Source organism: Peribacillus kribbensis DSM 17871 (assembly GCF_000430765.1).
GTDB classification, from domain to species: Bacteria; Bacillota; Bacilli; order Bacillales; family DSM-1321; genus Paraperibacillus; species Paraperibacillus kribbensis.
Map to the genome: position 1 here is coordinate 1 of NZ_KE387237.1, position 57671 is coordinate 57671.

The window sequence follows — 57671 nt, forward strand, 5'->3', positions numbered from 1 at the left end:
AATGGGCCTATAGCTCAGCTGGTTAGAGCGCACGCCTGATAAGCGTGAGGTCGATGGTTCGAGTCCATTTAGGCCCACCATTCCGCAGTAGCTCAGTGGTAGAGCATTCGGCTGTTAACCGAACGGTCGTAGGTTCGAGTCCTACCTGCGGAGCCATTTTTTTGTGGGGAAGTACTCAAGAGGCTGAAGAGGCGCCCCTGCTAAGGGTGTAGGTCGCGTAAGCGGCGCGAGGGTTCAAATCCCTCCTTCTCCGCCACGGCCCCTTGGTCAAGCGGTTAAGACACCGCCCTTTCACGGCGGTAACACGGGTTCGAATCCCGTAGGGGTCATAAGAGAGACTGTGTACAATATGTACACAGTCTTTTTTTATTTGTGTTCTTTAGATTCTTCCATTCTCTTATTGACTGATTCTCCAAAGCGATGGATCCGCTATCTTCTCATATTCTCCATCTATTTATCACTTCTATTCCCGGCAGCTAGAAAACAGAATTCCAACGCAGATTTCCCTAACTCAATACCCGCCTTATTATACGCTCACTTCCATTAATAATAACTATATAATCCCGCAGCTGCCGATCTCCCAAAATTTTAGAGCACAGAAGACTAAAAGTTATATAAAAATACTTTTTTGTAATTCAGTCAGGTTTAATGAAGAACAAACAGGGTAAATAAGTTATGTTCTTATGTTTGAAAACCGCTTGGAATATTCCATTATTATCCTGATCTATAATAAAATTGAAATTCCCCTAAGCAGTGAAACCCCTTTCATTCGAATTCAATGGGTATTTTTAACTATCTTCAGAAAAGATAAAGGATTTTGAATATAAATCTAGAATAAAGTAATATTTATATCAGAAGAATTTAGATATAGTGAATTGTTATTCATTAAATAGTAAAATTCTTGAATGTCACGTTCTTTATGTAATGGTGATCTCCCTTACATAAAATCTTGGAATGTTTAAAGAGTCATCTCAGTCAAAATTCTTGATAAGGGAGTGGAGTTGAGTGTCTGTCAGTGCACCTTTGGATTATAGCCTTCATTTGTTTCATGAAGGGAATTTGTTTGAAGCATATAAATTGTTTGGTGCCCATCTATTCCATGAAAATGGGGCAGTAAAAACCAGATTCTGCGTCTGGGCTCCTCACGCAAAAATGGTCAGGATTTCCGGTCAATTTAATTCTTGGAATGGACATGGATTTGAAATGGAACGTGTTAATGATGAGGGAGTCTGGGTAAAGGTAATAGAGGAAAACCTAAGCGGCCAGATGTATAAATATGAAATTGAAACGCATGAGGGAAGTATCTTTTTAAAGGCTGATCCATATGCATTTCAATCTGAATTGAGACCAGGCACGGCTTCCATTGTGAGAGATTTATCCGGCTATCAATGGGAGGACGGAAGCTGGCAGAAAAAGAGAGCCAGGAACACTTCATTTAATAAGCCTGTTTTCATTTATGAAATGCATTTTGGCAGCTGGAAAAGAAAAGAGGACGGCTCTTTTTTCAGCTATGTTGAAATGGCTGAAGAATTAATTCCTTATTTAAAGGAGCATGGCTTTACGCATGTGGAGCTTCTTCCGATGGTCGAGCACCCTTTTGATGGCTCATGGGGCTATCAAGGGACGGGGTATTACTCAGCTACCAGCAGATATGGCAGTCCTCAGGATTTTATGTATTTCATCGATCACTGCCACCAGAATGACATTGGAGTGGTCCTTGACTGGGTTCCAGGCCATTTTGTTAAGGATGCCCATGGCTTGTATCATTTCGATGGACAGCCGCTGTATGAGTATCCGACCGAAAAGCATAGGGAAAATAAAGTGTGGGGGACGGCAAATTTTGACCTCGGGAAAAATGAAATCCATAGTTTCTTGATATCTAACGCCCACTTTTGGATGGAGTATTTCCATATCGATGGCTTTAGAATGGATGCCGTGGCGAATATCATTTATTGGCCAGGCGGCTCCGAAAAAGAAACAAATGAATATGGGGTTCATTTTTTGAGAAAGTTAAACAGTTTTGTTCATGAGCTGGATCCCAATTTCCTGATGATTGCCGAGGACTCTTCCGATTACCCTCAAGTAACGGCACCTGCTGCATATGGCGGCCTTGGATTTTCCTATAAGTGGAATATGGGTTGGATGAATGACATGCTGCTTTATATGAAATCAGCCCCTGAACAAAGGCCAGACCTGCACGGCAAAGTAACATTTTCCATCATGTATGCTTTTTCTGAACAGTTTCTGCTGCCTTTTTCCCACGATGAAGTCGTACATGGCAAAAAGTCTCTGCTTGATAAAATGCCAGGATCATATGAGGAAAAATTTGCGCAGCTGAGATTGTTATATGGATTCATGTTCGCACATCCAGGAAAGAAATTGTTGTTCATGGGAGGAGAGTTTGGACATTTCTCCGAATGGGACGTATGGAAGCAGCTGGATTGGGTTTTATTCGATTATGACATGCATGTACGCATGGATGCATACGTTAAAGAGTTAGCCGCTTTTTACAAAAGGCAGAAGGCTCTCTACGAACTGGATTTTGTATCAGAAGGATTTGAATGGATCGATGCTAATAATACCAGGCAGTCCATATTTTCGTTTATCAGGAAAGCTGAGTCCGAGGATGAATCTTTAATAGTTGTCTGCAATTTCTCGAGAACATCCTATGAGAACTATTTAATTGGAGTCCCTGGTGCAGGGGAGTATAGGGAAGTTTTTAACAGTGACGACCAAATGTATGGCGGTAGTCATTTTATAAATAAAAAGAAGGTCACAGCAGAAAAAGGAATCTATCACGGCAAGCCGTACAGCATTGATGTGTGCATTCCTGGGTTTGGTATTACGATTTTTAAAAAGATAAAGAAAAGAAAGGGGAAAAATACAGATGGTGAGAAAAAAGTGCGTAGCAATGCTTCTAGCAGGAGGCCAAGGAAGCAGGCTGAATGAACTGACACAGAATATAGCAAAGCCAGCAGTCCCCTTTGGAGGAAAGTACAGGATTATTGACTTTACTTTGAGCAATTGTACAAACTCTGGGATTGATACGGTAGGAGTTCTAACACAGTACCAGCCTCTTGTTCTAAATAACTATATTGGAATAGGAAGTGCCTGGGATTTGGACCGGAAGAATGGAGGAGTCACTGTTCTGCCTCCATATGCTGAAACTAAAGAGGTCAAGTGGTATACAGGAACTGCAAGCGCTATTTATCAAAACATTAATTATATTGACCGTTATAATCCAGAATATGTACTGGTCTTATCAGGTGATCATATTTACAAAATGGATTATTCCAAAATGATTGATTATCATGAGGAAAAGGGATCGGATGTCACTATTTCGGTTATTGAGGTACCATGGGATGAAGCGAGCCGCTTTGGTATCATGAACACCAATTCTGAACTTGAAATTACAGATTTTGAGGAAAAGCCTAAGAATCCCCGCAACAACCTGGCATCCATGGGCATCTATATTTTCTCCTGGAGCGTGCTTAGGGAAGCACTGATCAAGGATGGAGAAAATCCGGATTCAACACGGGATTTCGGAAAGGATATCATCCCTATGATGCTGAGGGAAAAGAGGAAGGTTAACGCATATCCCTTCAAGGGCTACTGGAAGGATGTCGGAACCATCAAAAGCTTATGGGAAGCGAATATGGATCTTTTGGACGAGACCAGTTCACTTGATTTGTTCGACCATTCATGGAGGATTTACTCTATAAATCCTAATCAGCCGCCTCAGTTTGTTGCCAGCGATGCGGAAGTGAAGGATTCCCTGATTAATGAAGGGTGCTTTGTGGAGGGGTGCGTGGAAAAATCTGTCTTGTTCCAAGGAGTAACCATCCATAAAGATGCCAAAGTATGCGAGGCTGTAGTCATGCCTGGAGCAGTGATCGGAGAAGGTGCTTATATTGAACGGGCCATTGTTCCGACAGGTCTTAGGGTACCTGAGAACATGGTAATATGCCCAGAAGGCGGACGTGAGGATATTATTCTTGTGACCGAAACTATGATAAAGGAACGGTCGATGGCTAAGTAAGCAGGAAGATCATATGGAGGGAGAATTTCTATGAACAAGAATATTTTAGGTGTAATTGATGCGACCACCTATTTAGATCCGCTGAAAGAGCTTACTGAACAACGTGTGCTTGCCGCACTGCCCTTTGGAGGGAGATACCGGCTGATCGATTTTGTCCTTTCAAGCATGGTGAATTCTGGGATAACCAGTGTTGGTGTTTTTCCGAAATATCATTACCGTTCGTTAATGGATCATTTGGAGTCCGGGAAGAACTGGGATTTAAATAGGAAGAGGGACGGATTATTCTTCTTTCCCGCCCCTAATTTGGATATTCCTTTTCAGCATATAGGATCCTTCCAATGCTTTTCCTATCATTTGGACTACTTTAGGAGGAGCAGTCAGGATTATGCTGTGGTCTCGAATTGTTATACCATTCTTAATATAGATTTCTGCGAGATTTTGGATAAGCATATTGAAAATGGCTGCGATATAACGCAGGTGGTCCATAAAGGGAAGCCTTTGGAGGTCTATCTGTTAAAGCGCGAACTATTAATAGATTTAATTGTCCAGCGGGACATTACTGGCTATCAATGCCTTTATGATGCTTTGGAAGATCCTCATATTCCTTACCAGGTGTGCAATTATGAATATGAAGATTATTGCGTCATGATCGATTCGATCCAGTCTTATTATGAAACAAACCTGGAATTACTAAACCCCTTCAATTGGAAGAAGCTGTTTAAAGAGAGCCAGCCTATTTTTACAAAGGTCAAGGATGAGCCTCCTACAAAGTATACAAGGAATTCTCTGGTGAAGAATTCTATGGTGGCTAATGGGTGTATCATTAATGGCCATGTCGAAAACAGCATCATTTCCCGAGCTGTTAAAATTGGAAAAGGTTCAGTGGTCAAGAATTGTGTAATCATGCAAAAAAGCAACATTGGTGAAAATTGTGTGCTTGAATCCGTCATACTGGATAAGGATGTACGGATTGAAGATGGCGTGGAGCTGCGGGGAACCGCAGATCACCCTATTGTTATAAAAAAAGGAACTGTTCAAGGAGTGCTGATGGGCTGATGGAAATACTCTTTGCTGTCTCGGAATGTGTACCCTTTGTTAAATCAGGAGGTTTAGCAGATGTGGCAGGATCCCTTCCAAAAGAGCTTAATAAAAACAAGGATACTGTGAGGGTAATCATGCCCAAGTACAGCAGCATAGCAGAGGAATATACAGAAAAAATGTCCAAGATAGCGGAGTTTTATGTCCGTGTAGGTTGGAGAAAGCAATATTGCGGCCTCTTTCTTCTGGAACATGAGGGTGTGCAGTATTATTTTGTAGACAATGAATATTATTTTAAACGGGACGGCTTGATTTATGGTCATTATGATGATGGAGAACGTTTTGCTTATTTCAATAAGGCTGTTTTGGAATGTTTGGAGCATCTTCCGGCGATGCCGGAAGTCATCCATTGTCATGATTGGCATACTGGCTTAATTCCATTTCTATATAAAGTTGATTATCAGTACAGGCCGGGCTATGAATTCGTTAAGACAGTCTTTACGATCCATAATCTGCAATTCCAAGGGATATTCCCGCATGAAATTTTAGGGGAACTCCTTGGAATGGATGATTATCATTTCAGGCAGGATACGATTGAATTTCATGGAAATGTAAGCTTTATGAAAGCAGGCATTTCTGCTTCCGATTTTATAACGACGGTAAGTCCCACATATAAAGATGAAATTCAATCCGAGTATTATGGCGAGCGGCTGGATGGATTGCTAAGAAGCAGGAATTCAAGCCTGGCCGGAATTCTGAACGGAATCGATTATGAGTTTTACAATCCGGAAGATGACAAGTTTATAGCAGAGCCGTATAGTGCCTCTTCGATCCAGCATAAGGTAAAGAATAAACTTGCCCTTCAGGAACGGTTTGGTCTTCCGCAGCGGGAAGATGTGCCCCTTCTTGCAATGGTGACAAGACTTACAAAACAAAAAGGGCTAGATCTCGTAAAAACTGTTTTTCAGGAAATCATCAGCCACGATGTACAGGTTGTAGTGCTCGGAACCGGCGAGCCGGAGTTTTCCGATTTTTTCAAGACAATGGAGTGGCATCATCCAGACAAGGTTAAGGCAGCAATAGGCTTCAACGAAAGCCTTGCGCACCAGATTTATGCTGGTGCCGACCTCTTTTTGATGCCATCCCAGTTTGAGCCATGCGGGCTGGGACAGCTGATAGCCATGAGATATGGTGCCATACCGGTTGTTAGAGAAACAGGCGGCTTAAATGATACGGTAGATTCATACAATGAATTTGAAGGAAAAGGAAATGGATTCTCCTTTACCAACTTCAATGCCCATGACATGCTTTATACCATTGAGCGGGCTTTATCTTTTTACAGCCAAAAGGAGGTATGGAAGTCCATTGTCCGTGAGGCGATGAATGAGGATTATAGCTGGGCTCAGTCCGCAGCTCAGTATCATACTCTTTATGAGGAGCTGGTCAGTGAAAGTGGAAGCCATGTTTTCCAGTAAGGAAGAATTTAAAGAGACTTTTCTCAGAAGACTTGAGATGACTTATGGCAAAAGCTTTGACCAAATATCAAGGAAGGATCAGTTCTATATTCTCGGCCAAATGGTCAAAGAATATATCAGCAAGGACTGGATTGCCTCGATAGAAAAAACAAGGGCGTCAAAGACAAAACAAATCTATTATTTATCCATTGAATTCCTGCCGGGAAGATTCCTTGGCAGCAATGTACTGAATCTTGGTATCATGGATGTCCTGAGTGAGGGGCTGAAGGATCTCGGCATTGACCTTTCCGAAATTGAAGATGCGGAAGCGGATGCGGGACTTGGCAATGGAGGTCTGGGCAGGCTTGCAGCCTGCTTTCTTGATTCACTGGCCTCCTTATCCCTGCCAGGCCATGGATGCGGCATCCGATACAAGCATGGGCTTTTTGAACAGAAGATTATCGACGGGTACCAAGTAGAATATCCCGAGCATTGGCTGCATGGGTTTGTGTGGGAAGTGAAAAAACCCAATCTTGCCGTAGAAGTTCCGTTTTGGGGAAAGGTAGAATCCTATACGGAAGACGGAAAGCTGAAATTCCGGCATGTTGATGCAGTAAAGGTGCTTGCTGTACCTTATGATGTCCCGGTAGTCGGGTATCAAAATAAAATAGTCAACTCTCTCCGGTTATGGAGTGCTGAGCCGACTATCTATCCAGGGCTAGAGGATGTAGCGAGGTATAAGAGAGAAACAGAAGCAGTAACAGAGTTCTTATATCCAAATGATACTCATGACGAAGGGAAGATCCTGAGGCTTAAGCAGCAGTACTTCCTTGTATCCGCAACTCTTCGGTCGATCATTCGTTCTTTCCGGAAAAAGTATATAGATATCGAACTATTTCCAGAAAAGGTAGGGCTGCATATTAATGACACCCATCCAGTCCTGGCCATCCCGGAATTGATGAGGATATTGATAGATGAAGAAGGTCTTTCATGGGAAAAGGCATGGAGCATCACAACCAATACTATATCGTATACCAATCATACCACCCTCTCGGAGGCGCTGGAAAGATGGCCGATACGGATCATGGAGCCTCTCCTTCCACGAATCTTTATGATTATCCACGAAATTAATGAAAGATTTTGCGAAGAACTGTGGGATGCCTATCCGGGGAGCTGGGGCTTGATTGAAAGCATGGCCGTCATCGCCCATGGAGAAGTAAAGATGGCTCACCTTGCCATTGCCGGGAGCTTTAGCATAAACGGTGTAGCAAAGCTGCATACAGAGATCCTGAAGCATAGAGAAATGAGAAACTTTTATCAATTCTATCCCCACAAATTCAACAATAAAACAAATGGAATCACCCATAGAAGATGGCTGCTAAAAGCCAATCCTGAATTGTCAGCTCTGATTTCAGAAGCAATCGGAGACGGCTGGATCAAACATCCGGAACAGCTGGAGAATCTTAAGGGATTTTCCTCCGATCAAACATTCCTCGAAAAGTTAATCAGTATAAAGAGGAAAAAGAAAGAGCAGCTTGCATCCAGAATGCTGAAGAACGCAGGAATTCAGGTGGATCCTCATTCCATTTTTGATATTCAAGTCAAGCGTCTTCATGCATATAAAAGGCAGCTTCTAAATGTTTTTCATATTATGTATCTTTACAACCGCATGAAAGAAGACAAATATTTTAAGCCTTATCCAAGGACCTTCGTTTTTGGGGCAAAAGCATCCCCAGGCTATTATTATGCCAAGAAGGTAATTAAACTGATTAATTCTCTCGCAGAAAAAGTCAATTCAGATCCGGAAGTTAATCCTTATATCAAGGTTGTATTCCTGGAGAATTATAATGTCTCATTAGCAGAGGAGATTTTTCCGGCTGCCGAGATAAGTGAGCAGATTTCTACAGCCAGCAAGGAGGCTTCTGGAACAGGGAATATGAAGTTTATGATCAATGGAGCTGTGACGATCGGAACCCTTGACGGTGCCAATGTAGAAATGGCTGAGAGGCTTGGTCAGGATAATATTTTTATTTTTGGTCTGCGTTCTGAAGAAGTATTGAACTACCAGTCGAGCGGCGGTTATCGTCCCTATGATTATTACCATGCTGACGACCGTATTCATCTCATATGCAGCCAGCTGATCAATGGTTTTTTTCCAGATGCGGAAGAATTCGAACCTATCTACGATTCCCTCCTTGCTGAAAATGATCAATATTTTGTTCTGCGTGATTTTTCTTCCTATATTGAGAGACAAAAGGACGTATCAGATGCTTACCAGGATCAGCTTTCTTGGACTAAGAAAAGCCTGATGAATATTGCGATGGCAGGTTTCTTTTCCAGTGACCGGACAATCCAGGAATATGCTGATGGGATCTGGAAAATCCAGCCGATTTAAACTGAAAGCAAACAGGCTGACCCTTAGGGTCAGCCTGTTTGCTATTTATTTGATTTGTCTTTTGATGACTTTCCGGATTCCTCAAGATAGCTGTCACGAAGATGATAAGGTATATCTCCAATATTTGAATCAAGCCCCTCTTCATCCAGCTCTCTTTCAAACTTGGAATTTTCCTTTGAAGGAATGGATCTGACATTAGATTCATCGATATCATTGCCTGCAAAATTCTCATATTCCTCTGGGAATCCTTCAGTGTCATCCTTCTCTTTATCCATGCTGTTATAGTCTTTGAATTTCTCGTAATAGTCGGAAGGTGTTTCTGAAGTTCCGTATCGTGCTACATCCTCAAAGCTGTCGATTTCATCATTGATGATGTGATTATCCCTTAGACGCTGAAAAGAATCACGATGAGAGGGCTCGAGAACATCTTCCTCTACTGGGCGGTAATTGGAGATATTCTGCTCTGAAGCATGGTCTATACAGTATAGAGCAGAAGGGAGTGCTTCCAGTCTTTCATACGGAATCTCTCTGCCGCATGCCAGGCATTTTCCATAATTTCCGTCTTCCATGGCCTGAAGGGCGTCCTTTACTTTTTGTAATTCATTGGAGTTATGATCTTCAAGAGCAATGTCCTTTTCCTTTTCAAAAAGCTCTGTTCCTAGGTCCCCCGGATGATTATCGAGGCTTGAGATTTCTCCTACTGAATCGGTAATGCTGTCATCACTGGGATCCTGCATATTCACCTGGGTTTCCAAGTCTTCCTTCATAGAAAGCAATTGTTCTTTTAAGGATTCCATTTGTTTTTCATCTAACATGTCCAAGTCACTTCCTCATTGCTGATTTATTATATCCTTTACTGCATTCGTATTTTAGAATGATTGGGTATATCTTTACTTACCCGAATAGAGGAAGATAAAAACTAGAATAGGGCATCAGGGCAAATATGGAAGGAAAAGAAAAAAGGTGTTCAGAACGAGAAATTCTGAACACCTTTTATTTGTTTAGATAAAATAGTTGATAAACAGCCCGATGGATAGTAAGAATCCGAAAATGGTGTTGGTCTGGGCCGTTGCCTTCATGGCAGGCATCATTTGCAGAGGCTGTGTTTTTCCGACAAAGCCCTTTGTTGCTTTCACTGCTTTTGGAATACTTAACAAAACAAGCAGAAGCCATGGTGAAGCATTATCTGAAAGTATCAGGGAAATGATCCAGATATAAGACACGGCCATAGAACTTCCCAGGATAATGATGGCGTTTTTCCGTCCAGCCAGGATGGCTAGTGTCTTTCTTCCGTTTTCCTTATCTCCCTCAAGATCGCGGATATTATTGGCTAGATTAATTGCTCCTACCAGAAGGGCAACTGGAATTGAAACAAGAACAGAATTTGCGGATACATATCCTGCCTGGATAAAGAAAGCGATTAGGATCACAAAGACTCCCATGAATAATCCGGCAAAAATTTCCCCAAAAGGTGTATAGGCAATCGGGAATGGTCCGCCGGTATATAAATAACCTACTGACATACAGATAAGCCCTATAAGGGCAAGCCACCAGCTTGAATGGCTGCAGATGTATATGCCGAGTAAAATGGACAATCCGTAAAGTGTCAGTGCTATAGTCAATACCGTCTGAGGTGAAACTCCTTCGCGGACGATTGCCCCGCCTATTCCAATGGAATTTTCATTATCCAGTCCGCGCTTATAATCATAATACTCATTAAACATATTTGTCGCCATCTGGATAAAAAGGGTCGCTACCATCATGCAGATGAAAACCGCTGCATGGAAATGGGCTTTTTCATTCAGAGCTAGCGCAGTCCCAACCAATACGGGGACAAACCCGGCAGTCAGGGTATGCGGACGGGTTAGCTGCCACCACACTCTCCAATTGTTTTTATCTTTGACAAGCGGCTTTGGCTGCGTATTTAAATGTGTATGCATTTCTAATCTCCTCTACCAGCAGATGGGGCATCTGCTTGCTTGTATTCCTATTATAAAGTGTATACTACTGCCTTATAATATATTTAATTTTAACACAAAATAAGTGTAGAAAAAGGAGGGGGCACTGTCAATGTATTTTTTTGCCCTGCTTTCACATGATAGGAAATAGATTCGCTATATAATAAGGAAAATAGGCGCTCTCTGCCTAAGGATTTCAGAGGGGCTGGAATAATTGACATCCCTCTTCATTGAGGTGTATCTTTAAATAGGTTTATAAAGGACAGTTAGTATAAGTCAGGGGGGAAACACCATTGATTACTGCCCAACATATGCATATCATGGAAAGCCTGCAGAAAGCAAAGGCTGAGGCTTCTAAAACGAAAAACAGTGTATTATTCAGCGAAGTTCATACCATTAATATGCTGGACCCCCTTTCGTTTTATAAAGCAGGCAGAAAAGACTACAAGGGCGAAAACTTTTTCTGGCGGGATGCAAGAAACGGAACGATTCTTGCCGGAATCGGTAAATTGGATGCGTTACACACATCATCCGGAAACAGGTACCAGGAGATTGAAAGAAAGTGGAAGAGCCTGACTGACAGTGCTTTAGTGGTCAGGGAAACACATATTGCTGCGACAGGCCCCTTATTATTCGGCGGCTTTTCTTTTGATTCGGAAAAAGAAAATTATACATTATGGGACCAGTTTGGCGACCATTTATTTTATATACCAAAATACCTGCTGACAATCCAGGAGGGACAGGCTTACCTTACTGCCAATTTGCTGGTTGACGGCACGGCAGATCCTGCTGCTGAATGGGAGGAGAGAAATCGGGAGCTAGAGTCCATTATGGAAGCGGCTAAAAATGAAAAGCTGATTCTGGATGCAAATCCTTTAGTAGAGCAGACAGCAATCTATCCTGCTGAATGGAAACAGGCAGTCCAAAATGTGGTGGATCAAATCAGGACTACAGAGCTCGAAAAAGTAGTACTAGCCAGGGAAACCCGGATGAAATTCCAGAATGAAATACAGCCGGAAGCTGTCCTGAAGAGGCTGATGGATGAACAGGCCACGAGTTTTATATTCTGTTTGGAATCAGGAAGCGACTTTTTCATCGGAGCATCTCCTGAACAATTGATTAAAAAAGATGGAAATCAAATCTACTCAGCATGCCTGGCCGGTTCCATTGCGAGAGGGAAAACCTCCGAGGAAGATGAGGCGCTGGGCAGCGAGCTCCTGGATGATTCTAAAAATCGGAATGAACATGAGTATGTGGTCTCCACTATCAGAAATGCGCTGGAGCCAGTAAGTATGGAGCTGGATATACCTTCATCGCCGGTACTGATGAAAACAAAGCATATTCAGCACCTATTCACTCCGGTTGAAGGAGTATGCAAGCCGGCGGTTTCTGTTTTTGATTGTGTAGCACTGCTTCACCCGACTCCAGCTATGGGAGGGGTCCCTACTCAGCTCGCTTTAGAAAAAATTGAAGAGCTTGAGGCTATGGAGCGGGGATTTTATGCTTCACCGCTTGGCTGGTCAGATGGCTTCGGGAACGGGGAATTTGCCGTCGGGATCAGGTCTGCCCTTGTTCAGGGAAAGGAAGCGTCCCTATTCGCAGGATGCGGTGTCGTAGGGGAGTCTGTGCCTCAAAGTGAATTTATTGAAACGTCTATAAAATTTAAGCCCATGTTAAGTGCTTTAGGAGGAATGCTTGATGGCACATCGTGAAGCACTTAGTGCGTATACGGGAGCCGTTGTCGATGAGCTGGCTAAAGCAGGAGTAAAGAATGTCGTAGTAAGCCCGGGATCAAGGTCTACACCTCTTGCTTACATGCTGATGGAGCATGATGAAATACAAGTGCATCTTAATATAGATGAAAGGTCTGCCGGCTTCTTTGCTCTTGGTATGGCCAAGGCGCTTCAGGAACCTGTTGGGCTTCTTTGCACCTCTGGAACAGCTGCGGCAAACTATTATCCAGCGGTAGTGGAGGCAAAAATCTCCCGCATTCCACTCGTCGTAATGACTGCGGACAGGCCTCATGAATTGAGGGATGTAGGTGCACCTCAGGCTATCGATCAGATCCATTTGTATGGCAGGCATGTAAAATGGTTTGTTGAAATGGCGCTGCCTGAGGAGTCGGATGATATGATCCGCTATGCCCGTAATGTCTGTGCCAGGGCTGCAGCAACTGCCCTTCAGGCGCCGGCAGGGCCTGTGCACCTGAACTTTCCTTTCAGGGAGCCGCTGATTCCGCATATGGAGGACAAAAGATGGTTTAAAGGGAAGTCTGAATCTAAAAGTATAGGAATCCTTCAGGGAGAGCTGACACTTCCGGAATCTTTCTATCAGTCCTGCGCAGACAAAATGATGCAGGCAGAGCGGGGGCTCATTATATGCGGGCCGATGGATTCTCCATCCTTTAACTCTAAGGTCCTGTCATTGAGTAAAAAGACTGGATTCCCTGTATTAGCAGATCCGCTTTCCCAGTTAAGAAGTGACGGCAGCACCTCAGATGCAATCATCGATACCTATGACACGTTCCTTAGGTTTGAGGATGTTAAGAAAGCGCTGAAGCCTGACCTGATCCTCAGATTTGGTGCGATGCCCGTATCCAAGCCGCTGACCATTTATCTAAAAGACCAAGTGGATGCTGAGCTGCTGGTCATTGATGGCGGAGCAGGCTGGAGAGAGCCTGCTGGGATTGCAGATGATATGCTATATTGTGATGAAACGGTCTTTTGCAGGGAAATGATGAGCCTGGTTGACCGTAAGGAAGACCGTACCTGGCTTGATGAATGGAAGAAGATCAATGATCTCGCAAAATCAGGCCTCGGCCGCATCAGGGACTTTTCGGAAATGGACGAAGGCAAGCTCTTTGCAGTCCTTGCAGATCTTATGCCGCATAACTCCAGTCTGTTTGTTGGAAACAGCATGCCTGTAAGGGATCTGGATACTTTCTTCCTTTCGCCGGCCAATCATGTAAGAACATTTTGCAATAGAGGGGCTAATGGCATAGATGGTGTTGTATCCTCAGCTCTGGGTGTGAGCGCTGTTTTAGACCAAACCGTTCTGGTAATAGGGGATATCAGCTTTTTCCATGATATGAATGGGTTAATGGCAGCAAGGCTCCTTAAGCTGGATATGACCATTATTATTGTAAATAATGATGGAGGAGGCATCTTCTCGTTTCTTCCGCAATCTCAAGAAGAAAAACATTTTGAGGAGCTTTTTGGAACTCCTCATGGTTTAGAGTTTAAACAGGCGGTAAGCCTGTATGGCGGGGAATACTATGCTCCCCAGTCATGGGAAGAATTCTCTGATCGCTTTTCCTCTTCATTTGCCAAAAAAGGGCTCAAAGTGATTGAATTAAGAACAGAGCGATCTGAAAATGTCAGAAGGCATCGAGAATTGTGGAATGAAGTTTCCCGGGAAATTAGCAGCTCTTTCATTGAGGGACGGAAATGAGGATTTCTGCTGGTGGAATAAGCTACCACGTGGAAGTGAATGGGGCCGGTGAAGGACTGGTCCTGCTTCATGGCTTTACAGGCTCCTGTGATGACTGGGATTCTGTATCTCAATGGATTCAAGGAGACTTAAAAAAAATCAGTGTGGATATCATCGGCCACGGGAGAACAGAGGTACCTAAAGAGCCTGAACGCTACAGCATTCTTAAGGCTGCTGCCGATCTAAAGGAGATTCTCGACGCGCTTGATCTTCCCAAAGCGGTCTTTTTAGGATATTCCATGGGGGGAAGGCTTGCTTTGACGTTTGCTTCTGTCTATCCTGAAAGAGTAAAGGCATTGATTCTTGAAAGTGCTTCTCCAGGTTTAGAAACAGATGAGGAACGTACCCAGAGGAGGCATTCAGATCATCTGCTTGCAGAAAGAATCCTTAAAAGGGGAGTTCCTGAATTCGAGCGATATTGGAGCGGAATTCCTTTGTTCCAATCTCAGAGAGAGCTGCCTGCAGAAAAACGGGATGCCGTTAAAAAACAGCGCCTTAAGAACTCTGAACAAGGCCTCGCCAACAGTCTGACCGGCATGGGGACAGGATCTCAGCCTTCCTGGTGGGGAACGCTTGGGAAGCTGGAATTCCCGGTAATGCTGATCACAGGAGAATGGGACGATAAGTTCTGCAGGATTGCTGATAAGATGGCAGATTTGCTTGTGAACGCTGAATGGAAGATAATAGAGAAGGCAGGGCATGCAATTCATGTGGAACAGCCCGAAAAATTTGGTAAGATAGTAAGTGGCTTTTTGTCGAATCTTAAGTAGGAGGGAATAGTAAAATGGCACGTGAATGGATTACGGAACGTAATTATGAAGAAATTTTGTATCAGACTTATAATGGCATTGCAAAGATTTCAATTAACCGGCCGCATGTACATAATGCTTTTACACCAAAGACGGTTATGGAATTGATTGATGCGTTTGCATACGCAAGGGATGATTCGAATATTGGGGTTATTATCCTTACAGGAGAAGGCGGAAAGGCCTTCTGTTCAGGCGGGGACCAGAAAGTCCGCGGCCATGGCGGCTATGTAGGGGAAGATCAGATTCCAAGATTAAATGTACTTGATTTGCAGCGCCTGATCCGGGTCATCCCAAAACCGGTTATTGCAATGGTAGCAGGCTATGCTATCGGTGGAGGACATGTTCTCCATATCGTCTGCGATCTCACCATCGCGGCCGACAATGCAGTCTTCGGCCAGACAGGGCCTAAGGTAGGCAGCTTTGATGCAGGCTATGGCTCAGGCTACCTGGCACGCATCGTAGGCCACAAGAAGGCGAGAGAAATCTGGTTTTTATGCCGCCAGTACAATGCTCAGGATGCACTGGATATGGGCCTTGTAAATACGGTGGTTCCATTGGAACAGCTTGAAGATGAAACGGTACAATGGTGTGAAGAAATCCTTGAGAAGAGCCCTACGGCCATTCGTTTCCTAAAAGCTGCATTTAATGCGGATACTGACGGACTTGCAGGGATTCAGCAGTTTGCTGGAGATGCCACACTTTTATATTACACAACTGACGAGGCTAAAGAAGGAAGAGATGCGTTCAAAGAAAAGCGCAAGCCTGATTTCGGCCAATTCCCTCGTTTTCCTTGATGAATCTCAGCCTGGCGGTTTCCCGTCAGGCTGTTTTTATCGAGAACTAGAAGAAAAATGCCGGCAGGGTTAAAAACAAAGAGATATCATTTTAACACCGAAGCAAGCGGCATATCAGCTATTAGAAAAGGATATGATTTGATGCATCAGTCAGAAATGCCGAACTGGCTCGTCAAAAGGGCGGATTTATCCCCCGACAGAGTTGGGCTGGCGTATAAAGGAGAAACATTCACATTCGCTGAGATAAAGGAAGAAGCCGAAAAGTGGGCCGGCTCGTTTTATCAGTCCGGAATCCGAAGAGGAGATACAGTTGGTCTGCTCGTGGGGAATCACCCTAATTCGGTCTTTATGATTCATTCTTTATTTTTTCTAGGTGTCAAAGTGCTTATGCTGAACAGAAGGCTTACCGGGAGAGAGATGGAATTCCAGCTTACGGATTCAGACGCTTCTTTCCTCATACTCGAGGAAGCTTTTCAAGGAAAGCTAAGCCAAATGGAGCATCCATCCAGCCTGAAAGTGCTGATAGCAGATAGAATGAATCCGGAGAAAAGCAAGGATGCGCCTTTGCTGGAAGAATTCATAGAAAACGATATAGCCACAATCATGTATACCTCTGGGACGACTGGAAACCCCAAGGGAGTGCTTCAGACCTTCAGCAACCATTGGTGGAGCGCAATAGGCTCCGTCTTGAATTTAGGGCTGGGTGAGCAGGATTCCTGGCTGTGTTCGGTGCCGATATTCCATATCAGCGGTCTGTCCATTCTTATGAAGAGTGTGATTTATGGGATTACAGTGGTACTCCATGAATCTTTTGATGAAGAGGAGATAAACCGGGCAATTCTTGAGGAAGGAGTCACCACCATTTCTGTCGTAACGTCCATGCTGAACAGGCTGATCAAACAATTAGGAGACAGAAGGTATCCGGAATCCTTCAGGTGCATGCTGCTTGGAGGCGGGCCTGCTCCATTGCCTCTTCTTGAATCGTGCAGGGAACGGAATATTCCTGTTTATCAGACATATGGAATGACTGAGACTTCCTCACAGATCGTTACGCTTGCCCCTGAATACAGCATCCAGAAGCTTGGTTCTGCTGGAAAGCCATTATTCCCGGCCCGGCTCTTTATTGAAAAGGACGGGAAAGAGGCGCGGGCGAATGAGGCTGGTGAGATTGTTGTAAAGGGTCCTAATGTTGTATCAGGTTATTACAATCGTCCCCGGCAGTCTGCAGAGGCTTTCCGGGATGGCTGGTTTTATACCGGCGATATTGGAATGCTGGATGAGGAAGGTTTTTTATATGTGCTTGATCGCAGATCTGATTTAATCATTTCTGGAGGGGAAAATATTTACCCAGCCGAGATAGAATCTGTTCTATCCAGCCATCCCCTCATATTTGAGGCAGGAGCAGCGCCTCATCTCCATGAAAGATGGGGGCAGGTTCCATATGCATATGTGGTCCCAGCAGAAGGGGCTTCTTTGACAGAAAAAGAAATTCTGGAATTTTGCGGGGAGAATCTTGCTTCATATAAAATCCCGAAAAAGATTTATTTTGTTGATGAGCTTCCGCGAAATTCTTCAGGAAAGCTGATGAGAAGAGAATTGAACAGTTTGATAAAGCATTGAGAAAGCTGCCTTGGCATTCTGCGTGATGTTTGCTGAGGCAGTTTTTTTAAAAGGATATCGAACAGGAACTAAAGACTAAATTTTCAGAAAATGGGCTCTGTGCCGATTTTTTTTTTGCTTTTTTTGATTATAATATAAGAAAAGGCAATCGAAATAAGGAAGGCAGGTGGATCTATGGGAATTCAAGATAAACCGTATCTTATTGCTGAAATCTTATTTTTAAGAGGTTTGCCGCTGAATGTGATTAAAACCATTACAAGTCTTGCCGATGAGGAACTGCAAAGCATAAAAGAAAAGTTCATCTGTTCCTGAACGAACGAAAAAGAAAGCGCTTTATAAAATACTGGATTTTTATAACGTGTTAAGCAATGAGGCAACTCATTTAAAGCGCATATCAAAGTTCGTTCATATTCATCCGTAAGACAATCCCCGAAATTTAGGATATCCCATTCACATACCTACTCATAATCAATAAATAGAAAGCTCCTGCCGATTACTGGCAGGAGCTTTCTATTATTTATTTAATACAATCTTCAGTGTTTCAAGATTATGATTCATGATGCTGAAATAATCTTCTTTATTCTGTATATCCTTATCTGTGAGAACTGCTAGGTTGTGTAGGGTCAAAGGCTTTGCGCCGATTTCCTTCTGGATGGTGTCCGTTAGCTTGGAGCTTACATTCTGTTCAAAGAGAACATAGTTCAGCTTATGGTCACGGGCGGTCTTCACAAGGTTTTGCAGCTGTTTTTGGGAAGGCTCATCCGATGTGGAGAGGCCGGTTACACTTAATTGCTTGAGGCCATACCGGTATTCCCAGTAGCCATAAGCTGCATGGGAAACAATCATCTCTTTGCGTACTGAAGAGCCAATGACTGTTTTATAGTCCGTGTTCAGCTTATCCAATTTTTTCTCCAGCTCATTATAATTATTCTCGAAGTAGTCTTTCTGATCCGGTTTAATTTTAACCAGATTCTCTTTTATGGCAAATGCCATCTTTTTTGCCAGTATAGGATCAAGCCAGATATGCGGATCGACATCTCCATGATCATGGCCTTCATCTGTATCCTGGTTACTTACGCGGGGAAGTTTAAATTCCTCTCCAATGGGAGCCATTTGAACATGCTCACTTTTAAAGATATCATCCGCTTTTGTTACAAAGCCTTCAAGGTTATGTCCAATGTATAAAAATAAGTCTGAATCCGTCATGGAGATAATATCCTTTTGTGAGGGTTCAAAAGAATGTTCGTCCGTTCCCGGAGGATAAACAGAGTGAACCGTTACATATTTCCCGCCTATTTTTTCTGTAAAGTCCTGCAAGGCATATACGGTAGTATAAACTTTTATTTTTTTATTACCCTTTATGGTTTTGGGTTTTGTTTCATTTCCGCCGGAACAGCCTGCGAGCATCACAACGAAAGCAAGCATCAGGATTAGCAATAACCGTATCTTCAATTGTGTTTCCTCCTGTAGCATTAATCGGATTGATTACGATTTGAATTCAGAAAAAAATAATTCGAAATGATTCCGAATTGTACTAAATTATATTAACCAATCTCGGATAATATCGCAAGTAATTTTATTTTTTTGCATAAAGTCTAATTCTTGCTGCTGTGAACAAGGAGTGGAATAGAGCAGAGCAGCCTGCTTTCCGCGGGGGCAGTCGGTCAGCCTCCACCCTATATTCTCAGTATGATGCAGGAAGCCTCTTGTTACTCTTGTTTTCATTCTTTTTTTTCTGGAACCGGATCAAAGCCTCCCGGATGGAATGGATGGCATTTCAGGATACGCTTTATGGTTAAGTATCCTCCTTTTAAAGCACCGAATCTCTGGACAGCTTCAATACCGTAATGAGAGCAGGTGGGATAAAATCTGCAGGAAGGCGGCTTTAGCGGTGAAATAGCAAGCTGGTAGAAGCGAAAAAGGGCAAGTAAAAGTTTTTTCATTATTCAGGACTCCTCGAAAAAGTAATGGATATTATTCCGGTCGGTTTTATTATCTAAATGAATAAAAATGGATGCTAAAATCCATAAAAAGTTGTAAAATAGAATTCAGCCATAACAAAGGAGTGAATGAATGTGCCTTCAGTTGAAAGCTTTGAATTAGACCATAACGCTGTAAAAGCTCCATATGTACGTCATTGCGGACTACACAAGGTTGGGAGCGACGGCATTGTTAATAAATATGATATTAGATTCTGCCAGCCAAATAAGCAAGCGATGAAGCCTGATTCCATCCATACCCTGGAGCATCTTCTTGCCATTAACATCCGTAAGTATTCGGAGAAGTATGATCATTTTGATATCATTGACATCTCTCCAATGGGCTGCCAGACTGGTTATTATCTGGTTGTGAGCGGTGAACCTACAGTATCTGAAGTAATTGATGTACTCGAGGAAACAATGAAGGATGCTGTTCAGGTAACAGAAGTCCCTGCTGCTACTGAAAAGCAATGCGGGCAGGCGAAGCTTCATGATTTAGAGGGAGCCAAAAAGCTGATGAACTATTGGCTTTCACAGAGCAAGGAAGATCTTCACCAGGTCTTTGCTTAAAAAATTCATTTCAATGAATGAGACTGAAGGCATAGCGTGAAATTGGCTTGCCTTTGGTCTTTATTTTTGGCTGTTTTCGCAAACCGTTCCAGACAGGATCTGAAATGCATTCTTATTTTAAATAGTCATTTTCATCGACCAGCTTTATATGGCAGCTTAGATACCCTGTTATTAACTCTGTTACTGAATCAAAAAAAGTTTGGAGTAAGACTTCCAAACCTTCGTCTCTTATATCTTATTTTTGAAGCGGTTCATCGTCTGCGGTTGAGTTTTCGTCCTTCAGTATATTTGGATTGTTTTCAAGCGGGTCGACTGTATGCTTGACTGTATACGCCTTTGAGGTTGTTAGTACGGCGAGAAGCAGGACAGCCAGTATAATAATGACAGCAACCACCAGGATCACCTTCATAAGTATCACCTCACTAGGTTCCTTATATTTAAAGCTTGAGGGAGGGACGGGCCCTCCCGATATGTACTCATTAATATAGCAACTTGCTTAATGGACATTCCTTGATGGATAAGGAAGATGTTTTTCAAAGTTTTCCTGAGCAAACTTGCCTTTTAATGTTTCGATGATGTATAAGCCCATCAGGTCATTCAGCTCCTGATTGCCCATTTCATGAATAAGCCCTAAAATTTCTTCTCTGCTCAATTGCTCCAATACCGCAAAAGCAAGCATATCTATGTCTTCATCATTACCTGTAAGCTTTGATTTATAAAGTTCATAGAGTTCCTCAATTAGCTTCATTTGGATGTTCACCCCTTGCAATTAATGTTGTCTATTGGCTGGCAGCATTCGGAAACAGAGATTCCTTGGTCATTCTGAAAAAGAACTTCAGCATCCAATCATTCATTCTTGATTACCGCCTGTAAAAACTTCTATTGCTTCTATATTATCATGAAGCTGGAAATATGATAGATAAGATATTATTTTTATTACCCTGTTACATTTTGTTTAACCTAATTTTGCCCTAATAGCCAAAAAAGTTTCCTGTCAATTGGAGGAATGGCCAAGCAGGCTGATGGGAGAAACTATCTGAAATACCGAGGGAAAGGATGGATGTGAGTGACAGAAAGCAAAGAGTATTACGTTAATCTGCCGGATGGACACATTTCGCAGGACTCCAAAAGTTCTCCCTGGAATTTTAGGATCAAAGCGACCGATGAACAGGTAATGGAATTAAGAGACCGGATTGATAGAAGCCGGTCGGCTGATTCAGGGTCATTTTGGAGAGCGCATATCCCATTTATGGAATATCATGAGGATGAAGCCAACGATGAATATGATACAGCGTTAAAACAGGTATACCGCTTGATTCATCTGCTGGGTGATGCAGAAGCACAGGCTCATATCGAACAAATGGGAATTCTGACTGGAGAGCAATAGAAAAACATGCTTCGTGTAAGGGATTTTGTTAAGATAAATGAATAATCACAAAATCTAATAGCATGGAAGGTAAGCTCATGGTGCATTTTATGGATGTTAACGGCTGTACTGTTACTTTTTCTCAGGGTGACTTATCATTGAAGGCTGCTGCGGGCCATGTGCTGGCCCTTGCCCGGTATCAAAATCAATGGCTGCTGACACAGCATAAGGTACGCGGCCTTGAATTTCCGGGGGGCAAGGTAGAACAAGATGAAACATTGGAAGAGGCTGTCGCAAGAGAGGTTTATGAAGAAACCGGAAGCCGTGTGGAGCGCATGGAGTATCTGGGAGCATATACCGTTCAGTGTGAAGGGAAAGGGCCTTTTACAAAGGCTGCTTTTTTTGCGGGCACAGCCTCCATGGAAAAGAAGAACTCCTATTACGAAACTCTGGGTCCTCATCTGGTGGACAGGCTTCCGTCTGATTTGAGACATGCTGAAGAGTACAGTTTTATTATGAAAGATGAAATCGTGCCCATCTGTTTGAACATTATGAGGGAGAGAGGCTTATTAAAATAAAAAGGGGAAGCAAAAAAAGCTCCCCTATTCAATCATCCGATCAAGATTTAATAATCTTTTTTTCTAGATAATCTACCAGCTGGTACATGATGGTGGCTATAATTGCAATGATGAGAAGGCTCATTAGGACGAGCGTGAAGTTAAATACCTGAAAGCCGTAAATGATCAGATAGCCCAGCCCCTGCTGGGAGACAAGAAATTCCCCGACAATCACACCCACCCATGAAAGCCCGACATTCACCTTAAGAGTGGAGATAATGGCGGGAAAAGAAGCCGGGAGAACGGCTTCCTTAAAACAGACATATCTGGAAGCGCCAAAGGTCTCTAATACTTTCAGGTAGTTGGGATCGACTCCCCGAAATGATGTGTAAATCACAATGGTCGTAATGATGATAGAGATAACGGCGCCCATAGCGATGATTGAGCTGAATCCAGGGCCGAGTACCACTATTAAAATCGGTCCCAGCGCCACCTTTGGCATGGCATTCAGAATGACCAGGTATGGATCCAGAACACGTGAGGCCATCGGAAACCACCAAAGAAAGGCTGCGAGGAGCGTACCGCAAAGGGTTCCAAGAACAAACCCCAGGATTGTTTCATAGATGGTAAAGCCTGCATGGGAAAAGATCGAACCATCCTGGACTTTATGGAACAGCAGGCTGACGATTTTGGCAGGGGAGCTGAAAATTAGCGGATCAATCCACTCCTGCCTGCTTAAAAGCTCCCAAATGGAAAAGAATACAATAAAAATAAGTAATTGATAAAACAAGACGAGCCGTTTTTCTTTTTTTAATGTCTTTATATAGTCATTATAAGATTGTTCAATCTTCGGGGATGATTTTTTCAAGACTTTCAAGCTCCTTCCAAACCGTTTGAAATAGGGCCGAGTAATCTCTATGATTACGTGCATTGAAGGGAGTGAGCTTTCTCAGTTCTTTGGTGACCTCGACCGTTTTTACGATATGGCCCGGATTCGTCCCGAAGAGGTGGATGACATCACTCATGGCAATGGCCTCCCCGATATCATGTGTAACCAGGATTGCGGTTTTGCTGAAGGACTTCAGGGTACTCCAGACCAGGTCTTCGAGCTTTAGCTTTGTCTGGAAATCCAATGCGGAAAATGGCTCATCAAGCATTAAAATTTTGGGTTCGGCAGCTAAGGTCCTGACAAGGGCTGCGCGCTGCTTCATGCCTCCGGAAAGCTGTCTGGGATATTGGCTTTCTGTTCCTTCAAGCCCGATATCTTTAAGCAGCCGGGTGACTTTTTCCTTTGAATCAGGAGTCAGCCTGTTTAAGATTTTAAGCCCCAGAAGTATATTTTCTTCAATGGTTTTCCATGGAAACAAATAATCCTGCTGAAGCATATAGCCTATTACATGATCCCTTCCAGAAACCAGCGTTTTTCCTTCCAGCAGTATTTCTCCGTTTGTGGGCTTTAGAAGACCCGCTATGATGGAAAGGAGGGTCGACTTTCCACAGCCGCTGGGCCCGAGGAAGGAAACGAACTGACCTTCCTCGATTTCAAGCTGAATATCCTGTAAGGCTGTTTTAGACATCTTTTTTGTAAAATAAGTGTGGCTGATCTTTTGCACGCTAAGAAAGCTCATGGGTCAGCCTCCTTCAATTCTTTATGACGTTTTTGGCGATGCTTGTATTTACCAATTTGCCGTATTTAATTCTTTTTGGGAGTTCGCCCGCTTCGTTCATGACATCCTGAAGATTGTTCCATTCTTTTTCATCCAGGATTGGATTTTTTGCAAAGGATTCCTGGCTTTTATAACGGTCCACGACGGTTGTGATCAAGGATAGGTCTGTATCCGGGAAATATGGCTCGATTACTTTGGCTGTATCCTTCGAGCTGTGCGAGTAGACCCATTTTTGTGCTTTGTAGACCGCGCGGGTAAACTTTTCAATTGTATCCTTATCTTCCGTTAGAAAGCTCTTCTTGGTCATATAGCCTGTATAGGGAAGATGCCCTGATTCCGTTCCAAAGGAAGCGATGATATAGCCTTTCCCTTCTTTTTCAAACACACTGGCAGTGGGTTCAAACAGCTGTACATAATCACCGGTTCCGGAAGCGAAGGCAGTAGCGATATTGGCATAATCAATGTTTTGTATGAGCTTTAGGTCTTTGTGCGGGTCAATTCCGTGTTTCCTTAAGGCGAATTCTCCAGCCATCTGAGGCATACCGCCTTTTCGCTGCCCAAGGAAAGTACTTCCTTTTAGCTGGTTCCAGTCAAAACTGCTTATTTTCTTTCGTGATACAAGGAAGGTTCCATCCGTCTGGGTCAATTGGGCAAAATTGATGACAGGGTCCTTCGAGCCCTGTGCTTCTACGTAAATGGAGGTCTCGGAGCCTACAAGGGCAATATCAGCACCATTCGAGAGCAGGGCTGTCATGGTCTTATCGCCTCCTGGAGTTGTCTTTAGGTCGACCTCCAGCCCCTCCTCCTTAAAGAAGCCTTTTTCAAGGGCTACATATTGAGGGGCATAGAAAATGGAACGGGTTACCTCGGCAACGCGCACCTTCTTTACTTTTTCCTTGCCACAGGCAGCAAGGGGGATGATAAGCAGGGCAATAAGAAGCATGCATAGTGAAACTCTTATCTTTTTTTTCAAGGGGAATCCTCCTTTGTAAATCGTAATGATGGCTTAAAATGTTTAACATATGGTATGAAAGTTAAAAAAATGTGTGATAGCCTATGGCACCTTTTTCTGCCGTAAAATCAGCATTTTAATAAGGAAGTGAAATTGATGGAGGATGGCAGGATATTCAGCATGCAGCGGTTCCCTTCCCCGAATCCTAAGGTCCGCCTATTTTTGGTGACATATTGGTCACAGGGCCTCAGGGTAAAGGGGCTTTTAGCGGAGCCTAAGGAAACAGGGCCATTTGACGGATTCTTATATTTAAGGGGAGGCATTAAAAATGTAGGAAAGGTGCGGCCTGCACGGATCGCCCAGTTTGCATCTGAAGGGTTTGTGGTCTTTGCGCCCTTTTATAGAGGAAACCAGGGGGGAGAAGGCGATGAGGACTTTGCAGGAAACGACAGGTATGATGCAGTGGCTGCCTACAAACTTTTAGAAGGCCTGGAGAACGTGGTCACGGACAGGATCCATATCTTTGGCTTTTCTCGCGGGGGAGTCATGGCGCTTTTAACCGCTATTCTTTGTCCAGCGGCAGCGTCTGTGGCAGTTTGGGGGGGAGTAACAGATATGGTGCTCACTTACCACGAAAGAGTGGATCTCAGAAAAATGATGAAAAGAGTCATTGGCGGTACTCCGAATAAGTATCCGGAACGCTATAAATACAGGACCCCGCTATATCAGGCGGAAGACATTTTGTGCCCGGTACTCATCATTCACGGCCAGGAGGATTATAACGTGTCCATTGAGCATTCCTATCTTCTTGAGAAGAGGCTGAAGGAAGTAGGAAAGAGTGTAGAAACCTGGTATTTTTCAGGCTTCACACATTACTTCCCGCCCAAGGTGAATCAGAAAATTGTGGCTGACTTAACATCCTGGATGAAAAGGATCCCTGATAGATGATATGATGGATGCATAACGTTTAGGAGGGTCTATCATGGGCATGCCTTTAGAATTAAATACGATGATTGTTACTAAGGGAAGGGAACAAAGGGAGCAAAGCAACAATTCCTTCAAGCTTGAGAAAGAAGGGTACAGGCTCTATCCTTTGGACATTCCGATTGAAGTCAGAAAAACAAAAGAAGCGGATACAAGCGGCACGGCTGTTATTAAAAAACTGGAATGGGAAAATCAGAGTACAGTGATCACCTATGAGCTGGTTTCTCTAAATTCTACTAACTGATAAATCACCAAAAAGTCCTTCATCAGACGATGAAGGACTTTTCTCTTTTGAAATGATTCATCCAAACTATATGTGGAGCAGACGAGTTTATTGAAGAGGCCCTCCGAATAGTTCGATTTCTTTGGATACACTTGAAAACTTTTTAAAGTTTTCCTTGAATTTTTCTGCCAGTTCTCTTGCCTTCCGTTCATAAGCGGCTGGATCTGCCCATGTTTTGCTTGGCTGCAGCACTTCCTCCGGAACCCCTGGAACATGGACAGGGACTTCAAGTCCGAAGATTTTGTCTTTTGCGGTTGCCACACTGTTCAGCTCGCCTTCTAAGGCAGCCTGTACCATTGCACGAGTAAAGGCAAGGTTCATGCGGCTTCCTGTGCCATACTCTCCGCCGGTCCATCCTGTGTTGACAAGGAATACCCTAACGTTATGGTCATCTATTTTTTGTCCGAGCATTTCTGCATAACGCTGTGCAGGAAGCGGGAGGAATGGAGAGCCGAAGCAGGTTGAAAAAGTGGCTTGAGGTGACGTGATGCCTCTCTCTGTACCTGCAAGCTTGCTTGTATATCCGCTTAAGAAATGGTACATTGCCTGTTCCTTGGTTAATCTGCTTATGGGAGGCAGGACGCCGAATGCATCGGCAGTTAAGAAAATAATCGTAGTCGGATGGCCAGCAATACTTGGCAGAACAATGTTATCGATCGCATCGATAGGATAGGCGGCCCTTGTATTCTCAGTAAGGAAGGTATCATCATAATCAGCGCTCCTTGTTTCGCTGTCTACCATTACATTTTCTAGAACAGAGCCAAACCGGATGGCATCAAAAATCTGGGGTTCCTTCTCTCTGGTCAAATTCACGCATTTTGCATAGCAGCCTCCCTCTATGTTGAAGACTCCATCAGAAGACCATCCATGCTCATCATCTCCGATCAGCCTGCGGTTTGTATCTGCAGAAAGAGTCGTCTTCCCTGTACCGGAAAGACCGAAGAAAAGGGCTGTATCTCCCTCGCGTCCAACATTGGCAGAGCAGTGCATGGATAAAATGCCGGCTTCCGGAAGGAGAAAGTTCATGACGGAAAAGATCGACTTTTTCATTTCTCCGGCATATTCTGTGCCGCCGATTATTATTGTTCTTCTTTCAAATGATACCATTATGAAGGTCTCAGAACTTGTACCGTCCACTTCAGGGTCAGCCTTGAAATCCGGGGCGGAAAGAATCGTGAATTCTGCCTGGTGCTGGCCAAAGTCACTCTCTGACGGACGGATGAATAATTGGTGGGCAAATAAATTATGCCATGCATATTCATTGATTACCTGGATGGGCAGGCGGTGATTTTTATCTGCACCGGCAAATCCTTTAAAAACAAAGATTTCGTCTTTTGCCTTTAAATGATGGATGACCTTATCGTACAAATTATTGAAGATTTCTTGAGAAACCGGCTGATTCACGGATCCCCAATCAATCTTATCCTTTGTTGAATCTTCCTCTACGGTGTATTTATCCTTAGGTGAACGCCCCGTATATTTTCCTGTTTCCGCACGGACTGCCCCCGTTGAGGTGAGGATGCCTTCACCGCGGCTGACAACCTTCTCAACCAGCCGAGGAACAGATAGCTGCACAGAGACATTGTGTCCGTTCAATAATTCAGTCAGCCCATTTGTAACTCCCACAGTATTCATATCACGTACCATCCTTTTCAATAAGTAAGTTTCATGTAGAATTAGTATAACACATTGATTTAAATAGTACATAATAATAATGTGCAATTTTTGTAAATGGTAAAAAAGCCTATATCATTCTGATGGTTCAGCTGGAAAGATTCAAGGTTTTTTATTACCTTATTGTTTCCGCTTTATTAAAGTCAGGAAAAACGACTCATTTTTCCAGATGACATGTACAAAAAAGTACAGTCAATTTCCTTCTAAAATATTGACATGATTCGATATAATAAGGTATGATTCTACCTTGAACGGATTCTCTTATCCCGAGCTGGTGGAGGGACAGGCCCGATGAAGCCCAGCAACCTGCAGTTTTTTAAGAGTATTAAAAAACAATAGAGAAAATCGGCTGAAAAAGAGCTGATTTTTGAAGCAAAGGTGCTAACCTGATGCAAGGCTTTTGACCTTGACCGATAAGAGCGAAAGGCTGATTTCGACAAAAAACCTTTCCTCTATAAGAAGGAAGGTTTTTATTTTTGCCTGAACACAACCTGGCAGTATACATATGTTAGTGTAATGGGCGAAAGCAGGGCCTTTATCATCTTTTTTTGGAAACAATCTCGGAAACATAAGAAAAATTGGGAAAATTCCTTTAAATAAGTGCAAGAAATGATGGCTCCACTCTTAAGTGATCAGCCGAATTTTCATAGTCTGCGTTTTAGTCAGGTCTGCTGTTATGGCTGTCATGAGGCAGCCTGATGATTGGTAATCCTAGACTTACTGGCACATCCCGGCTTTTGATTCAGCCGGGGCCAGGATAAAATATGCATCTTTTAAGGAATACTACTTAAGGGAATGAGTTCCGTCTCAAAAAACAGGAGATGCTGAAAGGGATACTTCGGCAATTTCTATATCATTTATATGAGGAGGAAATAGGATGTCAAAAAAACGCCGGCTTTTTACTTCTGAGTCAGTGACTGAAGGACACCCGGATAAAATCTGTGACCAAATTTCAGATTCAATTCTGGATGCTATTTTAGAAAAGGATGCAAACGCCCGTGTTGCTTGTGAAACATCAGTAACAACTGGCCTTGTATTGGTAGCGGGAGAAATTACGACTTCCACATACGTGGATATTCCGAAAATTGTACGTGAAACGATTGCTAACATAGGATATACCCGCGCTAAGTATGGTTTCGACTCTGAAACTTGTGCGGTGCTTACTTCCATTGATGAGCAGTCAGCCGATATCGCCATGGGTGTCGATCAGGCGCTTGAAGCACGTGAAGGCCAAATGAGCGATGAGGAAATCGAAGCAATCGGAGCTGGAGACCAGGGATTAATGTTTGGTTATGCAAATAACGAAACAAAGGAATTAATGCCGCTTCCAATCTCTCTTGCACATAAACTGGCACGACGCCTGACTGAAGTTCGTAAAGAAGAAATCCTTCCTTACCTTCGTCCGGATGGAAAAACACAGGTTACGGTTGAATACGATGAGAATGATAAGCCTGTCCGCATCGATACCATTGTTATCTCTACCCAGCACCATCCAGAAGTAACGCTTGAGCAGATCCAGCGCAATCTGAAGGAATATGTAATCAACCCTGTTGTTCCTCAAGAACTGATTGATGAAGATACAAAATACTTCATCAATCCTACCGGCCGTTTTGTTATCGGCGGACCTCAAGGGGATGCAGGCTTAACCGGCCGCAAAATTATCGTAGATACTTACGGAGGCTATGCACGCCATGGCGGCGGCGCGTTCTCAGGTAAAGATCCTACAAAGGTTGACCGTTCTGCTGCGTATGCTGCACGTTATGTAGCTAAAAATCTTGTTGCTGCTGGACTTGCAGACAAGGTAGAAGTTCAGCTTGCTTATGCGATCGGTGTGGCTCAGCCAGTATCCATCTCTGTGGATACATTCGGCACAGGCAAGGTAAGTGAAGATCTTCTTGTTGATCTGGTCCGTTCTAACTTTGACCTTCGCCCGGCAGGAATCATCAACATGCTGAATCTTCGCCGCCCTATCTATAAGCAGACAGCTGCTTACGGTCATTTTGGACGCACAGACGTGGATCTTCCATGGGAGCGTACAGACAAAGCTGAAGCTCTGAAGGAACAAGCTTTACAAGCTTAATAAAGCTGGCCTTTTATCCTGGTAAAGGATATGAGGGGAAGTTACTGTCATCTTTAATAAAGAAACCCGTCAAATTATGGCGGGTTTCTTTATTATACTTTCGTTGATAGAACCTTTTTTGAGCGCACTCTCTTTTAACTAGTCTCAAACCGGGTTAGCGGAAAAAGTAGACTCAAGGCACGGACCGAGGGAGTAGAGAGGCAGACTCTTCCTATTTCAAGCGCACAGGCTGCAGATACACTGGGATATCGGTGTCTTAATCCTGACAGGAAGGACTTGTGAGAGATCCCTGGATGCTCGCCTCTGGTCTCACGCCTTTAACCCAAAGGGAATTTCTCATTTAAGCCAAGAAAGGAGCTCGTTACATAGAGAAATAAAGGGAGGATTTACCGTTAAGCCAGGAATGGAGCTCGTTACATAGGGAAATAAAGGGAAGTTTTACCGTTATGCAAAGAAAAATCCCCTATTTTTGAATCTTTGGAGTTAATAAGCGTAATATCTCCCTCTATTTAGGCTCTTTTTTATGAAAATTAAGAATTAAGGGGAATTTTTCCCTCTATTTCTCGTGTGGGCACATAAAAAAGATTCTAAAATTAAGACGGAGCAGCAGGAAGGGACCGTTCTCCGCTTTTCTGGTTGTCCAGCTGCGAACTGAGACCTTCGGTCATAAGCCGGACGTCATCAAAAGGCAAAAAGCGCCTTTCAATGCCGCCCGTCTTATGCCTGTCAGGTCTCTGCTTTTCAATAAGGTTTTGTTTCTAAATTTGTTGGTGCATCATTCTGCCTTTTATAAGTATTATTTGAAAAGCACCGTTCTCCGCTTTTCTTGTAGTGCTATGGTCATGAGGGGGGTTGATAAAAATTACAGATATTTACCCGTGCCTTTTAGTTAGAAAAAGTGTTAAGATAAGAAAGTATGCAAAAAAGTTGTTTATTTTACATACAACAGGGAAATGGATGTATTTAAGACTAGCTGAAATGAAATAAAGAATAACTTGAGTAGGTGAAAATGAATGTGTGGATTTATTGGATGCATGCATAATAACGCTCAGCAGCATCGAGATGAAGATAAACAGCTGTTTACTGATATGAATAATATTATTACTCACAGAGGTCCTGATGACAGTGGGTACTTCTTTGATGAGCATATACAATTTGGATTCCGCAGATTGAGTATCATTGACATCGAAGCGGGCCATCAGCCGCTGACCTATGAAAATGAAAGATATTGGATTATTTTTAATGGGGAAATCTACAATTATGTTGAACTTCGTGAAGAATTGATTAAAGAAGGCTTAAGCTTTAAAACAAGCTCCGATACAGAAGTCATTATCGCTCTTTACAGCCATATCAAGGAAAAAGCGATTGAGAAGCTGCGCGGGATGTTTGCCTTTGTGATCTGGGACAAACAGGAGCAGACATTGTACGGCGGACGTGATCCTTTTGGAATCAAGCCTTTCTTCTACATGGAAGATGGAGAACGGACTTTCTTTGGTTCTGAAAAGAAAAGTATTCTTCTTGCCCTTGAAAATGATGTCCTGAACTATGATTCTCTTCAGCATTATTTAACGTATCAGTTTGTTCCGGAGCCTGAAACCATGTCTGTCGGCATTCATAAGCTTGAGCCAGGCCACTATTTTACTAAGAAGATAGGCAAGCCTATGGACATTAAACGCTATTGGAAGGCTGCATTCTCTTCTGTCCAAAAGTCAGAGGATCAATGGGTGAAAGAAATAAGAGATGTGATGTTTGACAGTGTGAAAATGCATATGCGCAGTGATGTGCCTGTAGGCTCCTTCCTTTCAGGCGGAATCGATTCATCCATCATTGCATCCATTGCCAAGCAATACCATCCAAACATCAAAACATTTTCTGTAGGCTTCGATCATAACGGCTTCAGTGAAATCGATGTGGCAAAGGAAACGGCAGATAAGCTTGGCGTTGAAAATATCAGCTATATTATTTCACCGCAGGAATATATGGATGAGCTTCCTAAAATCATGTGGCATATGGATGACCCTCTGGCCGATCCAGCATGTGTGCCTTTATACTTCGTAGCGAGGGAAGCCAGGAAGCATGTAACGGTTGTCCTTTCAGGGGAAGGTGCCGATGAGCTGTTCGGAGGATATAATATTTACCGTGAGCCGCAGTCCCTTGAAGTTTTCGATAAAATGCCGGGAGCTGTAAAAGGACTTCTGAAAGGTGTCGCAAAAATCCTTCCTGAAGGTGTCAAAGGAAAAAGCTTTATTGAAAGAGGCGTGACTCCGATGGAGGAAAGATACATCGGAAATGCCAAGATGTTTACTGAAGCTGAGAAAAAGAAACTCCTGCTTAATTATAAGCCAGGTCTTGAGTATACAGAGATTACGAAGAAGCTTTATCAGGAAAGTGCTTCCTATGAGCCGGTCAGCACCATGCAGTATATCGATATCCATACCTGGATGAGAGGGGATATCCTTCTGAAGGCGGATAAAATGACAATGGCCCATTCCCTTGAGCTTCGGGTTCCATTCCTGGATAAGAAGGTCTTTGAAGTATGCTCGGCCATCCCATCTGCATTAAAGACAGCCAATGGAACAACTAAATATTTATTGAGAAAAGCTGCTGAAGGCGTCGTGCCGGAACATGTGCTGAACCGTAAAAAATTAGGGTTCCCTGTTCCGATCCGCCACTGGCTGAAAAATGAAATGTATGACTGGGCGAAAGGCTTGATCCGCGACAGCCAGACCGATCATCTCCTTCATAAGAATGTAGTCTATCAGCTGCTGGAAGACCATGTACAAGGAAAAGCGGATAACAGCCGTAAAATTTGGACTGTGCTAATGTTCATGCTTTGGCATAGCATTTATATCGAAGGAAAATACTCTTTTCAAGATCTTTACAAACAGGAACTTGAATCAGTGAAATAATAAAAAAGCACCCGCGGGTGCTTTTTTATTTTCATTCGTCTTCATTTGGCTGAAGGGATTTATAATATTGTCCCTTTTCGGCATATTCACGGCTGATTCTTTGCATATCCTTGATATCTTCTTCATTGAGTTCCCGGATGACCTTCGCGGGCCTGCCAAAGGCCAGTGTATTCGGAGGGATGATTTTACCCTGGGGAACGAGACTGCCGGCCCCAATAAAGGCACCTTCCCCGATGACGGCACCATCCAGGATGATGGACCCCATGCCGACGAGTGCACCTTTTTTAATGTGGCAGCTGTGGAGGATAACCTGGTGTCCGATCGTCACCTCATCCTCTAAGATCAATGGATGATTGGGACTTTGATGGAGAACACAATTATCCTGGACATTTACTTTTTCGCCGATAAGGGTGGGTGCTACATCACCGCGGATGACCGTATTGAACCAGACGCTGGACAGGCTGCCGATGGTTACATCCCCTGTGATGACCGCATGATCGGCTATGTAGGCATCACTTTCGATTTTTGGCAGTTTCTCTCGATAAGGATAAATAATCACGATTTACACACCTTTCAATAAAATTGGGTATTATAAGGATACAGATAGAGATTTGCCTATCTTTCCTTTAAGTGTAACTTTAAGACAAAAAGCTGTAAAATAACTTTTTAAGCATCGTTTATTGATAGTTGAATATATCAGCCATTGGACGCAGCCTTCCTAACATAGGAAAGAGGCTTCCAAAATAATTATAGTAAGAGGAAATTACACTGCTTTGGGTCGGAAAGCAGTAAAGTGCAGGGGGCGGTATAGATGAATAAATGGGAAGCATCAGGCAGCGCAAGAGGAGTCATCGTCATGGTCCATGGAGCTTTGGAACATCATGGCCGGTATCGCTGGCTGATCGAAATGTGGAGGTCGGCCGGATATCATGTCGTGATGGGCGACCTGCCAGGCCAGGGAATGACAAGCCGGTCCAGAAGAGGGCATATTGAGGACTTTGAAGAATATCTGATAGAAATAAAAGACTGGGTGCAAGCGGCTTATGAGTATCAGCTGCCTGTTTTTTTACTGGGGCACAGCATGGGAGGACTTGCTGTCATCCGCCTCCTTCAGGTGGAAAGGCTGGACCTTGCGGGGGTTATTTTATCCTCACCATGCCTGGGGCTTGTGAATTATCCATCTAAAATGAAGGAAGCCTCTTCCATCGTGCTTAATCGGGTCACCCCTTCCCTGCGTATGGATCCAGGGCTTACCGTTCAGATGGCTACAAGAAACCCTGAAATCCTGGAGGCAGATGTGAATGATACTTTATATGTGACAAAGGTTTCTGTAAGATGGTATAGAGAGCTGGTCGGGGCCATGGAGGAGGCTTTTAAAAACATCCCGGACCTTCAGGATATCCCGGTTCTGCTTATGCAGGCCGGAGATGATAAAATAGTAGATAAGAAAGCTGTGAAAGAATGGTTTAATCTGATTTTTTCCAGCGAAAAACTATTTAAAGAATGGCCTGGCCTTTATCATGAAATTTTCAACGAACTTGAAAGGGACCTTGTTTTCGGATATGCAAAAGGGTTTGTTGAAAATAGGCTTCGGCTTTTGGGATATATAGTATAGGGGGAAATTGTATGGCCATTCCGGTAACGCCGATTCGGCTGATGTCAAAAACGTATATGCAGATACTGCCTCATGTCCATAAACAGCTGGCATACTGGAAAAAAAGAGCGGAAGAAATTCCGGACCCGGAATTAAGAAAGCAGGCTTGTGCAAGCATTGAATCCAAAACCTTCCACTGTGAAGGGGGGAGCATTCTTGCACTTGCTGCCGAAACACATCAGGAGGATGCCGTAAAATTCATTGTCGCCTACCAGACCATCAGCGATTATCTGGATAATTTATGCGACCGCAGTATTTCGCTCGACCCGGAAGACTTTGCGGCGCTCCACGAATCCATGTCTCATGCACTGACTGTTGGAGCCCAGCCGGTCAATTATTATCAATACAGAGAAGGCCAGGAGGATAACGGCTATTTAAAGGACCTGGTCCTGACATGCCAGGACACTTTAGCTGGAATGGAGAACTATCCCAAGATCAAAGATCATCTGATCCGGCTATGCACCTATTATTGCGACTTGCAGGTACATAAGCATGTTCATCCGGACAGCAGGGTAAAACGCCTTCAAAATTGGTATGACTCCTATAAGGACAGTCTGCCTGATATGACCTGGTATGAATTTTCAGCCTGCTCAGGCTCTACGCTGGGCATCTTCTGCCTCGTTTCCTATGCATTCAGAGATGATTTTGATGCAGCGCACGGCGATACGATCTGTGAAGGATATTTCCCTTATATCCAGGGACTTCATATCCTGCTTGATTATCTGATTGATCAGGAAGAGGACCGGACTGGCGGAGACTTGAATTTTTGCTTTTATTACCGTGATGAAAAAGAAATGATGGCAAGGCTTGAGCATTTTGTAAGGCAGGCTGAAAAATTTTCGGAAAAACTGCCTCATAAGCAATTCCACAAGCTGATCCATAGGGGGCTGCTCGGCATTTACTTATCAGACGAAAAGGTGAGGAGCCAAAAGAGTCTTAGCCGGCTGGCAAGGAAGGTCAGGAAGCTGGGCGGAGGTATCACCTTATTCTTCTATTTAAACGGCCGGATGTACAGGGGCCTTCAAAAGTTCACATCGGGAACCGCGTAAACATTATGGTTCAAAAACGGCAGACCATTCCGGTCTGCCGTTTTCGGATTATTTTTTTTCCACCGCAATGATGAAAGGAGGGTTATTGATTTGGTTAATAAATCCATACTGCAGGACATGGGCCTGTTCCTGTGGAAGGGAGCCAAGATAGGTTAGGAGCTTGTCCTTCTCAAGTGCTCCCTCTGCATGTCCGTGATATATCACGATGACGATAATGCCCTCTGGAGCCATGATTTCAAGGAGCTGTTCGATAGCCTGGATGGTTGTGACCGGTGTTGTAACAATGGACTTATCTCCTCCAGGAAGATAGCCGAGATTAAAAACTGCTCCTTTGACTTTGCCGAAGGAAGAATCAGGGAGGAGTTCTTTCACATGTTCATGACCGCTTAGAAAAAGGGTGGTCCGGCCTTTCAATGCATGCTTATTAAGGTTTTCCGCTGTTTTTTCAAGAGCTGTTTTTTGGACATCAAAGCCGTATACATGCCCGGCGCTTCCGACCAGTCCGGCAAGGTAGATGCAGTCATGGCCGTTTCCCAGGGTTGCATCGACCGCAATGTCTCCTTCTGCCAAAGCTTTTGCCAGCAGTTCCCTGGCAAAGGGAAGGATCCTGGAAAGTTTCATGTTTAGGCCTCCACTGCAGCTTTATAGTATTTTCCCTGCCAGCTGTCTCTTCTTTTCAGCTCAGCATCAATGGAATTCAGTACATTCCACTTGTTCACACTCCACATCGGTCCGACCATCAATTCTATAGGGCCGTCTCCTGTGATCCGATGGACAATCATTTCGGGAGGAAGGATTTCAAGCTGGTCGCAGACCAGACTGACATACTCTTCAAAATCCAGGAATTTTAGCAGCCCTTTCTCAAATTGCTTAACCATCGGGGTTCCTTTTAATAAATGAAGCAGATGGATCTTAATACCCTGTACATCCAGCTTCGCGACCTCTGCAGCTGTTTCAAGCATCATTCTGCGGTCTTCCTGCGGCAGTCCGTTAATGATATGGGAGCAGACCCTGATTCCATGCCTGCGCAGCTTGGCTACGCCCTCCTTATAACACTCATAATCATGGGCCCTGTTAATCAGCTGGGCAGTTCGCTCGTGGACGGTCTGAAGTCCAAGCTCCACCCAGAGATACGTTCTTTCATTCAATTCGGCCAGATATTCCACGACATCATCAGGAAGGCAGTCAGGTCTTGTTGCGATGGATAAGCCGACTACTCCCTCTTGTCCAAGGACAGTTTCATATTTTTCCCTTAAGACCTCCACGGGAGCATGAGTATTGGTGAAAGCCTGGAAATAGGCCATGTATTTTCCGTCTTTCCATTTTGTATGCATTTTTTCTTTTATATCATTAAATTGTTTGAGAAGGCTGTCTGCCCTGCTTCCAGCAAAGTCACCGGAACCGGCCGCACTGCAAAACGTACACCCTCCATGGGCGACCGTTCCGTCCCGGTTCGGACAGTCGAATCCCCCGTCGAGGGCGATTTTGAATACCTTATGCCCGAACTCCTGGCGCAGATGGTAATTCCACGTATGATATCTTTTGTTATCAGAGGCATATATAAAAGGATTAAGTTCTGACAATTAATCCACTCCTTTTTAAATGAATACATATGACATTGTACCACAGCATGTGCACCGGACTAATTTCCATTAACTTTCTTTATATTTAAACTTCAGGAAAGAAAAAATAGGAGGGATGAAACTATTTTCATCTCAGGAAGGAGGGCACCGCCTATGGCAACACAGGAATCTGTTGAGCATTTTCTCAGGGAATGCGAAGAAACCCTGGAAGCAGCAAATGAACAATTTGATGATGGAAATCTGCAGGAGCATTATAATGATGATGTCTATATTCATGCCCAGCAGCGTTTGGAAACAACGCTGATTGAACTGGAAAAATTAAAGAATAGCGCTGACAGCCAGCAGAGGTATCAGCTGGACAGAATGAGAATGAGATTGCAGGGGATCCAGAACGATATGATTCTCCTTGACCACTAAGGTGCGTGTCCATACGAGAAAGAAGCCGCCAGCATGCAGGGTTGCATGCGGCGGTTTTTTTGTTCAGATATTCAGGTCATCAACTGGCTTCTTATAAAGAATATTTTATTCATTCATCCTAGCAGCCAGCATAAAAATCCCTCAGCAAAATCCTGAATTTTCAGATGAGGTCAAGGATTCCGGCGGAAAACTCTGGCGGAAAATAACCATTGCAATAGTGGGTGAATATCATTAAAATTGTTTTGATGTTCATTACTTTAAAAAAGGAGACTGCACATGCCGCGCAACCTTTGGCTTCTCATCATTGGTATGGTAATCAATGTTACTGGAAACTCTTTTCTTTGGCCGCTGAACTCCATTTACATACATGACCAGCTGGGCAAGTCCTTATCTGCAGCGGGTTTTGTATTAATGGCAAATGCGTTTGCTTCTGTCGTGGGGAACCTGATTGGAGGCAGTTTATTTGATAAATTCGGGGGTTATAAATCGATTCTGTTTGGAATTATAATCGCCCTGCTGGCATTAATAGGTCTGACCATTAATCACAGCTGGTACTATTATATTGTTTATTTAATTATCATCGGCTTTGGGACGGGCATTATTTTCCCTTCCTTTTACGCCATGGCAGGAACGGTGTGGGAAGAAGGAGGAAGAAAAGCCTTCAATGCCATCTATATCGCCCAAAACGTAGGGGTGGCAGTAGGTTCCGCACTTGGAGGACTAGTCGCTTCTTATTCTTTCGACCTTATTTTCATGGCCAATACGCTGATGTATATCCTGTTTCTTTTATTGGCCATTTTTGGCTTCAGGGGCATTAAGAGCGATACAGCCCAGACTGCCAAGGCACTCCAAGGAGGAATCAAGCCGGCAGCAAATTCTTCGGCAAGGACGAGCGCATTGCTCATCCTTTGCATTGGATATTTACTTTGCTGGATCGGCTATGTTCAATGGCAGTCGACCATCGCTTCCTATACCCAGGAAATCGGGGTCAGCTTAAAGCAGTACAGTCTGCTCTGGACGGTAAATGGAGCGCTGATTGTTTTCGCACAGCCGGCTGTTAACCTTCTGATCAGCCGCATGCTGAAAAAGGTAAAAACACAGATCATCTTTGGAATCCTGATTTTTATCGGATCTTTCATCTTAGCTTCCTTTTCCCATGAATTTTCAGGCTTTATGACCGCCATGATTATCCTATCTGTGGGAGAGATGTTCGTGTGGCCAGCCGTACCGACCCTTGCCAGCCAGCTTTCTCCAAAGGGGAAAGAAGGATTTTATCAGGGGATCGTCAACAGCACAGCTACGGGCGGCCGCATGCTGGGACCGACAATTGGCGGCCTGCTCGCGGACCATTATGGGATGAGCATGATGTTTGGGATTTTGATCATTTTATTTGCAGTGGCGATCCTGTCCACTTATGTTTATGACCGTGCCCTGAGAAGGGAAGAAGAGCTTCCTGTCTCACCGGCTGAAGCAGGCTGATCATCCATCTGTGAATGAAAAGCTGCTGTGCGGGCGATAATGTTTGAAAAGCTGCTTGCATTTTTAAGAATTATTGACTAAAATATGATATAACTATTGATACGAAAAAACCTTGATAAGGAGTAGTAGCAATTAAGGCTCGTCTTAGAGAGTTGGCGTCTGGTGAAAGCCATCCGGGATTGGTTGCGAACTCGCCTTTGAGTTACAGGCATGAACCATGGTAGTGCCTGTCGTCGGATCCGCGTTAAGGATAACGAGCGGGTGCATTTTGCACCAATTTGGGTGGTACCGCGGGATGGATTTATATCCTCTCGTCCCTCTATTTTTGGAGGGGCGGGAGGATTTTTTGCGTATCAGGACTATTAGGAGGAAACATAATGAATTTTTTCCACAAGAAGATTGAGAAAAAGTGGCAGAAGTATTGGGAAGAAAATAAGACCTTTAAAACGAGTGAGGATAAGGGAAAACCTAAATTCTATGCTCTGGATATGTTCCCGTACCCTTCAGGCGCCGGCCTGCATGTAGGGCATCCGGAAGGATACACGGCTACAGATATTCTTTCAAGAATGAAGCGCATGCAGGGCTATAAAGTCCTTCATCCAATTGGCTGGGATGCTTTCGGTCTTCCTGCTGAGCAGTATGCTCTTGATACAGGAAATGATCCTGCAGAGTTCACCGCGCAAAATATTGAAACCTTCAAACGCCAGATTAAGGAACTTGGCTTCTCATATGACTGGGATCGTGAGGTAAATACAACGGATCCGGACTACTACAAGTGGACACAGTGGATTTTCCTGAAGCTGTTTGAAAAAGGTTTGGCCTATGTGGATGAAGTTCCAGTTAACTGGTGCCCTGCACTTGGTACGGTTCTTGCAAACGAAGAAGTCATTGACGGCAAAAGTGAGCGTGGAGGCCATCCTGTAGAGCGCCGCCCAATGAGACAGTGGATGCTTAAGATCACCGCATACGCTGACCGTCTTGCAGAGGACCTGGAAGAGCTGGATTGGCCAGAAAGCCTTAAGGATATGCAGCGCAACTGGATCGGCCGATCCGAGGGAGCGGAGCTTGAATTTGCGATTGACGGCCATGAAGGAGCATTCCGGGTATTCACTACACGCCCTGATACCCTGTTTGGAGCAACCTATGCAGTCCTTGCCCCTGAACATGCTCTTGTAAGCAAAATCACGACAAAAGCACAGCGGGCAGAAGTGGAGGCGTACCTGGAAAAGGTCAAGCATAAAAGCGATTTAGAAAGAACGGATCTTGCCAAAGATAAGACAGGGGTATTCACTGGTGCTTATGCCATCAATCCTGTGAATCAACAGAAAATGCCGATCTGGATTGCCGACTATGTACTCTCCACTTATGGAACCGGGGCCATCATGGCTGTTCCAGCCCATGATGAGCGCGATTATGAATTTGCCAGAAAGTTTGAACTGCCGATCGTTGAGGTTGTGGAAGGCGGCAATATTGAACAAGAAGCGTACACCGGTAATGGAAAGCATATTAATTCAGACTTCCTGAATGGAACAGATAAAGAGGAAGGCATTAAACAAATGATTGCCTGGCTTGAGGAAAAAGGAATCGGTGAAAAGAAGGTAACCTACCGTCTCCGTGACTGGCTGTTCAGCCGCCAGCGTTACTGGGGTGAGCCTATTCCAGTTATTCACTGGGAGGATGGCACAAGCACTGCGGTCAGCGTGGAAGAGCTTCCGCTTATGCTTCCGAAAACAACGGAAATCAAACCTTCCGGCACTGGTGAGTCTCCGCTTGCCAATATCGATGAGTGGGTCAATGTAGTGGATGAGAACGGACGAAAAGGACGCCGCGAAACCAATACCATGCCGCAATGGGCGGGAAGCTGCTGGTATTATCTGCGCTATATCGACCCAACCAATAAAGCGGCGCTTGCCGATGCGGAAAAGCTGAAGGAATGGCTTCCGGTCGATATCTATATCGGCGGTGCTGAGCATGCGGTCCTTCACTTGCTATATGCAAGATTCTGGCACAAGTTCTTGTATGATATCGGTGTGGTTCCGACAAAAGAACCGTTCCAGAAGCTGTTCAACCAGGGTATGATTCTTGGAGAAAACAATGAGAAAATGAGTAAATCCAAGGGCAATGTTGTAAACCCTGATGAAATCATTGAAAGCCATGGAGCAGATACACTGCGTCTTTACGAAATGTTCATGGGGCCGCTTGACGCATCCATCGCATGGTCCACAAACGGCCTTGATGGATCCCGTCGATTCCTTGACCGTATCTGGCGTCTGCTTGTAGACGAAGATGGAAGCCTTTCTTCAAAAGTGGTCGATGCAGAAGGCAGCGGAGAGCTTGAAAAAGTGTATCATCAGACAGTTAAAAAGGTGACAGAGGATTTTGAAGGCATTCGCTTTAATACAGCCATTTCACAATTGATGGTATTCATCAATGAAGCTTATAAAGCAGACCAGCTTCCTAAGGCCTATGTAGAGGGCTTTGTAAAAATGCTTTCTCCAATCTGTCCGCACATCACCGAGGAGCTTTGGGAGAAGCTAGGCCACGATGGTACAATCACCTATGAAACATGGCCTGCTTATGATGAAGCAAAGCTTGTCGCAGATGAAGTTGAAATTGTGGTTCAAGTCAACGGTAAGGTGAAGCATAAGCTTATGGTTCCTGCTGGAGCAAGCAGAGAAGAGCTTGAGCAGATCGCCATGGGAGATAACGAAACACAAGAACAAATCAGCGGAAAAACGGTTCGCAAGGTCATTGCGGTTCCTGGCAAGCTGGTTAATATTGTTGCTAATTAACATATAGAAGGCAGGCTCCAATTCCTGCTGCAGACTGAAGACCAACTTGATTCTAACGAGTTTGTCTTCAGTCTTTTTTTGAACCCGGGCTGCTGATTTCCAATCTGGCTGTCCAGCTTTCCGGTTATCTTTCTATAGTTTTAGGAATACTACTGTAGATTCATGAAGGAGGAGATCGTGTGAAGAATCATAGATATTTATTGAAGGATTCGATTCAGGCGGAAGAGCTTGCTGGAGATTTAAGGGTCCAGCTCGAGGTAAATAGATTCGATGATTATTCGATCGTTCCTGTCGTGCAGAGAAACGAACTTATCGTACAGATTCCAGATGCGGCAGGAGATCTTGAAGATACGGTTGATGCATTTATGGCTGGGTATTATGATGGGAAAATGCTTGAATAAAGAAGCCGGAGTTCAGTTCAAGGGATTCGGCATAAAGGGATATCAGGCTGATATCCCTTTATTTATTCAGGTAATTGATTTTATTGTTATCCACCATCATCCCTCCTTGATCAAGTTATTACTGGATATATCCAGAGCAGAGCAGAGTAAACAAACGAGGCTATTCCCTGAGTATATGTTAACTGTTTATTAAAATCGGTTGACAATGAACTTTTCTCTCTTTATCTTTAATATAGGCGGTTCCAAAAGGATGTGCTTTTACACCATTCAACATACACCTTCTTCTGCCATCCCTTGGAGACAGCCAATATACATATAGGGGAGAACAAAAATGAAATTAAAAACCATTGATCTGACTCTTGCAGCCATGTTTGTGACTCTCATGGCCGTCGGGGCAAATATCACTTCAATCGCTCCATTCATGGTCATCGGCACAGTGCCTATTACACTCCAGACCTTTTTTGCCGTGCTGGCTGGAGTCGTGCTTGGGAGCCGTTTAGGGGCTATATCCATGACTGCCTATGCACTGGCGGGCCTTGTGGGCATCCCGGTTTTTGCCAAGTTCGGAGCCGGATTCTCGACCATTTTTTCTTCCACCTTCGGATTTATCCTTTCATATATCTTAACCGCTTATGTCGCAGGAAAAATAGCTGAAAAAGGAAAAAGTACTGCGGCCTATGTCATTGCGGCCCTTGCCGGAATGGCAATAAATTATGTGGCGGGTACGAACTGGATGTATATGGCTTTAAAACTATGGGCGGATGCACCAGGGGCTTTCAGCTATAAGATTGCATGGGAATGGATGCTGGTACCGCTGCCAAAAGATATCATCCTAGCTGTTCTAGCTGGATTGCTTGGCTTCCGTCTGGAGAAAACGGTTCTTTCAAAGGGGCAGTTTAAACATTTAAAACGTGCTTCCTGATGAAATAAACCGGCTCTTTCATTGAGCCGGTTTTTCTTATAGGAATATAAAAAATAAAAAGGAAATTTTTCATCAGCCGCGAATAGATAATTAATAGTAACAAGCGGAATGTAGCTCAGCTTGGCAGAGCACCGTCATGGGGTGGCGGGGGTCGCAGGTTCAATTCCTGTCATTCCGATTAAGATAGGAAACCCGCAAGTACGAAGCGGGTTTTTTTATTGCAATGGTGTTCCTCTAAGTGCTCTCCGATGGACATGCTCGATCCATGAATCACGCGCGAATTAGGAAGAAGCCTGCTCGATAATTAAAAAATCATGTGCGAAACTGGGCCGATCCTGCTCGAAAGTTTGGTAATCATGCTCGAAAGCAGCTGACAGAGGGATCCACACCGAACCTTTTCACTAATTTAATCCGGCAATCCGGAAGATTCCGCTACGGCGGAAAAATAAAGCAGGTATTTTTCCGATAAATAGGAAAAAGAGGAGTTTATCCACTGTTTACAGCCTGGCATGCAATTTGCACTTTATGTAAGTGAATAGTGTAAGTGAATAATTTTTGGATTGGAGGAATTAAAGTGGTCAAAAAGAAGCTTTTTACACTGCTATCTGCATCGCTGGCTGCCCTGCCATTTGTGTGCGGCCCTGTTCAGACGGAAGCTGCGGAAAAGCCATTGGTTGAAGGGGCGGATCATGTTCGGGTAACGTATTTTGACGGAAAGGAAGGCAATTGGCTGACCACGAAGAATCCTGCCCAGTACAATGCCGCAACGGTTTATGGGAATATTGGATTGGCACCTGTCAATTGGGGGGACAAAGCATCCCGGACGGGCTGGCATAGCATGTATAAGCCTGGTGAGATTACAGGGACACAGGTCAATGGCCAGTTTGGGGATGCTTCTTTTGTCATCCGGGTTCCTGAAAACTGGAATGGGAAATTGGTAATGGCAGGGATTCCGGCTACGAGGAATGAAACCTCAACAGATCTTTTGTTCAGTGATTATGTTCTGTCAAAAGGCTATGCGTTTGCTGCGACTGACAAAGGTACACAGGGAGTGGCCGATCCCGCCGATCCGCTTGCCAAATCGAAGAATGCCCTTGCTTCTGATGAAGATAGTGTAGCAGAATGGAATGTTAGGTTCAGGGAACTGACCGTGGCAGCGCAGCGCTACTTAACCGATCGCTATCCAACCCGATTAATCAGTAAAAAAGATAAGAAAAATCCTGCATCCAGGCTTGTATCCGAGCACCATAAGGTCCCAACCTATGCGATGGGAATATCTAATGGAGGGTATGTGGTTAGATATGCCCTCGAGCATGATAATGGCTCCCGGGAAAATCGGCTTTATGATGGCGGAGTAGATTGGGAGGGAGTGCTCTGGAGGGCTTATGAATCGAATCTGATTACTTCCCTGACTCCGGTTGTCAATAACGCTTTTGCGGCCATTTATGGAGCTGGGGAGGAAAAAGCCAGGGCAAGGGAGGAGTTGTATAAGGCAGGGCTGCCTAAAGGATCCGAAGGCCTTTGGAGCTATCATGATCTGGTTTACTGGTTTATCTCATTAAATATTTATAGAGACGAATTTGATCCCCATGCGCCGAACCGCACAACATGGCAAAATTATTTAACTATTTTAGCCAATGGATCAAGGGACCGTACGTATGACTGGATCTTTAAAGATTATGATTATACCGGCAGACCGCAGACCGTGAAGGATGCCGTGAAAAAGATTCAAAATACTGGAAAGATCAAAGTGCCATTAATCAGTTTAACAGGATCGCTGGATTCGCTGATATTCCCATCTGTTCATGCCTATCCATATGACCGGCTCATTAAAGACAGTGGAAATGCGGGTCTCCACCGGCTGTATACCATTACAAATGGAAATCATGTAGACAGCCTGGTCTGGAATCCTGGAACAGATCCCGCAAAAGAGCTGCAGCCTCTGCTTCCATATGCCCATCAATCCTTTGATCTGCTTGTGGATTGGGTGGAAAACAAGATGAAGGCCCCAAAAAGCAGGGTGATCGGGTCCCCGAAAATGCCAGCTAAAGTGATAAGCATAGCCACCGGAAAGGTAATCGACCCTTATTGATGCTGAGGGGACTGTCCCTATCTCCCAGAAATAGGGACAGTCCCCCTTTTAATGCGGTTCTTTTTTAAAATGCTGGCATTCAGAGTATAATAAAATTGGAATCTCAATCAGATAAGGGAGTTTTTGTAGTTATGAAAGTAGTAAATAATGTGACTGAACTGATCGGGGAGACTCCCGTTGTGCGTTTAAACAGGCTGGTACCTGAAGGCGCAGCCGATGTGTATGTAAAGCTTGAGATGTTTAATCCGTCCGGCAGTGTGAAGGACCGGGCTGCTTATAATATGATACATGCTGCCGAGGAGACAGGGCTTTTAAAACCAGGGTCAACCATTATCGAGCCGACAAGCGGCAATACCGGTATTGGGCTTGCGATGGGAGCGGCTGCCAAGGGCTATCGGGCGATCCTGGTTATGCCGGATAATATGACAAAGGAAAGAATCAGTATATTGAAGGCTTACGGGGCAGAGGTGGTTTTGACCCCGGCTGATCAGAAAATGCCAGGGGCTATTGCCAAAGCCTTGGAGCTCAAAGAATCGATCCCGGGCAGCTATATTCCCCAGCAATTTGAGAATCATGCAAACGCGGATATCCATCGGAAAACAACTGCTCTCGAAATATATAAACAAATGGATGGGAACCTGGATGCATTTGTGGCAACGGCAGGAACAGGCGGAACCATTACGGGTACAGGTGAAAAGCTGAAAGAGCTGATGGATGGCCTGTATATCGCCGTTGTCGAGCCTAAAGGCTCGCCAGTCCTTTCAGGCGGACAGCCCGGCCCGCATAAGCTTGTTGGGACAAGCCCGGGATTCGTGCCCAATATTTTAAATACCTCCATTTACGACGAAATTATTCAAATTGCAGATGAAGAGGCAGTGGAAACCTTTAAGAGAATGGCACGGGAAGAAGGGCTGTTTGTCGGATTGTCTGCAGGGGCTGCTGTGTATGCGGCCATCCAGATCGCAGTCAGGCTTGGAAAAGGAAAGAAAGTATTGTGCATTGCCCCTGACAGCGGGGAACGCTATTTAAGCATGGACCTCATTTAAGCTTATCAGCAAGACTACCCTGTATGAAACAAGGAAATAGTAGGAAGGATGAAAACCATGGAAGAATTAAAAAAGATTACCACAAAGGAATTAGAGGAAAAGATTGATAAAGGCGAAAACCTTAACATGATTGATGTCAGGGAGGACGAGGAAGTAGCAGAAGGCATGATCCCTGGAGCCGTCCACATAAAAATGGGTGAAATCCCTGAAAGACTCGATGAGCTTGAGAAAGACAAGGAGTACATCATTATCTGCCGTTCCGGCGGCAGAAGTGGAAGAGTGTGCCATTTCCTGCAGGACCAGGGCTATAAAGTCACCAACATGGAAGGCGGCATGCTGAACTGGCATGGAGAAAAGGAGTTTTAATTAGGCTGTTCTAAAAGATTGTTTGTAATAAGTTCTGTGCCTCCTCTTTTTTAAGGCTCTTTTCTAAACGATTGTTGTGTTTTAAAATTATGAGAGGCAATTCCATTATCAATCACCTTGTTTAAAAGCACAAAGTTTACGAAAACAGCCTTTTTTAAAACCAGCCCTTCAATTAGCCTGCTTGTAGTTTAAAAACCGCTCAATCTGTCCACAATGCTACTAAAAGGATTGGGAGAGATTGGCCGTGATTCAAGTGAAATTATTTGACTATGAACATGAGAAAGATCTGGAAAAAGGAATGAATTCCTTTTTAAAAGGAATGAAAGAAGATCAGCTCGTTGATATCAAATATAATATAGCGGCTATGAACGAGGATGAAGAAGAACAAATATACTGCTTCAGCGCAATGGTCATCTACCGCAGAACATAAAACACCCTGTCATTACAGGGTGTTCATTTTGTTGTTAGGCATCTAGCTATTCATATGAGAGAAAGGGGCTGATTGGACAGCCCCTCTTCATTATGGAATCAGCAGAATCTTTCCAGTGCTTTTCCTGCTTTCAATTAATTGATGTGCCTTCGCGCCATCTTTGAGCTTAAAGAGGGTCGGAGGGGCAATTCTTACAGCGCCTGACCGTATCCATTCAAAAAGCTGGCGGGACCGATTGATTCTCTCTTGGCTTGAGGTAAGGTAGTTCCAGAGATCTCCTCCGGTCAGCGTTTTTGAAGTATCCATCAGCATCCTGGGATCCACAGGGACAGGATCTCCGCCCGCCATCCCGAAGAACACCACATGACCGCCGATTCTCGCTGCTTTGAAGCTTTCCTCCAGAGTGGAGCCGACTGAATCATAGACTGCATCAGCCCCTTTTTCATCAGTCACGGAAAGTACTTGATCGGCCCAATTCTCTCCATATAAGAATACATGGTCAGCCCCTGCTTGAAGCGCAACCTTCTTTTTCTCTTCGGAGGAAGTCAGACCGATGGTAAGAGCACCTAAATGCCGCGAAATGCCGCTAAGCAGCTGACCCACTCCGCCGGCCGCAGCATGCACGACCACTGTATCGCCCCTCTTAATCACAAAGCTGTCCTGTGCAAGGTACTGTGCAGTTAAACCCTGGAGAAGAAGGGAGGCAGCAGTTTCAAAGGAAATATCTTCAGGGAGAGGGATGGCATGCTCCTCAGGTACTGCAACCAGCTCTGCATTGGCGTAAGGAACATCTGCAAAAGCTACCCTATCTCCCGGTTTAAAGCCCGTTATATCAGCTCCTGTCCTGACAACCACGCCCGCGCCCTCATACCCGAGTATGTATGGCGGTTCGCCAGCAAGATGATAATGACCCTTTCTGCGATATACATCAGCGAAATTTAATCCAATCGCCTTTGTTTCTACAAGTATCTCGCTGTTTCCAATCTTAGGATCCGGAATGTCTGTATAGGAAAGGACTTCCGGTCCGCCAAACGTATTAAAAACAAGTGCTTTCATAGTATCCTGCTTTCTATTATTAGTTTGATCAGTGGCTTTTACTATATAATGCGGCGTTCAGGCCGGCCAGTCTTCCTGTAACCAGTGCGGAAGTTATATTATAGCCCCCTGTATAGCCGTGGATATCCAGGACTTCGCCGCAGAAATACAATCCATCCGTGAATTTGGAGGACATTTCCTTTGGATGAATTTCCTTGACCGATACTCCACCTCCTGTCACAAAAGCTTTTTCAAGGGAGAGCGTGCCGTTTACCTGGAAAGTGAATTCCTTGATTTCGTTCACAAAGCTTCTGATCTTTTCATGAGAGACCACCGTACCCTGAGCCTGCAGGTCAATTCCTGCCCTTTCCAGCAAGAAATGAAGATATCTTTCTGGCAGAAGGCTTTTTAGCGTGTTTTTCACTGCCTTTTTCGGTTCATCCTTCAGCATTTTGAAGATGGATTGAAATAGTTCTTCTTTGTTCTGTCCCGGCAGTGCATCCAGCTTCATCGTTACGGAAGAAAGGCTCCACTTTTTCATGGCTTTCACGACAAATTGGCTGCAGCGAAGGACAGCGGGGCCTGATATTCCGAAATGGGTAAAAATCATATCCATTTGATGAGTGATCAATGGCTTGCCTTTTGGATTCAAAACACTCAGGGCCACATTTTGTAAAGATAATCCCTGGAGGGTCTTTTGTTTAATGAAAGGCTCTGCTGATGTTACAGGAACCTCGGTAGGGAAGAGGTCAGTGATCGTATGACCGGCTTTTTCTGCCCAGGCATAGCCATCTCCTGTGGAGCCCGTATGCGGTACGGATTTTCCTCCGACGGCTATAACAGCCGCTTTGGCAGCAATTTTTTGTCCATCCTTCAATTCCACTCCAATCACCCTGCCATCTTCGTATACTACTTCTTTAACAGGTGAATTGGTATAGATGGTGACTTTTAAATCATGAAGTCTGTCAATTAAAGCATCGACAACATTCTGGGCCTTGTCAGTTATAGGAAACATCCTGCCGTGATCTTCTTCCTTCAAGGAAATGCCCAGGTTCTCAAAAAAACGGATGATGTCTTCATTATTAAACTCCGAAAAGGCGCTGTATAAGAATCGGCCATTTCCCGGTATATGCTTTACGATTTCATCAATGGGAAGGCGGTTGGTGACATTGCACCGGCCGCCTCCGGATATCGCCAGCTTCCGGCCCAGCTTCTGGCCCTTATCGATCAGCAGGACCCGTGCCCCTTTTTCTCCTGCGGCAATAGCCGACATGAGACCCGACGGGCCGCCGCCGATAACGATTACATCAAATTCCATTTATATATCATCCTATCTTTGCTTAATATCCACTATTTATAAATTCCTTTAGTTTCTTTTCATTTATACAGCGATAGAAAAGGTTATTTCTATTATAATCCATTCAATACTTATAAAAAACTTTTCAGAGTTGGTCGAAAGCTTGTAAATTCTTCACTGGAATAATATTCTCTGTTTGTAAATAGGCATTCTCTTCAAGTAAACTGTAGTAGGTTCTATTATTTTTTGATGTAAAAGGGTTTTGATATCTGGGAAACAAGTCATTTATGTTATGATTAAAAGCGTGTTTAATTTGTTTCTTACATAGGAAGGGATCATATGTCATCTAAGCTTGTAAGGGGCACCTTTGTTCTTACGGTAGGAATGGTCTTATCTAAAGTTCTGGGCCTTCTTTATGTTATTCCATTTGATGCAATTGTCGGCGTGAAAGGTTTTGAATTATATCAGTATGCGTATGTACCGTATACGATTTTTATCAGTATTGCCACTGCCGGTGTACCTTTGGCAGTTTCTAAGTTTATAGCAAAGTATAATTCTTTAGGCGAATACCAGGTAGGCAGGAAGCTCTTTAAATCCGGGCTGAAGGTAATGATGACTACCGGGCTGCTCGCTTTTATCATCCTCTACCTTCTTGCTCCAATTTTTGCTGAAGCAAGCGATACGCAAAACTTTACTGTTGCTGAGGTAACAGAGGTGATCAGGGCTGTCAGCTTTGCGCTCATCTTGATTCCTTTCATGAGCCTGATAAGAGGTTTTTTCCAGGGGCATGATTCCATGGGGCCTACAGCTGTTTCGCAGGTTATTGAGCAGCTTATCAGGGTAATAGTCCTCTTGGGCGGTACGTATTTCGTTTTAAGGGTAATGGATGGGAACCTGGTGACTGCCATAAGTGTCGCCACCTTTGCTGCCTTTATTGGGGCCGTGGGCAGCCTGGCTGTTCTAATCTGGTATTGGGTAAAAAGGAAGTCTTATCTGGACAAGCTTTTAGAAGAAGATAAGGGGACTATGCAAATTTCTTTAAAAGAAATATATAAAGAAATTATTATATATGCCATCCCATTTGTTTTTGTTGGAATTGCTATGCCTTTATTCCAGTGGATTGATACCCTTACTTTTAATAGAGCAATGATAGATGCTGGAGTTTCCGGAAAAGAAGCAGGAAATGCCCTTGGAATTTTGAATGTGAATGCACAAAAATTAGTAATCATTCCGATGACACTGGCAACAGGATTTTCACTGAGCCTTGTTCCAAATGTAACAAGGGCATTTGTTGAAAATAAATATCATGCCTTTACCAATCATTTGAACCAGGCAATTCAGATATTGTTGTTCTTAACCCTGCCAGCTGTTGTAGGAATGTCACTATTGGCCAAGCCGGTATTTTCAGTTTTTTATGGATATGACAAGCTGGGTGTAGAAGTGCTGCAGGCCTATGCACCAGCGGCCATCCTGTTTGCGCTGTTTTCCATCAGCGCCGCTGTCCTGCAGGGAATCAACCAGCAGCGATTTACGATTCTAAGCCTCATGGTCGGAATCCTCTTGAAGCTGAGCTTGAATATCCCTCTGATCCATATGTTCCAGACAAAAGGATCCATCTACTCTACGAGTATCGGATATTTAGCCGCAAGCTTAATTAATTTATATGTAATTTATTACTTCACAGGCTATCGTTACTCACTCGTCATCCGAAGGACCATCCTGATGGGATTGATCACCTTCTGTATGGCTATTGCGGTTATTCTGGTCCGTGGCAGCCTTGGGCATCTATTAAATGCCGAGGGACGTCTTCAGGCCCTGATCATTATTATTCTGTGTGCTGCCGCTGGGGCCATTGTCTATTTCCTGCTGTCCTTAAAAACAAAAATTGCTCAAAAGCTGTTCGGGGCAAGAATAGACCGGCTGCAGCAGAAACTTAAATTAAAAGCGTGAGCTAATTGGATTGCCTATAATAGGAGTTCGGATTGATACTAGTCCGAACTCCTTTTTTTTGTGAATATCTATCGGTTTCTGCGTCGGAATCAAATATGAGATTTCTATCATTTGGGGCAGGTGGGATATTTTCGTTGGGAGAGTGATCCTGATTTAAGATCATAAACATTCCACCCATATGTCAGCCTGCACTCCTAACCCCTCGGATAAACATTGACAGTCTTTACACAACCTCTTACTATTTTAAGAGTTAATGCCAAGCAATAGATGGGCAGTTCCTTTTTCATAAGTTCCTTAGCTGAGGGGAAAATACTTATTATGCCTTTGAATTAACAGCTTAGCCAGAACACTCGGCAAACATTAGGCTGGTAAAGAGCTGTTATCTTCAGTACTGAGAGGATGAGGATTTAGATGAGATTAGATAAATTGCTTGCCAATATGGGATATGGGACCCGCACAGAGGTTAAGAAAATACTTAAGGGCGGAAATGTCAAGGTGAATGATGCTGCTGCCAAGGATCCGAAACAGCAGGTTGATCCTGCCAAAGATGAGGTTATGATTTTTGGGGAAAGAGTGGAGTATCGGGAATTCATCTATTTAATGATGAATAAGCCTCAGGGAGTTTTATCGGCAACTGAAGATGCCTCTCAGGGAACGGTCATTGACCTTCTGGAGCCTCAGGATGCTGTTTTTGAGCCGTTTCCGGTAGGAAGGCTGGATAAGGACACCGAGGGCCTCCTGCTGTTAACAAATGATGGACAGCTTTCCCATCAGCTGCTGTCCCCTAAAAAACATGTAACGAAAACCTATTTCGCGGTCATTGAAGGAAGAGTTACAGAAGAGGATGTGGAAATATTCAGCCAGGGTGTGGACCTCGAGGATGGCTACCATACAAAGCCAGCCATTTTAAAGATAGTGAAGCAGGGAGACCTGAGTGATATTGAAGTGACCATTACAGAGGGGAAATATCACCAGGTAAAAAGAATGTTTGCTTCAGTTGGAAAAAGAGTGGTGTACTTAAAAAGAATATCAATGGGGCCGCTTCCTTTGGATGAGGATTTGGAGCTGGGAGAATATAGGGAGCTGACAGATGAGGAGATTACTCAGCTGAAGGGCGGACAAGAGGAAGAAAACAAAAAGAAGTGAGCAAAATCACTTCTTTTTACATATAAAATGAAATTTAGTTGTATATACGTAATCAGGAGGTCAGTTTTACTTTCTTTTCTGTCGTTGTCCAGACTCCCCTGGTTGGGCTTGTAATAAGGTCATTATAAGCCAGAACATTCAAATCCCGCTGGATCGTCCTTGGAGTGATGCCAAATTCTTCTACAAGGTCTTGTGTTGAGACTGTACCTTTTCTCCTTATAAATACATACATGGATTTGATACGTGTTAACATTCGATTTGTTGAAGGTTTCACAGAACCACTCCTTAAATTTATTCCATAGGCTGACATTAAATCATACAAAATATGAGTCTTAATTCTTGCCGTATGCAATTTTCTTTGAGAAGCCCCAGCCCTTTCTGAAAATAGTTTGTTCTTTATAATTGTAACGAATTAAAGTGCTGAGTGCTATAAATTTACATAATATTAATTTTCTTTTTCTTTTATCCTTATTAATATATGCGTAAACCAAGCAAATCATTCTAAACCTGGGAATTAATCTCTCAAAGTAAGGCGCGCTAGTAAACGGGCTGGGTGGATTGCTGGCGGAAAATGCTATACTTATTACATAAAGCAAAGTTGTGAAAAAAAGAATGTGTCTTTTATTGTTGTCAATTACTTAGCAGGAGGTACATATGGAAAACGGGATGAACTTAAAACAGGAAGTGGAGAAAAGAAAGGAAGATTTGATCAGGGATACTAAAAGCCTTTTGGCTATCAGGAGTGTACTTGAGGAGGATGAAGATGGGACACCTGAAGCTCCTTTTGGAAAGGGGATTCAGGAAGCCCTTGAATTCATGCTTGAACTTGGTGAAAAGGATGGCTTTACGGTAAAAAACGTGGACAATTATGCGGCACACATTGAGATGGGACAGGGAGACGAAATCGTCGGGATTTTATGCCATCTTGATGTTGTCCCTGAAGGTGACGGATGGTCATCAGACCCGTATGCAGCAGAAATCCGTGATGGAAGAATTTATGCTCGGGGCGCGCTCGATGATAAGGGCCCTACGATGACGGCCTATTATGCCATGAAAATGATAAAAGAATTGAACTTGCCATTAAATAAGCGGGTGAGAATGATTTTGGGGACAGATGAGGAAACGCAATGGCGGTGTGTGGATCATTACTTTGAAAAAGAAGAAATGCCGAGCCTCGGCTTTGCGCCAGATGCTGATTTCCCTATCATTTATGCTGAGAAAGGCATCTGGGATATGCAGCTGACCCAGAAATCAGAGAATACTTCAGAAAACGCTGAAATAAATGTCCTGGAATTTGCATCAGGAAGACGGCTGAATATGGTTCCTGATTATGCCGTGGCTAAAGTACAGACAGGCAGCTTCAAAGAAATGCAGAGAGCCTTTGAGACCTTTCTGCAGAAGCATGAACTAAAGGGGAAAATCCAGGAAGGCACAGATGCCTTCGTGCTTGAAATTGATGGCGTGTCCGCACATGGTGCTGAGCCGGATAATGGGGTTAATGCGGGCTTGTATCTGGCTGCTTTCTTATCGGGTCTCAATCTGTCTGAGCAGGCAAAAAGATACTTCACATTTCTGCATGATCACTTCTTTGGGGATTCCAGGGGAAGGAAGCTCGGAATGGATTCGAGCGATGACATTACAGGAGACCTTACCATCAATGTGGGTACAATGAAATATACCAAAGAAAAAGGCGGGAAGGCCGGCCTCAATTTCCGTTATCCCGTTTCTTATAATTACGAACAAGGAAGCAGGGCAATGGAAACCAAGGTTGCTGAAGCAGGCTTTGAGCTCACAACGGTTTCTCATAATGCTTCCCATCATATAGATGCAGACAGCTTCCTCATTCAGACCCTGAAAAAGGTATATGAAGAGGAAACAGGGGATAAAGCGGAACTGATCGCTATCGGAGGAGGAACCTATGCAAGGTCCCTGAAGCAGGGAGTTGCCTTTGGCCCTCTATTCCCAGGCAGGGAAGAAAGAGCCCATCAATTTGACGAGTTCATTGAAATTGAAGATATGCTGAAGGCAGCCGTCATTTATGCCAAGGCGATCTTGGAGCTTGCGAAGTAGTAAAGGCCATAAAATAACAAAAAGGATGCAGCCATCAATGCTGCATCCTTTTGTTACTTTATTCAGTCATCTGTTCCTGAAGGCCGCCTTTTTTGAACTTTAGAATAAAGCAGCTCAGAGTCGCAAGCATTGCAGCAGCCAGGAATATGATTAAGACAGTGATGTTATGCCACATGAAGTCAAAATCACCGGTTGAGATAATGGTTCTGAATCCTGCGACCGAGTAGGTCATAGGAAGGTATTTGGCGATGTGCTGCAGGACTTGCGGCACAAGTTCGATTGGATACGTTCCTGCGCTGGAGATCAGCTGCAAGACCAGAACGAGTATGGCCATGAATCGGCCGGGATTGTCCAGTGCCGTAACAAGGAATTGGACGATCGCCAGGAATGTCCAGCTGGTGAGGATGCTGAGCATGATAAAGTATGGAATACTTTGGACTTCAAGACCCAGGGCCAAAAGAAGGACAGCATCTGCCAGGAGGGCCTGGAATATACCGATGACCAGAACCACGCCTGCTTTTCCTGCAAACCAGCTGAAGCCGCTTTTAGGCAATAAAGCTGGTTTCCTCATTGGGAATATGACGGATGTCACCAGGGATCCTACGAATAAGCTTAATGGCAGGAAGTAAGGAGCGAAACCTGTTCCGTAATTGGGAACGTGGTGAAGTCTTTCCTCCTTTATGGATACTGGCTTAGCAAACATATCATACACAGAATTATTCGCTTTGACTTTTCCAGTTTCCTCGGCTCCATCCTTTAATTTTCCTTGAAGCTCCTGAGCACCGGATGACAGCTTATCCATGCCGCTGACCAAAGATCCGCTTCCTCCGTTAAGCTGGTCCATTCCGTTCAACAGGGTGCGGGATCCAGTGGAGAGCTGGTCCATTCCATTTACCAGCTGGTCAGCTCCGCCTGATAATTTTTCAGCACCCCTTGCTAATTTTGCGGAGCCTTGATATAAACCATCCGCTCCTGCTTCCAGTTTATTTGAACCTTCCTCAAGTGAATCGAGTCCCGAAGCAAGGTTCAAGCTTCCGTCCTTCAACTTTTGGCCGGCAGTTTTGGCTTCATTCAGCTTTTCTCCATATTGAGAGAGACCAAGAACGATGCTTTGCTGCCCGCTGTCAGCCTGGCTCGCTCCATCCGCAAGCTTATCACTGCCGCTCTTGATCTGTGAGGCAGAAGAAGTGAGGCCGTTTAATCCGCCTGTTACCTGCTGGCTGCCATCCGCCAGCTTTTGGAGCTCCTCTTTTAAGAGGGTAAGCTGGGCCTTGGACTCAGGATCGCCTGCTGCTTTTATCATGGCATCTACCTGTGTGACTGCCTGGCTTAATCCGCCGCTTACCCGTTCAGATCCCGACTGGGTCTGTTTAGCGCCTTCCTGCCATTTTGATAAGCTGGTTGAAAGCTGGGCTGCGCCTCCGCTCAGGTCCTTCGTTCCTCCCTGAACCTTTTCAGCTCCCTGCAGCAGCTTGGTCTGGCCATCCTTCAATCGATCAAAACCTCCGCTGAACTGATCAATGCCTGAGGCAAGGTTACGGGCACTCTGGGAGGCGGAATGAATACCGCTGGTAAAGGTAATGGAGTTTTCAGCAAGCTTTTTCAGGTTCTCCTCGAGGGACTTCGATCCTGTTTCAACACTTGCTATTCCATCCTTGATATTTTTCGATCCGATTAACGCTGTATGAATTCCATCCTCTAAGGATGCAGCGCCTTCTTCCGCAGAGTGAATGCCTTTTTGAATCGAGCCTGCACCATTTTTAGCAGAGTCGATTCCATTATGGAGCTCTCCGGCTCCTTCGCTTGCATCCTTAAATCCTGTTGAAACATCCTTGATATTTTTAAGCATAGACTCGGCATACGTTCTGGTCACTGCGCTTGAAACTTCTTGTTTTATTTTTTCTACAGCAGAATCCCCGATTTTAGAGGTCAGGTAGTTGGACCCTTCATTAGGAGTATAGATCATTTCAAGATTTTTAGGATCCTCGGACTGCAGAGTAGCGGCATCTTTAGAAAAATCCTCTGGAATCTCCAGTTTCATATAATACTTTTGGTCCTGAAGACCTCTGTCCGCCTGCTCTTTGGATACGAAGTGCCAGTCGAAATTCTTCTTGTCCTTTAATTTCTTCACTAAATCCTGACCAACCGTCAGTTTTTTTCCATTATAATCTGCGCCTTTATCCTGATTGACTACGGCAACCGGCAGCTGATCCACCTTGCCATAGGGATCCCAAAAGGCCCATAGGTAAGCGCCTGAATAAATCAAGGGGATAAATAATATGGCGATGACAGCAATGAGCAGCTTTCTAGTTTTAAAGATTTGCAGATACTCACCTTTCAACGAACGCAGTGCTGACATAAGTTCACCTTGCCTTCCAGTTATTAAAATAAATGACTGTTTTATTCATATGGTCAAAGAAGCTAAAAAAAATAGGGAATGGCCCTTGGCTGCTTTGATTAGGATTTTAAAATGACTAAATTTCGAAACCAGTCATATTTCATTATAAAAATATATCACACCCATCACAAGTAAACAACTAATTATAGCCGGTTTTAGGGAAAGCTATAAAGGAAAGGCAGCCCTATTTATCATCCGCTTTAATCTGGTAAAATAATGAGTTGTACAGGAAGGAAGGATATGGATATGCATTCAAACCATTTTTTTGCAATAAAGTTTCCGACGCAAATTAATAGTAAGATTGATGAAAAAGCCATGGAATTGAAAAAGGAACATTCATTTAATAAATGGCTTCATCCTGACGATTATCATATTACCTTGGCTTTTTTGGGGAAAATTGAAGAGAACAAGCTGAGTAGAGCTTTGGAGAGCATCAAGCATATCTGCAGCGAACAAACGCCGTTTGGTATCGAGTTGTCTGGTATCGGAACCTTCGGGCGGGAAAGCTCACCCAGAATATTATGGGCTGGTGTAGTTCTGGAGCCTGAATTAGCAGCACTTCAGGCGAAAATCTATAAGGCTTGTTCGGGGGCGGGGTTTGAACTGGATAAAAAACCGTTCAAACCGCATATTACAATAGCCAGAAAATTTATCGGCACTGAATTTAACAAATCATCATTAGGGTCCTTTCACTCTCATTTTGAGGCGGACGGGGTGGTTCTCTATAAAACGAATATGGGCCAGAGCCCAAGCTATGAAACAGTGGAGGAATTTCCGTTCGGGAGCTAAGACAGCATGAAATATCTTTGGAAAAGGGGCAAAGAAAATGGGACAGCTCATCAAATTACAGGACTATGTTTCAAGATATGAACAGGATATCTATCGGTATCCTGCTCAATTTGTCCGATTAAAAACTCAGCAGTGGAC

General features: G+C 44.0%; 51 protein-coding genes, 5 tRNA genes, 1 riboswitch and 1 other annotated feature (1 of these 58 running past the window's edge). Of the genes, 39 read left to right on the forward strand and 17 right to left on the reverse strand.

The window, feature by feature from the left end; genetic code table 11:
- Positions 1-3 precede the first annotated feature (3 nt).
- From H539_RS0111100 to H539_RS0111145, 9 genes are all read left to right on the forward strand, one after another.
- A tRNA-Ile gene (locus H539_RS0111100) sits at positions 4-80 on the forward strand.
- A gap of 1 nt (position 81) precedes the next feature.
- Positions 82-156, forward strand: a tRNA-Asn gene (locus H539_RS0111105).
- Positions 157-165: 9 nt separating this feature from the next.
- Positions 166-256 (forward strand) — tRNA-Ser (locus tag H539_RS0111110).
- Position 257: 1 nt separating this feature from the next.
- Positions 258-329: transfer RNA gene (locus H539_RS0111115), tRNA-Glu, on the forward strand.
- 676 nt (positions 330-1005) lie between these two features.
- Complete coding sequence (gene glgB, locus H539_RS0111125; RefSeq protein ID WP_026693564.1) at positions 1006-2949, forward strand: 1,4-alpha-glucan branching protein GlgB; 1944 nt, start codon at positions 1006-1008, stop codon at positions 2947-2949.
- Positions 2888-4039: a glucose-1-phosphate adenylyltransferase gene (locus H539_RS0111130; protein WP_026693565.1), complete on the forward strand. Its 1152-nt coding sequence runs from the start codon at positions 2888-2890 to the stop codon at positions 4037-4039. Before glgB ends, H539_RS0111130 begins: the two co-directional genes overlap by 62 nt.
- Before the next feature lie 30 nt (positions 4040-4069).
- Entirely contained in the window at positions 4070-5095 is a 1026-nt protein-coding gene (locus H539_RS0111135; RefSeq protein ID WP_026693566.1) for a GlgC family sugar phosphate nucleotidyltransferase, read from the forward strand.
- Complete coding sequence (gene glgA / locus H539_RS0111140; protein ID WP_026693567.1) at positions 5095-6552, forward strand: glycogen synthase GlgA; 1458 nt, start codon at positions 5095-5097, stop codon at positions 6550-6552. The genes H539_RS0111135 and glgA overlap by 1 nt, the downstream gene beginning before the upstream one ends.
- On the forward strand, positions 6539-8926 hold the full coding sequence (locus tag H539_RS0111145; RefSeq protein WP_026693568.1) for a glycogen/starch/alpha-glucan phosphorylase: 2388 nt from the start codon (positions 6539-6541) through the stop codon (positions 8924-8926). The genes glgA and H539_RS0111145 overlap by 14 nt, the downstream gene beginning before the upstream one ends.
- Before the next feature lie 41 nt (positions 8927-8967).
- On the opposite strand, the gene H539_RS0111150 is transcribed toward H539_RS0111145, so the two are convergent.
- Positions 8968-9741: a TraR/DksA C4-type zinc finger protein gene (locus H539_RS0111150; RefSeq protein WP_026693569.1), complete on the reverse strand. Its 774-nt coding sequence runs from the start codon at positions 9739-9741 to the stop codon at positions 8968-8970.
- Positions 9742-9927: 186 nt separating this feature from the next.
- The gene (locus H539_RS0111155; RefSeq protein ID WP_026693570.1) at positions 9928-10866 is read right to left on the reverse strand and encodes a 1,4-dihydroxy-2-naphthoate polyprenyltransferase; all 939 of its coding nucleotides are present in this window, start codon (positions 10864-10866) and stop codon (positions 9928-9930) included.
- Between the two features lie 311 nt (positions 10867-11177).
- Between H539_RS0111155 and H539_RS28370 the strand changes: the two genes are divergently transcribed.
- From H539_RS28370 to H539_RS31460, 6 genes are all read left to right on the forward strand, one after another.
- On the forward strand, positions 11178-12596 hold the full coding sequence (locus H539_RS28370; RefSeq protein ID WP_035322454.1) for an isochorismate synthase: 1419 nt from the start codon (positions 11178-11180) through the stop codon (positions 12594-12596).
- Positions 12583-14334, forward strand: a complete 1752-nt coding sequence (gene menD / locus H539_RS0111165) for a 2-succinyl-5-enolpyruvyl-6-hydroxy-3-cyclohexene-1-carboxylic-acid synthase (protein WP_026693571.1) — start codon at positions 12583-12585, stop codon at positions 14332-14334. Before H539_RS28370 ends, menD begins: the two co-directional genes overlap by 14 nt.
- Entirely contained in the window at positions 14331-15143 is an 813-nt protein-coding gene (gene menH / locus H539_RS0111170; protein WP_026693572.1) for a 2-succinyl-6-hydroxy-2,4-cyclohexadiene-1-carboxylate synthase, read from the forward strand. The genes menD and menH overlap by 4 nt, the downstream gene beginning before the upstream one ends.
- 14 nt (positions 15144-15157) lie before the next feature.
- Positions 15158-15976, forward strand: a complete 819-nt coding sequence (gene menB, locus H539_RS0111175) for a 1,4-dihydroxy-2-naphthoyl-CoA synthase (RefSeq protein ID WP_026693573.1) — start codon at positions 15158-15160, stop codon at positions 15974-15976.
- A gap of 141 nt (positions 15977-16117) precedes the next feature.
- Positions 16118-17596, forward strand: coding sequence for an o-succinylbenzoate--CoA ligase (locus H539_RS0111180; protein WP_026693574.1), 1479 nt, complete (start codon positions 16118-16120; stop codon positions 17594-17596).
- A 174-nt stretch (positions 17597-17770) separates the two neighbouring features.
- A complete protein-coding gene (locus H539_RS31460; RefSeq protein WP_155890011.1) occupies positions 17771-17908 on the forward strand; it encodes a hypothetical protein in 138 nt (45 codons plus the stop codon).
- Positions 17909-18109: 201 nt separating this feature from the next.
- Here the strand turns inward: H539_RS31460 and H539_RS0111190 are convergent, their stop codons facing one another.
- Both H539_RS0111190 and yidD read right to left on the reverse strand, forming a co-directional pair.
- A complete protein-coding gene (locus tag H539_RS0111190; RefSeq protein ID WP_026693575.1) occupies positions 18110-19048 on the reverse strand; it encodes a metal ABC transporter solute-binding protein, Zn/Mn family in 939 nt (312 codons plus the stop codon).
- Between the two features lie 269 nt (positions 19049-19317).
- Positions 19318-19539 carry a membrane protein insertion efficiency factor YidD gene (gene yidD / locus H539_RS0111200; protein WP_026693577.1) on the reverse strand — a complete coding sequence of 74 codons (222 nt, stop codon included), beginning with the start codon at positions 19537-19539 and terminating at the stop codon, positions 19318-19320.
- Between the two features lie 132 nt (positions 19540-19671).
- On the opposite strand from yidD, the gene H539_RS0111205 reads away from it, so the two are divergent.
- Positions 19672-20145: an S-ribosylhomocysteine lyase gene (locus H539_RS0111205; RefSeq protein ID WP_026693578.1), complete on the forward strand. Its 474-nt coding sequence runs from the start codon at positions 19672-19674 to the stop codon at positions 20143-20145.
- Positions 20146-20380: 235 nt separating this feature from the next.
- Here H539_RS0111205 and ytzI read toward each other — a convergent pair whose 3' ends face one another.
- Positions 20381-20554 (reverse strand): YtzI protein, encoded by a 174-nt coding sequence (gene ytzI / locus H539_RS30770; protein ID WP_081415854.1) that lies wholly within the window; start codon positions 20552-20554, stop codon positions 20381-20383.
- Positions 20555-20641: 87 nt separating this feature from the next.
- Positions 20642-20893 carry a DUF6154 family protein gene (locus H539_RS0111215; RefSeq protein ID WP_026693579.1) on the reverse strand — a complete coding sequence of 84 codons (252 nt, stop codon included), beginning with the start codon at positions 20891-20893 and terminating at the stop codon, positions 20642-20644.
- Between the two features lie 318 nt (positions 20894-21211).
- Here H539_RS0111215 and H539_RS0111220 point away from each other — a divergent pair, with 318 nt between their 5' ends.
- Together H539_RS0111220 and ytkD are read left to right on the forward strand one after the other, a co-directional pair.
- The gene (locus tag H539_RS0111220; RefSeq protein WP_026693580.1) at positions 21212-21532 is read left to right on the forward strand and encodes a hypothetical protein; all 321 of its coding nucleotides are present in this window, start codon (positions 21212-21214) and stop codon (positions 21530-21532) included.
- A gap of 77 nt (positions 21533-21609) precedes the next feature.
- Entirely contained in the window at positions 21610-22089 is a 480-nt protein-coding gene (ytkD, locus tag H539_RS0111225; RefSeq protein ID WP_026693581.1) for an RNA deprotection pyrophosphohydrolase, read from the forward strand.
- A 40-nt stretch (positions 22090-22129) separates the two neighbouring features.
- Here the strand turns inward: ytkD and H539_RS0111230 are convergent, their stop codons facing one another.
- From H539_RS0111230 to H539_RS0111240, 3 genes are read right to left on the reverse strand one after another with little or no spacing between them, the layout of a single operon-like run.
- Positions 22130-22936 carry an ABC transporter permease gene (locus H539_RS0111230; RefSeq protein WP_035322457.1) on the reverse strand — a complete coding sequence of 269 codons (807 nt, stop codon included), beginning with the start codon at positions 22934-22936 and terminating at the stop codon, positions 22130-22132.
- Positions 22911-23696 (reverse strand): ABC transporter ATP-binding protein, encoded by a 786-nt coding sequence (locus H539_RS0111235; protein ID WP_026693583.1) that lies wholly within the window; start codon positions 23694-23696, stop codon positions 22911-22913. The genes H539_RS0111230 and H539_RS0111235 overlap by 26 nt, the downstream gene beginning before the upstream one ends.
- A gap of 13 nt (positions 23697-23709) precedes the next feature.
- On the reverse strand, positions 23710-24678 hold the full coding sequence (locus tag H539_RS0111240) for an ABC transporter substrate-binding protein (protein WP_425414715.1): 969 nt from the start codon (positions 24676-24678) through the stop codon (positions 23710-23712).
- 165 nt (positions 24679-24843) lie between these two features.
- Between H539_RS0111240 and H539_RS0111245 the strand changes: the two genes are divergently transcribed.
- Together H539_RS0111245 and H539_RS0111250 are read left to right on the forward strand one after the other, a co-directional pair.
- Entirely contained in the window at positions 24844-25635 is a 792-nt protein-coding gene (locus tag H539_RS0111245) for an alpha/beta hydrolase family protein (RefSeq protein ID WP_026693585.1), read from the forward strand.
- Between the two features lie 34 nt (positions 25636-25669).
- Positions 25670-25915 (forward strand): DUF2584 domain-containing protein, encoded by a 246-nt coding sequence (locus H539_RS0111250; protein WP_026693586.1) that lies wholly within the window; start codon positions 25670-25672, stop codon positions 25913-25915.
- 87 nt (positions 25916-26002) lie between these two features.
- Here H539_RS0111250 and pckA read toward each other — a convergent pair whose 3' ends face one another.
- Complete coding sequence (gene pckA, locus H539_RS0111255) at positions 26003-27589, reverse strand: phosphoenolpyruvate carboxykinase (ATP) (RefSeq protein ID WP_026693587.1); 1587 nt, start codon at positions 27587-27589, stop codon at positions 26003-26005.
- 297 nt (positions 27590-27886) lie between these two features.
- A riboswitch (SAM riboswitch) is annotated at positions 27887-28048 on the forward strand.
- Positions 28049-28505: 457 nt separating this feature from the next.
- Here pckA and metK point away from each other — a divergent pair.
- Positions 28506-29708 carry a methionine adenosyltransferase gene (metK, locus tag H539_RS0111265; protein ID WP_026693589.1) on the forward strand — a complete coding sequence of 401 codons (1203 nt, stop codon included), beginning with the start codon at positions 28506-28508 and terminating at the stop codon, positions 29706-29708.
- Positions 29709-30721: 1013 nt separating this feature from the next.
- Positions 30722-32617 carry an asparagine synthase (glutamine-hydrolyzing) gene (gene asnB, locus H539_RS0111270; RefSeq protein ID WP_026693590.1) on the forward strand — a complete coding sequence of 632 codons (1896 nt, stop codon included), beginning with the start codon at positions 30722-30724 and terminating at the stop codon, positions 32615-32617.
- A gap of 31 nt (positions 32618-32648) precedes the next feature.
- On the opposite strand, the gene H539_RS0111275 is transcribed toward asnB, so the two are convergent.
- Positions 32649-33173: a gamma carbonic anhydrase gene (locus H539_RS0111275; protein ID WP_026693591.1), complete on the reverse strand. Its 525-nt coding sequence runs from the start codon at positions 33171-33173 to the stop codon at positions 32649-32651.
- A 255-nt stretch (positions 33174-33428) separates the two neighbouring features.
- Here H539_RS0111275 and H539_RS0111280 point away from each other — a divergent pair, with 255 nt between their 5' ends.
- Positions 33429-34232: an alpha/beta hydrolase gene (locus H539_RS0111280; protein WP_026693592.1), complete on the forward strand. Its 804-nt coding sequence runs from the start codon at positions 33429-33431 to the stop codon at positions 34230-34232.
- An 11-nt stretch (positions 34233-34243) separates the two neighbouring features.
- Positions 34244-35320 (forward strand): tetraprenyl-beta-curcumene synthase family protein, encoded by a 1077-nt coding sequence (locus H539_RS0111285; protein WP_026693593.1) that lies wholly within the window; start codon positions 34244-34246, stop codon positions 35318-35320.
- A 48-nt stretch (positions 35321-35368) separates the two neighbouring features.
- Here H539_RS0111285 and mnmM read toward each other — a convergent pair whose 3' ends face one another.
- Both mnmM and mnmL read right to left on the reverse strand, forming a co-directional pair.
- Positions 35369-35941 (reverse strand): tRNA 5-(aminomethyl)-2-thiouridylate-methyltransferase MnmM, encoded by a 573-nt coding sequence (gene mnmM / locus H539_RS0111290; protein WP_026693594.1) that lies wholly within the window; start codon positions 35939-35941, stop codon positions 35369-35371.
- A gap of 2 nt (positions 35942-35943) precedes the next feature.
- Positions 35944-36903 carry a tRNA modification radical SAM protein MnmL/YtqA gene (mnmL, locus tag H539_RS0111295; RefSeq protein ID WP_026693595.1) on the reverse strand — a complete coding sequence of 320 codons (960 nt, stop codon included), beginning with the start codon at positions 36901-36903 and terminating at the stop codon, positions 35944-35946.
- A 153-nt stretch (positions 36904-37056) separates the two neighbouring features.
- Here mnmL and H539_RS0111300 point away from each other — a divergent pair, with 153 nt between their 5' ends.
- From H539_RS0111300 to H539_RS0111350, 10 genes are all read left to right on the forward strand, one after another.
- Complete coding sequence (locus tag H539_RS0111300; RefSeq protein ID WP_026693596.1) at positions 37057-37320, forward strand: YtzC family protein; 264 nt, start codon at positions 37057-37059, stop codon at positions 37318-37320.
- A 276-nt stretch (positions 37321-37596) separates the two neighbouring features.
- Positions 37597-38799 carry an MDR family MFS transporter gene (locus H539_RS0111305; protein ID WP_026693597.1) on the forward strand — a complete coding sequence of 401 codons (1203 nt, stop codon included), beginning with the start codon at positions 37597-37599 and terminating at the stop codon, positions 38797-38799.
- Positions 38800-38902: 103 nt separating this feature from the next.
- Positions 38903-39121 (forward strand) — a binding site (T-box leader).
- A 55-nt stretch (positions 39122-39176) separates the two neighbouring features.
- The gene (leuS, locus tag H539_RS0111310; protein ID WP_026693598.1) at positions 39177-41591 is read left to right on the forward strand and encodes a leucine--tRNA ligase; all 2415 of its coding nucleotides are present in this window, start codon (positions 39177-39179) and stop codon (positions 41589-41591) included.
- A 179-nt stretch (positions 41592-41770) separates the two neighbouring features.
- Complete coding sequence (locus H539_RS0111315; RefSeq protein ID WP_026693599.1) at positions 41771-41992, forward strand: hypothetical protein; 222 nt, start codon at positions 41771-41773, stop codon at positions 41990-41992.
- A 331-nt stretch (positions 41993-42323) separates the two neighbouring features.
- On the forward strand, positions 42324-42914 hold the full coding sequence (locus H539_RS0111325; protein WP_026693601.1) for a biotin transporter BioY: 591 nt from the start codon (positions 42324-42326) through the stop codon (positions 42912-42914).
- A 104-nt stretch (positions 42915-43018) separates the two neighbouring features.
- Positions 43019-43092, forward strand: a tRNA-Pro gene (locus H539_RS0111330).
- 396 nt (positions 43093-43488) lie between these two features.
- Complete coding sequence (locus H539_RS0111335; protein ID WP_026693602.1) at positions 43489-45006, forward strand: peptide chain release factor 2; 1518 nt, start codon at positions 43489-43491, stop codon at positions 45004-45006.
- Between the two features lie 131 nt (positions 45007-45137).
- On the forward strand, positions 45138-46052 hold the full coding sequence (gene cysK, locus H539_RS0111340) for a cysteine synthase A (protein WP_026693603.1): 915 nt from the start codon (positions 45138-45140) through the stop codon (positions 46050-46052).
- A gap of 57 nt (positions 46053-46109) precedes the next feature.
- The gene (locus H539_RS0111345; RefSeq protein WP_026693604.1) at positions 46110-46418 is read left to right on the forward strand and encodes a rhodanese-like domain-containing protein; all 309 of its coding nucleotides are present in this window, start codon (positions 46110-46112) and stop codon (positions 46416-46418) included.
- A gap of 244 nt (positions 46419-46662) precedes the next feature.
- A complete protein-coding gene (locus H539_RS0111350; RefSeq protein ID WP_026693605.1) occupies positions 46663-46848 on the forward strand; it encodes a sporulation protein Cse60 in 186 nt (61 codons plus the stop codon).
- Between the two features lie 90 nt (positions 46849-46938).
- Here H539_RS0111350 and H539_RS0111355 read toward each other — a convergent pair whose 3' ends face one another.
- Positions 46939-47904 carry a quinone oxidoreductase family protein gene (locus tag H539_RS0111355; protein WP_026693606.1) on the reverse strand — a complete coding sequence of 322 codons (966 nt, stop codon included), beginning with the start codon at positions 47902-47904 and terminating at the stop codon, positions 46939-46941.
- A gap of 28 nt (positions 47905-47932) precedes the next feature.
- Positions 47933-49201, reverse strand: coding sequence for a BaiN/RdsA family NAD(P)/FAD-dependent oxidoreductase (locus H539_RS0111360; RefSeq protein ID WP_026693607.1), 1269 nt, complete (start codon positions 49199-49201; stop codon positions 47933-47935).
- Positions 49202-49519: 318 nt separating this feature from the next.
- Here H539_RS0111360 and H539_RS0111365 point away from each other — a divergent pair, with 318 nt between their 5' ends.
- Positions 49520-51130, forward strand: coding sequence for a putative polysaccharide biosynthesis protein (locus H539_RS0111365; protein ID WP_026693608.1), 1611 nt, complete (start codon positions 49520-49522; stop codon positions 51128-51130).
- Between the two features lie 411 nt (positions 51131-51541).
- Positions 51542-52276 (forward strand): pseudouridine synthase, encoded by a 735-nt coding sequence (locus H539_RS0111375; protein ID WP_026693609.1) that lies wholly within the window; start codon positions 51542-51544, stop codon positions 52274-52276.
- A 52-nt stretch (positions 52277-52328) separates the two neighbouring features.
- Here H539_RS0111375 and H539_RS0111380 read toward each other — a convergent pair whose 3' ends face one another.
- Positions 52329-52550: a DeoR family transcriptional regulator gene (locus H539_RS0111380; RefSeq protein ID WP_026693610.1), complete on the reverse strand. Its 222-nt coding sequence runs from the start codon at positions 52548-52550 to the stop codon at positions 52329-52331.
- 380 nt (positions 52551-52930) lie between these two features.
- On the opposite strand from H539_RS0111380, the gene pepV reads away from it, so the two are divergent.
- Entirely contained in the window at positions 52931-54346 is a 1416-nt protein-coding gene (gene pepV, locus H539_RS0111385) for a dipeptidase PepV (RefSeq protein ID WP_245602167.1), read from the forward strand.
- 58 nt (positions 54347-54404) lie between these two features.
- On the opposite strand, the gene H539_RS0111390 is transcribed toward pepV, so the two are convergent.
- Entirely contained in the window at positions 54405-56705 is a 2301-nt protein-coding gene (locus tag H539_RS0111390; protein WP_026693612.1) for a YhgE/Pip domain-containing protein, read from the reverse strand.
- 279 nt (positions 56706-56984) lie between these two features.
- Here H539_RS0111390 and thpR point away from each other — a divergent pair, with 279 nt between their 5' ends.
- On the forward strand, positions 56985-57533 hold the full coding sequence (gene thpR / locus H539_RS0111395; protein ID WP_051348547.1) for an RNA 2',3'-cyclic phosphodiesterase: 549 nt from the start codon (positions 56985-56987) through the stop codon (positions 57531-57533).
- Positions 57534-57570: 37 nt separating this feature from the next.
- On the forward strand, positions 57571-57671 hold the 5' end (the start) of the coding sequence (locus tag H539_RS0111400) for an NERD domain-containing protein (protein ID WP_026693614.1). 898 nt of this gene lie beyond the right edge of the window; 101 of the gene's 999 nt are visible here — the first part of the coding sequence; it begins with the start codon at positions 57571-57573; the stop codon falls past the right edge of the window.

Coding starts and splice junctions, on each gene's coding strand:
- H539_RS0111130 (WP_026693565.1), top strand. CDS start 2,888: ATGGTGAGAAAAAAGTGCGTAGCAATGCTTCTAGCAGGAGGCCAAGGA.
- H539_RS0111135 (WP_026693566.1), top strand. CDS start 4,070: ATGAACAAGAATATTTTAGGTGTAATTGATGCGACCACCTATTTAGAT.
- glgA (WP_026693567.1), top strand. CDS start 5,095: ATGGAAATACTCTTTGCTGTCTCGGAATGTGTACCCTTTGTTAAATCA.
- H539_RS0111145 (WP_026693568.1), top strand. CDS start 6,539: ATGTTTTCCAGTAAGGAAGAATTTAAAGAGACTTTTCTCAGAAGACTT.
- H539_RS0111150 (WP_026693569.1), bottom strand. CDS start 9,741: ATGTTAGATGAAAAACAAATGGAATCCTTAAAAGAACAATTGCTTTCT.
- H539_RS0111155 (WP_026693570.1), bottom strand. CDS start 10,866: ATGCATACACATTTAAATACGCAGCCAAAGCCGCTTGTCAAAGATAAA.
- menD (WP_026693571.1), top strand. CDS start 12,583: ATGGCACATCGTGAAGCACTTAGTGCGTATACGGGAGCCGTTGTCGAT.
- menH (WP_026693572.1), top strand. CDS start 14,331: ATGAGGATTTCTGCTGGTGGAATAAGCTACCACGTGGAAGTGAATGGG.
- menB (WP_026693573.1), top strand. CDS start 15,158: ATGGCACGTGAATGGATTACGGAACGTAATTATGAAGAAATTTTGTAT.
- H539_RS0111180 (WP_026693574.1), top strand. CDS start 16,118: ATGCATCAGTCAGAAATGCCGAACTGGCTCGTCAAAAGGGCGGATTTA.
- H539_RS31460 (WP_155890011.1), top strand. CDS start 17,771: ATGGGAATTCAAGATAAACCGTATCTTATTGCTGAAATCTTATTTTTA.
- yidD (WP_026693577.1), bottom strand. CDS start 19,539: ATGAAAAAACTTTTACTTGCCCTTTTTCGCTTCTACCAGCTTGCTATT.
- ytzI (WP_081415854.1), bottom strand. CDS start 20,554: ATGAAGGTGATCCTGGTGGTTGCTGTCATTATTATACTGGCTGTCCTG.
- H539_RS0111215 (WP_026693579.1), bottom strand. CDS start 20,893: ATGAAGCTAATTGAGGAACTCTATGAACTTTATAAATCAAAGCTTACA.
- ytkD (WP_026693581.1), top strand. CDS start 21,610: ATGGTGCATTTTATGGATGTTAACGGCTGTACTGTTACTTTTTCTCAG.
- H539_RS0111235 (WP_026693583.1), bottom strand. CDS start 23,696: ATGAGCTTTCTTAGCGTGCAAAAGATCAGCCACACTTATTTTACAAAA.
- H539_RS0111240 (WP_425414715.1), bottom strand. CDS start 24,678: ATGCTTCTTATTGCCCTGCTTATCATCCCCCTTGCTGCCTGTGGCAAG.
- H539_RS0111245 (WP_026693585.1), top strand. CDS start 24,844: ATGGAGGATGGCAGGATATTCAGCATGCAGCGGTTCCCTTCCCCGAAT.
- H539_RS0111250 (WP_026693586.1), top strand. CDS start 25,670: ATGGGCATGCCTTTAGAATTAAATACGATGATTGTTACTAAGGGAAGG.
- pckA (WP_026693587.1), bottom strand. CDS start 27,589: ATGAATACTGTGGGAGTTACAAATGGGCTGACTGAATTATTGAACGGA.
- metK (WP_026693589.1), top strand. CDS start 28,506: ATGTCAAAAAAACGCCGGCTTTTTACTTCTGAGTCAGTGACTGAAGGA.
- asnB (WP_026693590.1), top strand. CDS start 30,722: ATGTGTGGATTTATTGGATGCATGCATAATAACGCTCAGCAGCATCGA.
- H539_RS0111280 (WP_026693592.1), top strand. CDS start 33,429: ATGAATAAATGGGAAGCATCAGGCAGCGCAAGAGGAGTCATCGTCATG.
- H539_RS0111285 (WP_026693593.1), top strand. CDS start 34,244: ATGGCCATTCCGGTAACGCCGATTCGGCTGATGTCAAAAACGTATATG.
- mnmM (WP_026693594.1), bottom strand. CDS start 35,941: ATGAAACTTTCCAGGATCCTTCCCTTTGCCAGGGAACTGCTGGCAAAA.
- H539_RS0111300 (WP_026693596.1), top strand. CDS start 37,057: ATGGCAACACAGGAATCTGTTGAGCATTTTCTCAGGGAATGCGAAGAA.
- H539_RS0111305 (WP_026693597.1), top strand. CDS start 37,597: ATGCCGCGCAACCTTTGGCTTCTCATCATTGGTATGGTAATCAATGTT.
- leuS (WP_026693598.1), top strand. CDS start 39,177: ATGAATTTTTTCCACAAGAAGATTGAGAAAAAGTGGCAGAAGTATTGG.
- H539_RS0111325 (WP_026693601.1), top strand. CDS start 42,324: ATGAAATTAAAAACCATTGATCTGACTCTTGCAGCCATGTTTGTGACT.
- cysK (WP_026693603.1), top strand. CDS start 45,138: ATGAAAGTAGTAAATAATGTGACTGAACTGATCGGGGAGACTCCCGTT.
- H539_RS0111345 (WP_026693604.1), top strand. CDS start 46,110: ATGGAAGAATTAAAAAAGATTACCACAAAGGAATTAGAGGAAAAGATT.
- H539_RS0111355 (WP_026693606.1), bottom strand. CDS start 47,904: ATGAAAGCACTTGTTTTTAATACGTTTGGCGGACCGGAAGTCCTTTCC.
- H539_RS0111360 (WP_026693607.1), bottom strand. CDS start 49,201: ATGGAATTTGATGTAATCGTTATCGGCGGCGGCCCGTCGGGTCTCATG.
- H539_RS0111365 (WP_026693608.1), top strand. CDS start 49,520: ATGTCATCTAAGCTTGTAAGGGGCACCTTTGTTCTTACGGTAGGAATG.
- H539_RS0111375 (WP_026693609.1), top strand. CDS start 51,542: ATGAGATTAGATAAATTGCTTGCCAATATGGGATATGGGACCCGCACA.
- pepV (WP_245602167.1), top strand. CDS start 52,931: ATGGAAAACGGGATGAACTTAAAACAGGAAGTGGAGAAAAGAAAGGAA.
- H539_RS0111390 (WP_026693612.1), bottom strand. CDS start 56,705: ATGTCAGCACTGCGTTCGTTGAAAGGTGAGTATCTGCAAATCTTTAAA.
- thpR (WP_051348547.1), top strand. CDS start 56,985: ATGGATATGCATTCAAACCATTTTTTTGCAATAAAGTTTCCGACGCAA.